This window comes from Pseudogemmobacter sonorensis, assembly GCF_042762395.1.
Classification (GTDB): Bacteria; Pseudomonadota; Alphaproteobacteria; order Rhodobacterales; family Rhodobacteraceae; genus Pseudogemmobacter; species Pseudogemmobacter sonorensis.
In genome coordinates, this window is record NZ_JBEFZE010000003.1 from 1 (window position 1) to 55136 (window position 55136).

Sequence of the window (55136 nt, forward strand, 5' to 3'; positions counted from 1 at the left end):
CGGGCGCGGTCGAGACGCTGGGCCTCTGGACCGGGGAGGATCACCAGTCGATCACGGTCGGGGGTCAGAGCCGGACCTATTACGGCGCGGGGGCGGTTCTGGGCATCGATCCGGTGACGCAAAGGTCGGGGCTGGAGGTGCGACAACGCAACATCAGCGTCTCACCCCTCGCGCCCGAGGTGGTCACGGCGATCCGGCTTTACGATCCGCGCCTTGCCCCGGTCGAGCTGCACGAATGGTTTATCGACCCCGACACGATGCTGCCGCTGGCCGATCCGGTGATCGACCTGCGGGGCCATATCATCAAGGCGCCGATCTCCACGCCTGAGGATGGCGGGGCGGCCACCTGCACGATCACCATGGTTTCGGCGGCCTGGACGCTGACGCGCGGCCTCACCCTCAAGCGCAGCCAGGCGGCGCTGGAGCGCCGGGCGCCTGGGGATAAGTTTCGGCAATACGGGGATATTTCCGGCGCGGTCGAGACGGCCTGGGGCGAAAAGCTGGCCGTGGTGCAGCCACAGCAGCAGTCCGGGCCGCGCGCGATCGCCTCGGGAGTGACGGAGTTTCTGGGCCTATGATCAAGCGCACCCCCGGCTGGCAGCGCCGCCTCGCCGTCTATCTCGGCACGGTGGCCCGGTCGCCCTTTGCCTTTGGATCGCAGGATTGCGCGCTCTTTGCGGCGGGCGCGGTCGAGGCGATGACGGGCACGGATCTCGCGGCGTCTTATCGCGGCAGATACACCACCCTGCGGGGCGGGCTGCGCATCATGCGCCGCGACGGCTTTGCCGATCACATCGCCTTCTTCGGCCACCACCTGCCGGATCGCGACGGCCCGCCGCAGCCCGGCGATCTGGCCGTTGTGCCGACCGACGACGGCCCGGCGCTCGGCGTTGTGCAGGGCGATCAGATCTATGTCACCAGCCCCGGCGGGCTGGCCCTTGTCCCCCTCGGGGATGCCCCGCGGTTTCTGAGGGTCTGATCCATGGCGGTTGTTGGAGGGTTTATCGCCGGAATGTTTGGTGGCGCGGGCCTGCTGTTGCCCGGGTCGATGGCGGTTGGAGTTGCCGCAGGCGCGACCTTCGCCGCGACGACCTGGGGCGGGATCGCGGTCAAGCTGCTGACCTCGGTCGCGCTGTCGGCGCTGTCGCAGGCGCTGATGGAGACGCCCAAGCAAGAGGTGGCGGGGCTGCGCACCAGCACCACGCTGTCGGGCGGGGTCAATCCCGAGGCCTTTTGCATCGGCCCCTATGCCACCGATGGCGCATTCGTCGGCCCGCCGATGTCCTGCGATGCCTCTGGCGGCAATACGCCCAATGCAATCCTGCATTATGTGATCGAGCTTGCTGGCATCCCGGGCCACGGCCTTGACGGACTGATCCTTGACGGCGAGGTGGCCGAGATCCTGCCGGATCACATCCATCCCGATCACGGCAACCGCATCGGCGGTCGTTTCCTCGGCAAGGCCTGGATCCGCTATTACGACGGCACCCAGACGGCGGCGGATCCCTATCTGGTCTCGCGCTATCCCATCGGCCACGTCCGCCCCTGGACCGCTGACATGATCGGGTCCGGCATCTGTTACGCTATCCTGACCTTCCTCTATGACCGGGAGGTGTGGACGGGCTGGCCCAAGGCGCGCTTCGTGTTGCGTGGGCTGCCGCTCTACGACCCCCGCTCGGACAGCACGGCGGGCGGATTGGGCCCGATGCGGTGGGGCGATCCATCGACCTATTTGCCGACCCGCAACTTGGCGATCCAGATCTACAACATCCTGCGCGGGATCCATCTGCCGGGGGGGCAGGTCTGGGGCGGCGAAGCGCAGCCAGAGGATCTGCCCTATGCGGGCTGGGCCGCCGCGATGAACGCCTGCGGGGCACTGGTCGATGACGGCGCGGGCGGGACCGAGGCGCAATATCGCGGCGGCTTCGAGATCTTTGCCGAGGATGAGCCGTTCGCCGTGATCGAAAAGCTGCTGCGCGCCTGCAACGGCCATCTGACCGAGCATGGCGGCATCTGGCGCCTGCGCATCGGCGGTCCGGGCCTGCCGGTGATGTTCATCAGCGACGACGATATCCTGATCGATGCGCCGCAGGAACTCGATCCATTCCCGGCACCGGATGAGATCCGCAACGCGATCTCGGCCACCTATCCCGACCCATCCCGGCTTTGGGAAAGCAGCGAATCCCCGCTGCTGACCAATGAAGATTGGGAGGCCGAGGACGGCGGCCGCCGCCTGCCGGAAGATCTGGCCCTGGACGCCTGCCCCTATCCATTGCAGGCGCAGCGTATCATCGCCGCCCTGATCAATGATCACCGCCGCCTGTTGCGGCATATGCTGACCCTGCCGCCCGAGGCCGGGGTGCTGGAGCCGGGCGACGTGATCGCATGGACTTCCGTGGCCAATGGCTATGCCGTCAAGCTGTTCGAGGTCGCGGAGATCGTGCGCGAGGCCCGCACCTGGCGCACCCGCGTCAGCCTGCGCGAGGTCGATCCCGAGGATTACGACCCGCCCGAGGGCCTGGTGCTGCCGTCGCCGCCGTCGCTGGAGGTGGTGCGCCCCGCCGCGCAGGCCGTGCCGGGGTGGGATGCCGTGCCTGCGATCATCGTGGACGCCGAGAGCAACGCCCGTCGCCCGGCGGCGCGGGCGGTCTGGGACGCGGCGGGCGCGGTGGATGCGCGCGGGGTCCGGGTGGCGGTGCGGCTGGCGGGCGCGGCGGGCGACGGGCGAGAGCTTGGGATCTACGACCTGCGCGCGGGCGAGGCGTTTCTCGACCCGGCGCTGCCTGCCACGGCCTATGAGATGCGGGGTCGGCTGGCGGTGGACCGGGCCACCGACTGGACCGCATGGACCGCCGTCACCACGCCGGATGTCAGGATCGGCGCCGAGGATCTGGCCCCGGACATTGTGGCTGATCTGGCCGCGCTGCATGACTGGATCGATGACGGCCAGGTCGTGCCCGACGAAATGCTGCGCGAGATCCGCGCCGGGCTGCGCGATCTCTCGATCCAGCTTATCGAGAGCGGCGCGCGCGCCCTGCTGCACGAGACCCAGATCCGCGATGCGGCAGCTCAGGCCTCCTATGTGCTGGGGACCCGGGTTGAGGAGACCGAATCCGGCCAGGCCGCCACGGCGGCGGCGGTCACCGATCTCGCGGCGCAGCTCCCGGGCTTTGCCTCGTCCACGGCGCTGGCGGGCCTGCAGGCCTTCGTCGAGCGTCGGGACGCCGATATCGACGCCACCGCATCGTCGGTGATCGCGATCGGCGCCGAGCTGGACGACATGTGGGATGACATCGCCGCCAGCGTCGCCGCCGTGACGTCGCTGGACACCCGCCTCACGGTCGCCGAGGGCCGTATCTCGGCCTCGGCCGAGGCGCTGATCTCGCTCGGCGCGCTGACCCCGGCCGGGCTGGCGCAGGCGATCCTGCGCATGACCGCCGAATCCGGCCCCTCGGGCGTGGCGGCGCGGATCGGCCTCAAGGCGCTGGCGGGGAATTCGAGCGACGACACCCGGGTCGCGGCGCTGTTTCTGGACGCCCTCGCGGGGGGCGGCTCGCGCGTGGTGATCCAGGGCGATGCGCTCTACCTGATGGTCGGATCCTCGACCACGCCGCTGTTCGTGGCGGATTCGAGCGGGCTGCGGATCAATTCCGGCCTGATCCGGCTGACCGGCGACGTGGTGGTCGAGGGCTCTTTTCGCGTCATCGGATCGATGATCGACGCGGGCGCGGTCTCGCGACGCTATTACATGGGCTGGCAGGTCGATAATGGGATCTACAACCCCTCCTCGCCCTATGTCGTCGGCAATTCCGTCGCCGCCAGCTTCGCGGCCCGGACCGGCAGCGAGGACAATCCGGGCAATCCGGTGATGACGACGCTGAGCTGCCGCATCAGCAATCCGGCGCCGTCGATCACCTTCATGCTGCAGCGCCAGGACGGATCGAACTGGACCACGGTCTACAGTTGGACCGTCGATGCGCCTGGCCCCTCGATCATCCGCCAGATCGATGCGCCGCATTTCGGGGGCGCGACGCTGCAGGACGGCACCTATCGCCTGGCCGCCCTGGGATCCGCCCTTGTCCACAATATCGTCTGCACCATGGAGCAAGTCAGCAAATGAGCACCACCACCTATTCTGACGGCACGATCTCGGTCGGGGCGGGCTCGATCACGGTGACAGGCACCGGCACCGGCTGGGACAGCGCCGGGCTGGACGAGGGCGACCTGATGACCATCGCCGGGCTCTCGGTTCCGATCGCCACGATCGAGGATGCGACCACGATCACGCTGGCGCGCGGCTGGCCCGGCGCGGCGCAGGTCGATGCGGGATACGACATCCTGCGGATGGATGTCGCGGTGCGCATGGCCGAATCCTGGGTGGAGCTGATGCGGGTGCTGGGCCAGGGGCCCTTGATGTCGCTGGCCGGTCTGACGGCCGAGGCCGACCGGCTGCCCTATTACATTGGTGAGAGCGCGATGGCCGCCGCGCCGCTGACGCCTTTCGCCCGGGGCCTGCTGGCGGGCGTCGATCCGGCGGCGGTGCGCACCGCGCTGGAGTTGCCGGGCCATGCGGCGGCGAGCCTGCCGGACCTGACCGCGCAGGTCTGGGCCCAGCCCGCGATCAGCCGCCTTGAGGCGCGCACCATGGGCGTGCTGCCGGGCGTCGAGGCGGACAATACCGCCGCCCTCAACGGCTCGATTTCCTATGCCATCGCCAATGGCAAGGTTTTGTCGATCTCGGGCCCGATCCGGGTGACCGATACGGTGCGGGTCGAGACCAATCGCGGGCGCGGCGTCTCGGACGGCTTGCCCGAGCATTGTCATATCGACACCGGCCGGGGGACCCGGATCGTGATGCAGGCCGACAACAAGCCGGTCCTGCACCTGCGCGGCCGAGGCATCCGGCTCGGCGACATCCAGGTCGAATTCGCGACCTACCAGCCCGCCGCCTATACCAATTCGGTCGGGGTGGTCTTCGACGATTTGTCCTTCGGAAACCTCGGCTATCTCGACGCCCGCTTTTGCAATACGGGATTTTCCACGCTATGGGACAATCCGGCCTGGTCGATCTGGCCGACCGGCATGACCAACAACTTCTTTTTCGACAACAAGATCGAGGCGTTGCGCGCCCTGCGCTATTCGCGGCGCGGCGTGGTGATCCGGCCGCAGAACGAGGGCAATACGCCCAACCGCATTTCCATGATCTCGACCATCAGCCCCTGGAACAGCGGGCCGTCCGGCATGGGGATCGAGCGGTTTTCGCTGGGGATGCAGCTCTGGCAGCAGGGCATCGGCCGCCATGTCTGGCTCAATGGCTGCCGGGGCATCGACATCGGCAAGATCAATGTCGAGAGCGCCCTGGCGAGCCATAGCCAGCTCTATCTCGACAATTGCCCCGACTATAATATCGGCGTGGTGCATATGGAGGCCGTCGGGGTCTCGGCCAATGACGCGGCGCTGATCGCGGTCAACAACGCTTTCGGCCGGATCGGCGGGGTCTCGATCTATGATTTCGACCTGGGCGCGGCGGCCGGGCTGACCGGCGGCACCAGCCTGATGGCAGTGTACAATCGCGGCCGGATCGACATCGACACCCTGGAGATCGCCGCCAATTACACCTCCTCCGGCACGGCCAGGATGATCGTGGGGCAGGAGGGCGGCCACCGCATCGGCAAATGGATCGACAATGTGGGTGGATCCGTCACCGGGGCGGGCACCGGCACCGGCACCACATTCGTCGAGGGCTCGGGTCGCCCGCGCCAGCTCTACACCGGCAGCGGCATCGGCCTGCCGATGATGACCCATTTCGACGGGCTCGACATCCTGCCCGGCTTCTGGGCCCGGGCGCCCGCCGGGGCCAATGTGACCTCGCCCGGGGTGCTGCCGATCACCGAGGTCCACGACACCTGCGGCTGCTATGCCGCCGGGATCTTCACCTGCCCGGCGGGGGCGGCGGGCCTGTGGCGCTTCACCGCCCGGCTGCGGGCGGCGGCCGGGCAGGATGCGGTCTTCGTGATGCGCCGCAACGGCGCGGACACTTTGCGCCGGTGGCGGCACCTGCGCAGCTCGGGCGCGGATGTCTTCACGCGCGACAATTTCGATCCGGTTCACGTCGAATTTTACCTGGCGGCCGGGGACACGATCCGGGTCGAGCTTGAGAGCGGCCAGGCCGCGATGGACAGCAACGTGTTTTTCTGCGGCGCCTTTGTCAGCAAATGAGGATCACCAGATGATCGGCCTCGGCCTCTCCCTCACCAGCATCCCGACCGCGCGGCGCCCCTGGACCCCCGCCGTGCTCCTTCCGCCGGAGACCCCCGGCATCTGGGTCGATCCCTCCCGCCTCGATCTGCTGGCCCAGGATGCGGCGGGCAGCGTCCCAATGACCGGCCCGGGCCAGCCCGTGGGCCTCGCCCGCCGTCGCGCGGGCACGGTGGATGCGCCGCAGCCCGTGGCCCTGTCCCGTCCGACGCTGGCCCGCTGGCCGCGCGGCGGGCGGCGCAATCTCGCCACGGGCGCTCAGGCCGTGGGCGATGCGGCCTATTGGCCCGAGGCGGTCACGAGCAACGGCATCACGGCGGCCAAGATCGCGACCGGCGTCGAGGACGGGGTGCCTTACGTCGACGTCAGGTATCAGGGGTTGGCTGCCGGGACCCAACATGCGGGCGCCTATATCATCTCCAACTCCAATGCCCCCGCCGCTTCGGGCGAGGTATTCACGGCGCGGGTGACGGCCCGCGTCATCGCCGGATCTGCCCCGGGTGGGGTCGCCATCCCCGGAATCCGCATCAACATAGAGGAGCGCAATGCCTCGGGGGTCTGGGTTGCGGGCGGCGGATCGGCCGTGGGCGCAACCTCGGCCGAGGATACAACCGTCACGCTGACGCGCGCCTTGACCGACGCCACGGCCGCCAGCGCGCAAACAGTCGTGACCCTGGGCTTTACCTCGGGCGCGGTTGTCGATGTGACCTATCGGCTCAAGGCGCTGCAATTTGAGGCGGGCGCCACCGCCTCGCCGCTCCAGCACAATCTCGGGCCTCATGACGTGACCGAGCCGGGCGTGCCGGACGTCTGGCACCTGTGGGATGACGGCGGCGACAGCCTTCCGGTGGCATTGCCTGCCGGGGTCTACGGCCGCGCCTGGGTCGATCACCTCGGCGTGGTGACGGTGGATGCGGTGACAGCCCCCGCCAATGCGCTGCTGGCGGCCCGCCAGGCCGGGGCGATCCTTCGCGCCGGGGCTTTCAGCGCGGCCGAGGAAGCCGCGATCCGCAAATACTGGGCGCGCGTTGCGGCCTGACAATCGCGCCGCTCTGATGCGCATGGAGATGATATGCCAGACACCCCACACGGCCTGCTGGCCATCCTGCAATCGGTCTGGGTGCAGGTCTCGGCCCTCGTGGCTCTGATCGTCTGGCTGGTGCGGGGCGAGGCCGCGACCAAGGCCAATGCCGCCGAGATCCGGCGCCTGTGGCGACAGCGTGACGAGGACCTGCGCGCGCACAAGGAGGCGAGGGATACCACCAACGCCATGCTCGACGAGGTGCGCCGCGATATCAAGACACTGCTCGCCCGCCGCGACTGATCAGCCCCGCGGCCATTCCGGCGGGCGCCAGCCCGACAGCAGCCAGCCCATCACCCGCGCCGCGACAGGATTGACGCTGCGCGCCGTGCTGCGGTCTTCGGCCATCTCCCATTTGCGGATCGTCTGCGGGGTGGTGTCGAGGATCTGCCCCAATTGGGATTGGGAGAGGCCCAGCTTTCGCCGGGCCTCTTTGAATTCTGCGGGGGTCATGGAAAGAAGATCTTGACCAGAGTGGCGGTCGCCGCGATCAGGCCCGCCGCCGTGGCAAAGGGCGTGACGAAGGTCATCACCGTCACCTGCTTGGTCTCGGCCAGCAGCTTGGCGATTTCGGCGCGCATCTTGTCGTCGGCAAGGCTTTGTTCGGCGTGGGTCATGTCGGTTTCTCCGGGTTTCGCGGGCTTCATTGCCCTTCGATAAGACGATACATAGCGCCAATGGCGCTATGTGTCAATCCCTCTCTTCGCAGTTTCTGGACAAAACCCGCCCGCCTCGCGCGGGCTTTTTCACATGGAGAAAGCCATGCCTGAACCCGTCAACTATTTCCGCCACCATGCCCGAGGCCTCGACAGCCCCGCGACCGGGCATGCCGCCATCACGCCCTCGGACAGTGAGGATCTGCCGGTGATCCCGCGCGTGATCTACTGCGCTACCGCCGGAACCGCCGTGCTGCAAGACGCGGCGGGGGTGGTGGTGAGCTACCCCGTCGAGGCCGGGCAGATCCTGCCGATCTCGCCCCGCCGGGTGCTGGCGGCCAGCACGGCCTCGCTGGTGGGGTGGTGGTGATGCGCGCGATCACGGGGGTTATCGTCCATTGCACCGCGACCCGGCCCGACTGGTGGGCGGGGCGCACGAGCGCGGCCAAGGTCGCCGAGGTCCGGCGCTGGCATGTCACCGGCAACGGCTGGCGCGACATCGGCTATCACTATCTGATCGACCGCGACGGCACCGTGGTCCCGGGCCGCCCGCTGGAACAGACCGGCGCCCATGTGGCGGGGCGCAACACCGGAACCATCGGGATCAGCCTCTTCGGCGGTCATGGCTCGGCCGCGAGCGATGCGTTTGCGGACCATTTCACGCCGGAGCAGGACCGGGCGCTGCGCAAGCTGATTGCCGATCTGCAATCGCGGTTCGGGGCTGTGCCGGTGACCGGGCACAACCAATATGCCGCCAAGGCCTGCCCGGGTTTCTCGGTGCCGAAATGGCTGGCCGAGGCCAACCGCCCCGCCGCTACCCCGCCGCCCGATCCGGCCCCGGCCTCGGGCGGCTGGCTGGCCGGGCTGATCGCTGCAATCAACCGTATCCTCAAAGGAGCCTGATCCATGATCGGACCCATCTCGCGCATCCTCGCCCGCTGGCTGGCCTCGGCGCTGGTGACCTATGGTCTCGTCGCACCGCAATACGGCGCGGCGCTGGATCATGATCTTGCCCTGGTCCTCGGCGCGCTGATCGGCGCCGGGACCGAAGCCGCCTATGCCCTCGCCAAGCGCAGGGGGTGGTCCACATGACCGCCCTCATCACATGGCTGATGGGCGAGGCCGGGAAGTGGGTGGCGGGCGCGCTCGTCGTCGTCATCACCTTTGCCGCAACCTATCTGCGGGGGCGCTCGGACGCCCGCGCAAAGCTTCGCGCCGATGCCGACAGGGCCGCGCTTGAAACCGTGAAAGGATATGACGATGCGAAGAATTCCGCTGCTGCTGGCGGCGCTGCTTGGCATGACCGGCTGCGTCAGACCCGCAAATGATGCCGGGCTGTGCATCGCCGCCGCCCCGGATGTGGCCGCGCTGCGCCGGGCCCTGCTGGACCATCCCGAGACCCCCGACCCGGTGGGCGAGGCCGGTGCCGATCTGGTGATCGGGTTCGAGGCGGTGTGCCGGGCCTAGATCCTCCCCGCGCCTTGTAGGGTCATGAGCGCGCGGACCTCACGCTCGTAGGGGCACAGTCGGCCAGCCAGATCGCGTTGACGGTCACTTCGGCAGGTAGCCCTTGTCGCGGGCGTAATCAGTCAAAAGCTTTTCGACCAAAGAGGTTAGCGAGCGCTGATCGTCAGCGGCTGCTTTCTCTGCGGCTTCTTTCAACTCTGGTCGGATGCGCAGATTAACCTGCGCGCTTTTTATTCTGCTAGACACTGTATAGCCACCGTCTTGACGATATGTTTGTAAAGCCGTAGTGTAGACAGTGCGATACCAAAACGCAACGGGCCGGGCGGTGCTACGAACACCAACCCGGCCCTAACCGAAACACGATCTGAAACGGAGATCGAGAATGGCTAACCACCATACTAATGCCGCATGCCTTGATTCTGAAGGGGTCAGGCGGCGGAACCTTCTGATGGCGCTGCCGATTGCCGGTGCAGCACTCGCCGTTCCCGCCATCGCCAAAGCCGACAGCATGACCAGACAAGAGCGTATCCAGCACCACGCGGAGGCGCTGCTTGCGCTGATCCGGGGCGAGTTCCCCGACGATGCCACCAGCATGTGCGTGATCGTCAATTCGAACTGGGGTCCGGTCGAACAGCTGAACAACAGGGCCAGCGTGGATGCGCGGGCCATGACCACCGTCTGGAAAGATGACGACCGCATGAAGAACGGCGGTCTCTGGATCGAGAACAGCTTGGGGCATTGGGCACCCGGCATCGGACGCTATTGAAGGGAAGGAGAGATGAACATGCAGGTTATGATCCCCGGCCAAGGCCCCATCACCATGTCGTCACGCGAAATCGCCGATCTGGTCGAGAAGCGGCACGACAACGTCAAGCGCACCATCGACACCTTGGCAGAGCGCGGCGTAATTGAATTCCCTCAAATTGAGGAAGTTCAAATCGAGACGTCCCATGGACGAAAACATGGGATGCAGGTCTACCACCTCAAGAAGCGCGACACGCTCGTCGTCGTCGCGCAGCTCTCCCCCGAGTTCACCGCCCGCGTGGTGGATCGGTGGCAGCAGCTCGAAGCCGAGCGCGAAACCTTCGACCCGTCCAAAATCCTCGAAAGCCCGGCAGCGATGCGGGGCCTGCTGCTGACCTACACCGAAAAGGTGATCGCGCTGGAAGCCAAGGTCGAGGACATGAGCGAGGATGTTGCGGCTCACGAACGCCTGACCAAGGCCGATGGCAGCCTGAACGTCACCGAAGCAGCGAAGAACCTCGGCATCCGCCCGAAAGACCTGTTCGACTGGCTGTCGCACAACGGCTGGATCTACAAACGCGCCAACAGCCCGACATGGCTCGGCTTCCAGACGAAGTGCAATCAGGGCCTGCTGGAACACAAGACCACAACCGTGCTGCGGGCGGACGGCTCCGAGAAGATCACCGAGCAGGTCCGCATCACAGCGAAAGGCCTGTCCGTGCTGGCGAAACTGATCCATCCCACGGCCAGACTCATCGCCTGATCCAACCGCCGCCAGCCCCGCCCCTACGGCCCTTTTTGTGGAGAGCGGGCCGGGGCTGGCTCATCTCATCAACCCCAAACGCCGGAGCTTAAATGAAACCTCTCAAGCAGGCATCAACCCCGTTCGCCGGAGAACCAAAATGCTGACCCTCTACACCCGCCCCGGCTGCCAACCCTGCATCGCCACCAAGCGCCACCTCGACCGCCTGTCCATCCCGTATCAGGTCGAGGATCTGACCCCCTATGACGCGGCGCGGTTTCGCGAGGCCGGGCACCAGGAGGCGCCCGTGGTGGTGGCGCCGACCGGAACATGGTCGGGATACCAGCCGGGCCGGATAGACGCGCTGTTGGGGGAGTGATGGGTAGCAGGTGTCCCAACAGCGTTTCCGGCGTGGGACACATTTGATCGTAACTTACTGATAAATATATAATAAGTTTGGTAGTGTGGAGCGGGCGGCGGGAATCGAACCCGCGTCTCTTGCTTGGAAGGCAAGGGTCTTACCATTACACAACGCCCGCTCGAAGGGCGGCGGATCGCTCCGCCGCGCCTAGATAGCCAGTTCGCGCGGGCTTCGCAAGCCTCTGCCCGCGCCGACGCGCGGCGTCACTTCACCGTGATGCGGCCGTCGGTATAGGGCTGATAGGCGCCGCCCGCCGCCAGATATTCCGCCACCACATCGGCAAGGTCGGGGCCGAAGTCATATGCCTTGGCGGCATTGACGAACATGCCGAAGCCGTCGCCGCCCTGGCGGACATAGTTGTTCGAGACCACCAGATAGGCCTTTTCGGGATCGACCGGCACGAAAGCCCCGCCCTCGGCCACCAGCACCTCCGAGATCCGCTCGCCCGCGGGGGCGGCGGGATCGACGGCGTATTTCACTCCCGCGACCTGAAGGAAGCGGCCCGCCTTTTCCTCATACTGGCTGGCGCCGTTCTCCAGCGCCTCGACCAGCTCCGCGCCGGTGATCTCGAAGGTCGACAGCGTGTTCTGGAACGGCAGCACCGTCAGCACCTCGCCCATGGTGACCTCGCCCGCGTCGATCGAGGCGCGCAGCCCGCCGGAATTGGCCAGGCTGATGGTCACGCCCTGATCGGCCACGCGGGCAAGCTGCGCATCGGCGACCAGATTGCCCATCGAGCATTCCATCTGGCGGCAGATGTCGCGATTGCCCTCGATGGTCTCGGCAGTCTCAGCCACCACCTTGTTGCGGATCTCGTCCAGCGGCGCGCCGAGTTCCCTGATCCGCTCGGCGGTGGTGCTGTCTTCGGCCACCGAGCCGTCCATGATCAGCGGTTCGCCGCTGGCCGAGATGATCTTGCCCGCTTCATCGAAGGTGACGTTCAGCTCGCCCAGGAACTTGCCATAGGCATAGGCCTGAACGATGGCCGTCTCGCCGACCATGGTCGGATAGGGGCCGACGGCGTTTTCGTCGGTGTTCGACAGATAGGTGTTGTCATGCCCCCCGACGATCACATCGACCCCGGTGGTTCCGGCGGCGACGCGCTGATCGACCAGATAGCCCGAATGGCTGAGCACGACGATCTTGTTGATGCCCTCTTCGGTCAGCTTGTCGACCTCACCCTGGACGGCCTGCGCCGGATCGGTGAAGATCACGTTGCGGCCGGGCGATGCGATTTCCGGCGTGTCGACGGTGGTCAGGCCGATCAGGCCGATCTTCTCGCCGCCGCGCTCGATCACCGTGGATTTGGCGATCTTGTCCCGCAGCAGTGGCTCCATGCTGATATCGGCATTCGACATCAGGACCGGGAATTCCACCGCCTCGACAAAGCCGCGAAGCACCTCCGGGCCGTCGTCGAATTCGTGGTTGCCCACGGTCATCGCGTCATAGCCCAGCCGGTTCATGAATTCGGCGGTCATCTTTCCCTTGTAATAGGTGTAGAACAGTGTGCCCTGGAATTGGTCGCCGCCATCGACCAGGATCGAATGTCCGGCACGGGCACGGGCCTCGGCCAAAGCGGTCACCAGCCGGGCCGAGCCGCCGAAGCATTTGCCCTCGGCATTGTCTTCGGCCGAACAGGGGCCGTCGAAGGCCGAGATCGGCTCGAACCTGTCATGGAAATCGTTGGTGTGCAGGATCGTCAGGGTGAAATCGGCCGAAGCCGCCCCGGCGGTCAGCGCAAGCGCCGCCCCGGATGCCATCAAGCTGCGGAACATGGGAAACCTCCTTCATTGAGCCGTTTGCGTTACATTGCTGTTACATGGGCGGGCGAGTCAAAGCCCCTGACGCCTGGACTGGCATTCCGGCATGAAACCGGCGTGACATTGCGCAAAGGACGCGCGGCCCCGGCCGATCCCGCTGCGGCCCGTCCCCCGCGGCCATTGACCTTGCGGCCCGCCCTGTGCGAGGGACCGGGCGGACCTCGCAGGCCGAAATGGGGCCGAAATCGGGGCCGAACCCGCGTGAGGGACCACATGCTGATCTACAAGATCTTCCGCCGCCCCGAATGGGATGCATTCCGCGCCGCGGGCGAGACCTATGGCGCACCGGTCGACCTGGTCGACGGCTATATCCATTTCTCGACCGCCGCCCAGGTGGCGGCGACGGCGGCGAAATGGTTCGCGCGGGAAAGCGACCTCGTGCTCGTCGCGTTCGAGAGCGACCGGCTCGGCCCGGCCCTGAAATGGGAGCCCGCCCGCGACGGCGCGCTGTTCCCGCATCTCTACCGCCCGCTGTCGCTGTCCGAGGTGGTCTGGGACAAGTCGCTGCCGCTTGGCGCGACCGGGCATATCTTCCCGGAGGGGCTGTGGTGAGCGTGATCGAAAAGGCGGGCCTTGCCCTTCTGCATCGGATCGACCCCGAGCGGGCGCATGCGCTTTCGCTGACCGCCCTGCGCGGCGGGCTGGTGCCGCTGCCGGGGGTGATCGCCTCGCCCCGGCTGGAGGTGCGGCTGGCCGGGCTCGTGCTGCCCAATCCGGTCGGGCTGGCGGCGGGCTACGACAAGAACGCGGTGGCGCTGGCCGCCCTGGCCCGCGCCGGTTTCGGCTTTGTCGAGACCGGGGCCGCGACGCCGCGCCCGCAGCCCGGCAATCCGAAGCCGCGCCTGTTCCGGCTGGCCGGGGACCGGGCGGCGATCAACCGCTTCGGCTTCAACAACGACGGGATGGAGCCGATCGGCCGCCGCCTTGCCGCGCGCGCGCCGGGGCCGGTTCCGGTCGGGCTGAACCTGGGGGCCAACAAGGATTCCGCCGACCGGGCGCAGGATTTCGCCCGGGTGCTGGCCCATTGCGGCCCGCATGTCGATTTCGTCACGGTGAACGTGTCCTCGCCCAATACCGAAAGGCTGCGCGACCTTCAGGGGGCCGAGGCGCTTTCGGCGCTGCTGTCGGGGGTGATGGCGGCGCGGGACGCGCTTGCCCGGCCGATTCCGGTCTTTCTCAAGATCGCGCCGGATCTGGCCGAGACGGAACTGGCCGACATCGCCGAGGTCGCCCGTTCGGCGCGGCTCGACGCCATCGTCGCGACCAATACCACGCTGTCGCGCGAGGGGCTGACGAGCCCGCATGCCGCCGAGGGCGGCGGGCTTTCGGGCGCGCCGCTGTTCGCGCGCTCGACCCGGGTGCTGGCGCGGCTTTCGGAACTGACCGGCGGCGATCTGCCGCTGATCGGGGTGGGCGGGATCTCCTCGGCGGAAGAGGCCTATGCCAAGATCCGCGCGGGCGCCTCGGCGGTGCAGGTCTATACCGCCATGGTCTATGAGGGGATTTCGCTGATCCCCAGGATCGTGCGCGGGCTTGAGGCCTTGCTGGCGCGCGACGGTTTCGCCTCGGTCGCCGAGGCGGTGGGGACGGACCGGGCGCGCTGGCTCTGATCCGTGCCTTTCCGGTATGGGCCCTTCTGGCCCGGTGACGCCTCCGGTCGGGGGGGCTCGGGTCTGGCCCCCGCTCAGCGTTCGGTCAGCTTCAATTCGATCCGGCGGTTCTGCGCCCGGGCGGCCTCGGTATTGCCCTCGGCCACCGGGCGGTATTCGCCGAAGCCGGTCGCGGCCAGCCGGTCCGGCGGAAAGCCCAGTTCGGTCTGCATGAAGCGCACCACCGAAAGCGCGCGGGCCTGGGAAAGCTCCCAATTGTCGCGATAGGCGCCGCTGCCCAGCAGGGGCACGTTGTCGGTATGGCCGTCGACGCGGATGATCCAGTCGATCGAATCGGGGATCTGGGCGCGGACCTCGTTCAGGATCTCGACCACGGCGGCGATCTGGGCCCGGCCCTCGGGCGCCAGATCGGCCGCGCCGGGCTGGAACAGCACCTCCGAGGAAAAGACGAAACGGTCGCCCACCACCCGCACGCCCGCGCGCCCCGACAGCAGGCGGGACAATTCGCCGAAGAATTCAGAGCGGAAGCGTTCCAGATCGGCGTTTTCGGCCTCAAGCCTGCGGCGTTCGGCCTCTTCCAACTCGGCCCGGGCGCGTTGTTCGGCGGCGACCTGGGCCAGCGCGGCATTCAGGTCCTGGCCCAGGGATTCGAGCTGGATCCGGGCCTCGTCGCGTTCGGCCTCGGATTGGTCGAGCACGGATTGCAGGCTGCCGAGCTGGCTGCGCAGGGCGGCAAGCTGCTGGTTCAGCAACTCCATCTCGCGCGCGGCGGCAAGGGTGCTCTCGCGTTCGGCCAGAAGCGCGGCCTCGGCCAGAGCCAGCGCGGCCTCGCGCTCGCTGATGGCGGTTTCGGTATCATTCGCCAGCGCGCGGGCGGCGGCCAGAAGCGTCAGGGTCTCCTCGGCGCGCCGCCGCTCGGCCTCAAGCGCCAGCGTCATCGCGGTCAGTTCGGTATCGGCGCCTTCAAGCCGCGCCCGAAGCGCCTCAAGCGCGGCGGCATCGGCAAGGCGCATCGCCTCGGCCTCGGAGATTGCGGTCTCGGCGGCGGCGACGGTGGCGGCATTCTCGGCCTCTGATGCGCGCAATTCCTCGATCAGCGCGCGCAAGGCCTCGGCGCGGGCGGCGGCAAGGCGGGCGGCCTCGGCCTCGGCGTCGATCTCGTCCCGGGCCTGGGCAAGCGCCAGCACCATCGCCTCGGCCTCGGTGATCAGCCGCGCCTCGGCGGCCTCCAGATCCTCGATCCGGGCGGCCAGCCCCTCGATTTCCGTCTGCGCCGCATCGCGTTCCGAAGTCATCAGCGCAAGGCCCGCGCGGGCGGTGTCGCGCTCGCCGATCAGGGCGGCGACCTGGGCCTCGAAGGCGGTGATCCGCGCCATCGCCTCGGAGAGTTCGACCTCGCGCTCGGCCAGCGCGCCCTCAAGGCCCAGGATCACCCCGGCCTGGCGCTGCCCCTCGGCCAGCGCCGAGGAGAGCGAGGCCTGAAGCGCGCCGATCTCGCCCTGCAACTCGCCCACCCGGCGCCGTTCCAGGCCAAGCGCGTCGGACAGGGCCGCGACCTGGCTGGTCAGTTCGGACAGCTCGCCCTCCTGGCTGACGATCCGGTCGCGCAGAACCGACTGCATCACGGTGAAGATGGTCAGGACGAAGATCATCACCATCAGCAGCGTCGTCACCGCATCGACGAAGCCGGGCCAGATCAGGTTGGAATCGCGCCGGTGCCGGGAAAGCGCCACGGCCCTATCCCCGGGCCGAAGGTGCTGCGCGCGACAATTGCCGGATCGCGGCGGTCAGCGCGGCCAGATCGGCGCGCAGGTCCGAGACGGTTTCCTGCCGCCCGGCGCTGATCTCTTCCAGGATGCGTAGCATCTGCACGTCGATCGAGCGCAGGCGCATGCGGCTTTCGGCATCGACGCCGCCGCCCCCGCCCTCGCCAGGGGTAAGACCGGAGAGCGCGGCGACCAGCCGCTCTTGCCCCTCGGCCACGCGGGCGAGGGCGGCGGCGTTCGCGCCCTCCTGCATCGCGCCGTCGGCCAGCCGCGCGGCCAGCCGGTCCACCGCGCCCGCAAGGTCGTTCACCCGGTCCTCCATCACCGAACGGGCGACATCGGCCTGGGTGAAAAGCATCTGCAGGCTTTCCATCTGCCCCGCCATATGGTCCAGCACCTGCACCACCGCGCCCTGATCGCCGCCGCCCTCGCCGTCCGAGAGGCCGATGCGGGTGATCGAGGAGACCCATTCCTCCAACTCGCGGTAGAAGCGGTTCTGGCCGTGGCCCGCGAAAAGTTCCAAAAGCCCCAGCGTGACCGATCCCCCCAGCCCCAGGAGCGACGAGGAGAACGCCGTCCCCATCCCGCCAAGCTGGTTTTCCAGCCCGCTGAGCAACTGGCCGAAGATGTCGATCCCGCTTTCCTCCGGCGCGGGTGCCAGGCTGCGGATGGTCTCGACCACTGCGGGAACCGTGGTGGCAAGGCCCCAGAAGGTGCCCAGAAGCCCCAGGAAGACCAGAAGGTTGATCAGGTAGCGGGTGATGTCGCGCGCCTCGTCCAGCCGCTGCGCCACCGAATCGAGGATCGAGCGCCCCGAAGAGGCCGAGATCGTCAGCGCCCGCCCGCGCGATTTCAAAAGCGCGGCCAGGGGCGCGAGAAGGCTGGGCGCAGTGCCTTCGTCCGCGCCCGGCTCGCGCCGCACGAAAGCCTCGATCCAGCTTACCGATTGCGCCAGCGTCCAGACCTGCCAGAAGCAGGTGACCACGCCGAAGAGGAAGACGAAGGCGATGAACCCGTTCAGCACCGGGTTGATGAAAAGGATGTCCTCGATCTGGCGATGGATCAGCCAGACCCCCGCGCCCACGAGGATGCAAACCAGAAGCATCGTCGTGATCGCCCGGATCGGCTGGCTGAAGGTGGTGCCCGGACCGGCCTCGGCGCGTTGCATTTTCTGGATGCCTGTCCTGCTGTCTTCCCGTTGCGGGCGAGATTACCAGCTTCGTCCCCGCTGCCAAATGAAATCCTTCGCAGGCGCGGCGATGTCGCAAGATGGTGACCTTCGGGCGGGTTCTGGCAGGCGATGGCCGCGCTTGTTTCCGGCGCCGCGCCGGATGTCGTCGCCGACCCCGAGGCGAAGAAATGCGCCATCATCGACCCGGTGCTGGACTATGATGAGAAATCCGGCGCGACCGCCACCATCGAGGCCGACCGTATCCTGAAGTTCATTGCGGAGATGGGCTACGAGGTCGAATGGATCCTCGACACCCATCCCCATGCCGACCATTTGCCTATCTGAAGGTGAAGACCGACGCGCCCACGGCCATCGGCGCCAAGGTGGTCGAGGTGCTGAAGCTGTGGAGAGATTTTTACAACTGGCCCGACTTTCCCGCCGAAGGCTCGTAATGGGACAGGCTGTTCAAGGAGGGCGACAGTTTCCTGAGCGGCGCGCCGGGTGCGGGCGCGGGCGTTCTGGCCTTTCTCTATTTGGCGCGGCGGTGGTTCAAACGTTGGCTGGCCGGTCTTGGCCCGCCGGGCGCTCTGGCGGACGCCGTCGCATGGGCCGCGCCGGTGATGGCCATCGGCGCGACCATCGCCGCGGGCCGGGGCCTTTGATCTGGGCGCGCGCACCCCGGCCGCAGGCGTCTTCACGGCGGTGGGGATCGTCTTGGCCACCTTGTTCCTGACGCCCTGGCTGGCCGACCTGGCCCGCCGCCTTGCTTTCGATCCGATACCAGATCGTCTGGCCGTCGCGGCGCCCGGAGATGATGCGGTCGCGGCGCAAGAGTGCCAGATGCTGCGAGACGGTCGAATCGCGGATGCCAAGGAACCCGGCCAACTGGCCGACCGAGCGCTCGCGCTAAACCAACTGGCACAGGATCAAGGGCCGGTGGCGGTTCAGCAACTCGCTCGCCTCTTCGGCGGTGGCCCGCATGGCTTCCGGGTCGATGGCCATCTTTGCGGCCATCTTCGCGGCCGCATCTGGGGCCATGTCCGGGGTCGTCTCGGGTTTCATGTCCAGATATGTGCATTCTTGCGAATGTGCGGTAAAGGTCGCGCCCCTTCGGCCGCGCCGCGCTGAGGGGCGGCCATCGCGGGAGGCGGCGGTGCCTCGTGCGGCATGCGGTGTGACCGGCATGCTGGCTTGGCGCGATCCCGGGGTGCAGTCTTGCGTTCCGACATGCCGGATATGCCGCGCTTTTGCGGGGGCGGATTGCCGAGCGGAATGAGAGGAAGGTGCAGGATTCTGTTGCCAGGCTCCTGCGGGCCCCGCCTTACGCGGCTAAGCGCAAGGACTTAGTTTTGGTATTGAGAGCTGCTTACGCAGCCATCGCCACCGGAGCACGGTTGTCATTGGCAACTATTGTGCTTGCACCGATAACGGTAGTAGCTCACCGGGATAAAGCTAACATCTTTGACTGTCCGTCGATCCTGTTTCGGCCCCGAACCCCCGCAATGCCGGGTGATTTGGTGGAGCCGCCGGGTACCGCCCCCGGGTCCGATCCAGCTATTGCATGCGCGTTTATATCCATAGTCCTTGCGGACAGCATGTGATGTAGCAATCGGGGCGGCGAAATACAAGAGTGGCGCGGGGGGGGGCGCGGCCCGGGCCATCGGGGCGGAGGGTCCCCCCGACCGATGCCTCGCAGGGTCTTGGCCACCCCTGCCGGGGCGGGTCTGGGCCCCAGGCCGACGGAACAAGGGCGCGACCACCCGGCCGACAGATGCGGCCCGGGGGGCGGTGGAGGCCGGGGTCTTCAAGATCGCCCCCGTTCCTTTTTCCTGCCCTCTGCACGGGCCGGAGGGCGGGTTTCCCCAGCCCGCCCGGCGCGCCGCTAAAGCGGAAACAGCGTCTCCGAGACCAGCCGCGCGGTCTCGCCATGCAGCGGACCCCGGACGCAACGCGAGGCCTGGCCGCTCTGGCTGCACAGGGCGTTGATCGCGCGGATGGTGCTGCCGGTCAGCAACCCGTTCAGCGGGCCGCCGTAAAGGCCGCGCTGTGCCAGGCGATCCTGAACCGCATAGACATAGGCATTGGCATTGGCGCCGCGCATCCCGGCCAGCGCGTCGCGCCGGACCGAGGCGGGAAGCGCCTCAAGCCCTTCCGAAATGGCGCGGAAATCGGTCCGGTCGGTCGCCGCCGCCGTGTCCAGAAGCAGCACCTCGCGGGCGCGCTCATCCGCCGGAAGGAAGGCGCCATACCGCTCCAGCGCATCGCGGGCCTTGCCGGGGGCGCGCGGGATGGCGCTGCCGCGGCCATCGCGATGGATCGACAGCAGCGCCCGCACCGCCGGGGCATTGCCCGCCGCGGCCGAGCGTTCGATCTCGGCGATCCCGCGCGCGATGTCGCGCTCGACCCCCTGGCCGTAGAGATAGGCCTCGCCAAGCCGGATGGCGCCCCAGACATTGCCGGCCTCGGCCGCCTGGCGGTAGTATTCGACCCCCTGGCCCGGATCGGCCGTCCCGGCCCCGCCATCGCGATAAAGATCGCCCAGGTTGACCATCGCGCCGACATGCCCGGCCTCGGCCGCCTGCCGGTAATAGTCCAGCGCCTTCGCCGGATCCGCCGCGACCGCACCGCCACGGGAGTAGAGGTTGCCCAACGTGGCCATCGCGCTGGCATTGCCCGAGGCGGCGGTCTCTTCGATCAGCGACAGGCCGCGTTCGACATCCGCGGGGACGCCCAGGCCCTGGACATATGCCTCGCCCAGCCGGACGATGCCGCTGGACTGCCCGGCCTCTGCCGCCCGCTGGTAATAGGCGAAGGCCAGGGCGGGATCGGCCTCGACCAGACGGCCGTCGCGATAGGTGTCGCCCAGGCGGACAAGCAGCCAGCCGTTGCCCGCCGCGACCGAGCGTTCATACCATTCCACCGCCTTGGCACCATCGGCTGGAACCGCCCCGCCAAGCGCATAAAGATCGCCCAGCGTGGCCATCGCCCCGGCATTGCCCTGGCCCGCCGCCTCTTCGATCAGGGCGATGCCGCGCGCCACGTCGACATCGGTTCCGACGCCATGGACATGCGCCTCTCCCAGGCGCACCAGCCCGGTGAGGTTGCCCAGATCGGCGGCCTGCTGGAAATAGTCCAGCGCCCGGGCCGGATCGGCGGGCACGCCGTTTCCGTCGCGATAGACCTCGCCCAGCCGGGTGAGCGAGCTGCTGCTGCCCGCCGCCGCCGCCTGTTCGTGATAGTCGATGGCCTTCGCGGCATCCGCCTGCACCGGCCCGCCCCGCAGATAGAAGTCCCCCAGCGAGGCCAGCGCCGCCCCGTTGAGAGCAGGGCCGAGGCCGCCGATGATCTCCAGCCCCCGCGCTACATCCTGCGCGGTTCCCGTGCCGCGCATATAGGCCTCGCCCAGGCGAAGGATGCCCCAGGGGTTCTCGGCCTCGGCCGCGCGGCTGAAGTAGTCGAAGGCCTTTTCGGGATCGGCCGGGATCAGCGAGCCGTCACGGTAGAGTTCGCCAAGCCGCACCAGCGCGCCCTGATTGCCGCTTTCTACCGCGCGGCCGTAGTAGTCCAGCGCCCTGGCCATATCGACCGGCACTGCGCCGCCACGGGAATAGACATCCCCCATGAAGCCGAGCGCCCGCCCGTCGCCGCCTTCCGCCAGCGCCGCCAGCCGGTCCAGAGCCGCCGCATCCCCGGTGGCGAGGATCTGGCGGCGAAGGTCCTCAAGGTCGGGCTGTTGGTCCGTCCCGGCTTCGGAGGATTGCGCGGCATCCTGCTGCGGCGCCTCCTCTGCCGTGGCTTCGCCCGGGACGGTCTCCTCCGGGCCGGTCTGGCCATGCGCCATGGCCGCAAGGCCCGCAAACACCGGAAGGGTCAATGAAAGGACAAGGGATTTCGTGGTCTGCATCGGATGCTCTGCCTTCAGTTTCCACAATGCCATATGTGTCTGCGCCAAGCCTGTCTGTGCCATGCGTCGATATGAATATGCGCGAAGGCTGCAACATTTCGATGCCAGAGTCCAACGCGCCCGCAGCATCATCCGCAGCAGGGTAAGGATTCGCCCATCTAGCGCGCGCCACGCTCAGAAAGCGTAAGGGATTTGTTCATAACTTGGTCGTATCAACGGATCAGGAGAGCACAATGCACAATCCCTTCCATTCGCGGGCCATGCCTCTGTCGGGTCCCGCGCAGGACATCATCCCCGTCACGCCCAGCGATACGGTGGATCTGGCGGCGGTGGCGGTCGCGCTTTATGTCGAGGGCGGGGGCAACCTGAGGGTGACGACGGTGCGCGGCAATCAGCGGACGGTCGCCGTGCCGGACATGTGCATCCTGCCCGTCGGCGTGCTGCGGGTGCATGCGACCGGCACCACCGCCACCGGCATCCATGCGCTGGGCATCTGACATGCGCGGGCTGGATTTCTCGCTGGGCCGCTCCGCGATCGGATTGAATCCCGGGGTCAGCGCGCTGCGGCGCAGGGTCTTCGACTTCACCACCGGCACCATGCCGCCGGGCGCCGCGCTTTCCCGCGCGGGAAGCGGGCTCAGTTTCGGCGCCTCGGGGGGGCTGGGCGTCTCGGGCGCGAATCTGGCGCGTTTCGACCACGATCCTGCGACAGGTGTGCTGCTGGGCCTGCTGATCGAGCCGGGGGCGACCAATATCGTGCCCAATTCGGCGCCGGTGGTGGAAAACCTGAACATATCGGCCTGTACCGCCGCCAATCTGGCCCTGAACGCGCTGGGGGTCTTTCCGGGCGTGCAGGTGATCTCGGACGGCTCAAGCTGGGGGCGGGTCCGCCATGCCGCCGAGGTCGGCGCGGGCAAGACCTATGCGATCACCTGCTATCTGCGCGCGGGCACCTCCGGCCGGGCCCGGTTCGTCTGCTCGGCCGGCAGCAGCGAGACGGTGGTCGCGGGCCCGATCGGCGCGCTGGCCAATACGCGCAGCGATCTGGGAACCTGCACCTCGATCAACGAATTGCTGCTTGCCGACGGGCTGACGCGGCGGCTGCGCATGGTCTTCGACTCAACCTACAGCGGTGCCGCAACCTTCGGGCTGGGCATGGACAGCGGGGTCGCGGGCCAGACCGTCATCTATCTGGGGATGCAGGTCGAGGAAGGGGCGGCGGCCTCGTCCTTCATCCTCAACGGCAATACGCCGGTCGCCCGCGCCGCCGACCAGTTGAGCCTGACCGGGCTGAGCGGGCGGTTCGACCTGACGCTGGATTATGCCGGGGGCGGCACCGGCACGATCAGCGGCGCGACGGTCGCGCCGGGCTATATCGTAGCGACCACCGGGCGCCACCTGCGCCGCATCACCGCCGTCCCGGGGTGACGGGATTTCCAGGGGGCGGGGCCTCAGGTCAGGATCACCCGCGGCTCCGGCCGACCGCGACCGACGCCCGCAAAGCGGAAGACCTGCCCCGCCAGGGGCTGCTCGGCAAGCTGTTCCTGCGACAGTTTCTGTCGCGCCGTGGTGACGAACAGATCCCGAAGATCCGCGCCGCCGAAACAGGGGCAGGAGCCATGCGCTGTCGGCAGGTGCAAAGCGCGCAGGAAGCGCCCGTCCGGCGCATGGCAGGCCACGCGGGCGGCGCCCCATTGCGCGATCCAAAGATTGCCCTGCGCATCCGTCACCGCCCCGTCCGGGCGCAGGCCCTCGGCCATGAAGTCAAGGAAGGGTTCCGGCGCCTCGCAGGGCCAGCCCGACCCGTCCAGCCGCCAGCGCCAGATGTGCCGCTGGCGGGTGTCGGCGTGATAGCCCCAGGCGCCGTCCGGCGAAAAGCACAGCGCATTCGGCGTGGTCAGCCCGTCGCGCAGCTTGCGCAACTCTCCACCGGCATAGCGGTAAAGCGCGCCCGCCCCGGCCTCGCCCGCCCGGCCCATGGTGCCGATCCAGAAGCCGCCATGCGGATCGGCGCGCCCGTCGTTGGAGCGCGTCAGCGGGTTGTCGGCCTCAAGCGCCACCAGATCCTCGCTGTGTCCGCTGGCGAGGTCGAGCCGCAGCAGCGCCCGGTCCGAGGCCACCAGCAGGCTGCCCTCGTCGATCCAGCCCGCCGCGCTGACGGGACCGGGGAAGGCGTGATGGCGCGGGCCGCCCGCCTCTTGCCAGAGCAGGGCATGGCCTTCGATGTCGAACCAGAAGAGCTGGCGGAGGAGCGGGTGCCAGAGCGCGCCTTCGCCCAATTCGCAGGGGCGGGGGTCATGGACCTCGGGGACCTCGGCAGGGGCGTCGGTGGATTGATCGCCTGCCGCCTGCGGGGCATCCCCGCTCATAGCCCGAGATGCCGGTAGAGATTGGCCAGCGTATTGGCATGCACCGCCTCGATCGCCTGGATCGTCGAATTGGCATTGTGGCTGGAGACCACGACATTGTCGAAGCCCAGCAGCGGGTGGTCGGGCGCGAGCGGCTCGGCCTCGAACACATCCAGCCCGGCGGCCGCGACCTTGCCGCTTTCCAGCGCGGCCAGCAGCGCCGATTCGTCGATCAGCCCGCCCCGGGCCACGTTCACGATCATCACGTCCTGGCGCATCGCCGCGAAGGCGGCGGCGTTCAGCATGTGACGGTTTTCCGCCGTCTGGTTGCAGCACAGGGTGATCACATCCGCCTCGGCCAGAAGCGTCGCCAGATCCAGCAGCGGCGCGTCGTCGGGAGAGGTGGCCATGAACGGATCATGCGCCACCACCCGCATCCCCAGGCCGCGCGCGCGCTGGCCCACGCCCTGGCCGATGGCGCCATAGCCCACGATACCCATGGTCTTGCCGGTCAGGCCGATATAGCGCCCCTTGGGCCAGCGCCCGGCGCGAATACCCCGGTCGGTCGCCACGATGCGCCGCGATGCGCCAAGCAGCAGGCCGATGGCATATTCGCTGACCGCATCGCGAAAGGCACCGGGCGAGTTGGTGACCGGCACGCCCAGTTCCCGCGCCGCGGCGAGGTCGATGCTGTCGACCCCGGTGCCCCATTTCGAGATCACCTTCAGGCGCGGCAGGCAGGCCTCGATTACCTTGCGGGTGATGCTGTCGTCCCCGGCCAGCCAGCCGTCCATCGTCCCGGCATGGGCAAGGCAGTCCGCTTCGGACATGAACTGGTCGACCTCGGGCCAGAGCGGCTCCAGCCCCTTTTGCCGCAGCGCGGCGTCGAAGCGGTCGCGCTCGTTCAGCATCATGATGTTCGAGACGAGGACGCGCATCGCTCAGGCCCCTTCGTGCTTCGAAAGGACGGCCATCAGCGCCTCGGCGATGTCGAGATCGAGTTGGGTCTTGATCACATGGCCCGAGATCGGGTTGACCGCATGGAAGCCGATGGAGCCGTTGTAGGTGCCGATCCGGCCCGCCTCGACCGCCGCCAGATAGGGGGCTGAACGCCATCCGGTGATCGACCAGGTGATCCGCTGCACCGGCTTCAACTCTTGCGAATTGGTCTTTTCGGCGAAGGTGAAATTCACCGGCAGGTCCTGATAGGCGACCTCGATCTGGTCCTCGATGCACGACAGCATGACATCGTGGTCCGAGGCCAGGAAGGCCGCGACGAAATCCTTGACCTCCTGCGCCGACAGCAGGGGCGCGATGGAATGGACCTGCACCACCGCATCGCAGGGCACGTTCTTCAGGAAGTCGTGGATGAACTGTTCCGACGTGGCGACCGAATTGCCCAGTTCGGCCGGGCGCTGGTAGAAGCGCACGCCGTAATCTTCGGCGTATCGGGCGAATTCGGCATCCTCGGAGTTGACCCAGATCTCGTCGAAACAGCCCGCCTCAAGGCATTTGCGGATGGCATGGGTGATCAGCGGCTGCCCGGCCAGGGGCGCGAGGTTCTTCTTCTTCAGCCGCTGGCTGCCCATCCGGGCCGGGATCATCGCGATGGTCTTCATTCCGTCTCTCCAGTGCCGGGGCTTCGGGCCAGCCCGCGGGCGATTGCGTCGAACAGGTCGGGTTCCGCGCAGAGGCTCGACTGCGGGGCATCGGCGGCGGGGGCCGGGCCGGGCAGGTAGCGGCCATAGCGCAGCCCGGCCTCGGTGGCGATCAGGGCGCCCGCGAAATCGTCCCAGGCCCGCGCCTCGTGCGAGGCGACGAAGCGCAGATGCCCCTCGGCGGCATGGCACAGTTGCAGGGCCTGGCTGCCAAGGTTGCGCAGCTTCCATTCGCCCATCAGCGCATCCAGCGTGGCGGGCGCGTTGCGGGCCAGGTTGCGGATCAGGCCGGAACTGATCGCGCAAAGCCGGGCGGGGGTGTCGTGTCGGCGCAGCGGGCTTGCGCCGGTGAAGGCGCCGCCGCCCTTGCGCGCGGAATAGCACAGCCCGCGCGGCACGTCCTGCACCGCGGCCAGAACCGGCACGCCCTGCGCCAGCAGCACGACCGCGATGGCATAGATGGGCAGCCCGGCCACGAAATTGACCGTGCCGTCCAGCGGATCGACCAGCCAGACCAGATCGGGGGGGGCGGCCAGCGCGGCATAGCCCTCTTCCCCGGTGACGGAGGATCCAGGCAAGAGCGCGGGCAGCGCCGTCTCAAGCCGCGACTGGATCGCCAGATCGACCGAGGTCACGAGATCGAGCCCGTCGCTGCCCTTGGCCGATACGTCCGCCTTGGCGGCGAGAACCTCGCGGCCAAGCGCGGCCAGCAGCGCGACCAGCGACAGCCTCAGCGCGTCATCCACCACGGCCGGGGTTTCGGGCGATGCGGCACCTTGGGCGGGCATCTGCGGGATCAGAACTTGCGCTGGCCGACCAGGGCGGGATCCATGTTCTTCATGCGCAGGAACTGCGCGAGAACATGGACGAAGCCCATGTGGATATCCTCGACCACGCCGTAATTGTTGGAATCGACATGGACGTTCACATCCGCCATGCCGCGCGACCGTCCGCCCTCGAATCCGGTGAAGGACAGCGTTGTCAGGCTGATGCCCCTGGCCACTTCAAGCGCGCGCACGACGTTTTGCGAATTGCCCGAGGAAGAGACCGTCCACAGCAGGTCGCCCGGCCGGGCCATGGATTCAAGCTGATAGGCGAAGATCTCGTCATGCGAGATGTCGTTCGACAGCGCCGAATTCGCCTCGGTATGCGCGGCCAGCGAGATCACGCGGGGCCTGAGGGTCGTGTCGGTGCGCAGGCCCTTGAGCAGGTCGCAAAGCGAATGGTTCGCAATGGCCGCCGAGCCGCCGTTGCCGCAGATATAGACAAAGCCATCGCGGGCGAATGTCTGCGAAATCGCATCGGCGGCGCGGTCCAGGGCGGTGAAATCCACCCCGCTGGCGGCGGCGCTCAGGGCTTCGAAATAGGCGCTGCCGAAGGAAGAGCAGCTTGCGTAAGGGGCTGCGGGGAAAAGCTGGGTCACGGAGAGGAGGCTCCTGATACGGGGCTGGGGGAATGTCTGCGCTCAAGGCACCTGAAGAACAAAGCGCATCACCCCAGAGCGAAGGCTGCGCTGCAACAATACCTGAAGATCTTGCAACCGGTCGCGGTTGGCGTCGCGGAAAAAGCCCGACCAGAACGGCGTGTCGTTCGAGGCGCGCTGGTCGAAATGGGATTTCAGGATCACCGCGTCGAGCCGCCCGGGGGTCGAGCTTTCCAGGCAGGTAAAGCCGGTGTCCTGGGCAAGCTGCCGAAAGCCCCGGATCGAAAACAGGTTGAGCCGGTCCAGCGGGATGAAGCTGGGCGAACGCGGCCCGAGGATCTCGTATTCCAAGCCGTCCGCGCAGGAGGAGGAGACGAAGACCAGCGCGCCCGACGGCAGCCCTTCGCGCAGCCTGGCAAGCAGCAAGCCGGGGTCGGCTGCGCGGTCGATCTCGGCCTGCAGCAGGACCGCGTCCGGGCCTGTCCGCGCCAGGGCCTCGGCCAGGTCGGCGAAGGGCTCGCCCCCGGCCTGCAGCGGGACGTGATGCCATTCGCGGCCCTCGACGGCGGCATCCTCGGCCGCGGCCAGGGCAAAGCCCGGCGCATGCGAGGCGAAACGATAGTCCAGCACCCGCAGCGCCTTGTCGCGATAGCGCGCGGCGGCGATCTGGAGCCAGTTCAGGATCGAGGCGAATTCGAACGACCGCTGGGCATAATGCACCGAAGGGTCGGAGCGCCCGTCCGACAGCGTGGCCATGCGCAGACCGTCCAGCCGCGCCTGATCGGGCACGCGCGCGGCATGGATGGAATTGCAGCCGAGGCAGCGGTGGAAGGCCAGCGGGGTCAGGGTGAAATGCTGCGCCCGCCCCTTCGCGCCGCAGCTTGGGCAATCGCGCTCCTGCCATTCCACCGAATCCTGGGCCAGCAGGTCGATCAATTCGCGGCTGCGTTGCAGGCGGTAAAGCTCGCTTCCGCGCTGTATCGGCGGCAGCGCGTCGGGCAGGTTGTCGAGGAAGACGGGGGTCAGCATGGCCTGATGGGTCTTTCGCTAGGGCTGGGCCGGTTCGGAGCGGGTCCCGGCCTGCCAGCCGCCGTCGGCGCGGTAGATCCGCTCGACCAGGTCCATGACGTCGCGGGCCTGTTCGACCGTGCCCTTCCGCACCGGCGCGCCCTGGGTCACGGCGGCGTGGAATTCCGCCATCTCCTTGTCCCAGGAGCGATCCTCGGTATAGCGCAGCTCCTGGCATTCGGGATTGGGCAGGGGGCTGCCGTCCGGCCCCTGGCGGTTGAGCGCGATGGTCAGCACCTCGGTCCCGTAGGAGCCCGAGGCGGAGAGGATGCCGTCGATCGAGACGAAACCGTTGCGCAGGTAAAGCTCCAGCTTGAACAGGTGCCGCCACTGGGTCGCCGAGGAATGCAGGCTGGCCACCACCCCCTCGGGCGTGGTCAGAAGCGCGAAGGCGTTGTCCTCGACGTTCGAGCCGGTCCAGAACTTGCGCTGCACTACGGATTTCACATCGGCGAAGCGGCCCGCGAACATCAGGAACAGGTCCAGCATGTGGATGCCCTGGTCGATCAGGATGCCGCCGCCCGAAAGGCCGGGATCGTTGCGCCAGTTGGCGGCATAGTTGACGCCGCCCGCCTTGCCGTAGACGCCGCGCATGAAATACAGCTCTCCCAGCACCCCGGAGGCGATCAGCCGCTGCGCCTCTTCCACCGCATCGTGGAAACGGTGGTTGAAGCCGAATTTCAGCACCTGTCCGGGATGCTGCGCCGCGACATCCGCCATGCGTGCGACATCGGCCAGATTCCGGCCCGGCGGCTTTTCCGAAAAGACATGGTGGCCGCGCGCCAGCGCGTCGCAGACCACATCGGGGATGAAGCGGTTGGGAAGGCTGACGATCACCGCATCGGGCTTGTGGCGGAAGGTCTCGGCCGGATCCTGGTAAAGGGGGATGCCGATATCGCGGTCGGTGAAGACATCCGATGCCGCGACCACCTCGTAACCGCCAAGACGCTCCATCGCGCGATGCCGGATTTCCCCCATTTTTCCGTAACCTATGATGACGGTTCGCAAGGTCACGATGCGTGCATTCCCAAAGAAGTCATGTTCCTGCCCAAGAAAACAGGACAGATGTGAATTATAAATTTATACCTTGTGAAACTCTATTTACTCGTTTTGTCACGAGCAAGAACCATCTGCCGCCGGGCGCCGGATTGGACCGGGCGGCACCGGGTTCTGCCCGGAGTTTTTGCAGATTCGGTATTTCCGGTGGGATTTCGCTGCGGCTCTGGCAGGTTGCGGGTCCCGCACGCGGGGGGCTGGCTTGATCGGATTGGCCCATGGGCGTCTTTGATCTGGCGCGCACCTCCCGAAGGATCGAGGGAGGGAGTGCCGCTCCATCGCATCACGCTGCCGGGAGGCCGGCGCAGAAAAGGCGCCGCAACAGGGCTTTTCGCCGCGCTGCGGCGGGCCTCGGGGCGGGCGATCCGAGCCCGGTGGCCACTCTTGCTGACGAGATGTTGCGCTTGGCTGGATCGATGTTGCCGGAATGCCGGGGCAACCGATTCGGGGTCGAGGAGCGGGTTCCGACAAGGCGCCCCGTTTCTTTACCGGGATCCGCCCGTCATCGGGATCCGCCCGTCATCGGGATCCGCCGGTCCCTTGCGTCAGAGGATCGCATCCGGCAAGGGGCGGCTATTGGGGGCGGGAAGCGAGTGCCGGGGGCGCCGGCTTCCCGCCCCCCCTTCCCACTCCGGTGTCATGCTCAGGGCGTGGTGGTGGTGCCGGGGGTTTCCGGCGCTGGGGCTTCGGGCGTGGCGGGCAGCGTCTCGGTCTCTGGCTCGATCTCGCTCACCGGGGCGGGGGAGGGCGTTGCCGGTTCCGCAGGGCTCTGCGCGCCGAATTCGCCCCCCAGCCACCAGACGAAGCCGATGATCACCAGGATGACGGCCGCCCCGATCCCGAGGAGCGGGCCGCGATGGCGGCGTTTCTGGATCTCGATGTTGGTGTCGGGTGGGGACATGACCATCTCCTCGGGTTTCATTCGCATCGCTCGACAACGCGCGAAAGCGCCGGAGGTTTCCGCCGATGCGGAAGGGTGGGGCATCCTGCCCGTTCGGGCGGTGCGCCATGGGGCGGATGCCGGGGACCATGTCGCCCGGACCGACGAACAGGCGGGCAGGGCCCTTCAGGGCGTTTTCGTCCGCGCGACGAACAGGCGTGGGGCCATCGCGGCGGCTCCCTTGAAATCCGCGCCGAGGATGGCATGCTGGAGCAAGCAGACGCATGATGCGGAGGTTCGCCTTGTTCAGGGTTCCATGCCTTTCCGCCGTTCTTGGCGGTGTGATGGCCGCGCTGGTTTCCCCGGCCGCCTTGGCCGATGTCGCCGTCACCTATGTCTCGCCCGAAACCTTCCGGGACAGCGAGTTCCGCAGCACGCGCAGCCGGGCCGCGGCGCTGGCCGAATTCGACAAGGAGTTTGAAAAACTGGCAGCGCGCCATCTGCCCGCCGGACAGGATCTGGCGGTCGAGGTCCTGGACATCGACCTGGCCGGGCAGTTCGAGCCCTGGCATTTCGAGCTTCGCGATGTCCGGATCATGCGCGACACCACGCCGCCGAAGATCCGGCTTCGCTACACGCTGAGCGAGGGCGGGCGCGTCCTGCGGCAGGACGAGGTGCGGCTGGTGGACAGGACCTATCTGTCCGACCCGCGCGCCCGCAACAGCGATGGGCGCTTCTCTCATGACAAGCGCATGCTTGGCGATTGGTTCAGGAAGACCTTCGCGCGGCCCTCCGGCGCCGACCCGCGTTCCTGAGGGCGGCTTGCCTGCGGCGGGCGGGTGCCTGCCGGAATGGGATGCCGGGGCGTGTCGGCTTGCGGGCGGTTGCCGGGTCGGTGTGGGCGGCCGATGTGTTGGGCGGGGCGCGCAATTGGCCCGGCGCCCGCATCAGGATCCGCCTTGCTAGGCTGCGGGGCAGATGCGCGCGCCCTTGGGGCGGCCTCGGTGCCCCTGCCGGGAGCCACCGGGAAGGAGAGATCGCCCCTGCGCCACCCGCTCTTTTTCCTTGCGAGCCATCGTCGGAGGTGGCATCGGCGGCCAAGGCGGCTTCGACGCTTCGGGGCTGACCGTGCCGGGAGCCCGCGAAACCGGATCGCATTGCCAGCAAGAGGGAGGCCAAGGCCATGGGGGAAAGCAGGCTCGACTTGACGGCGCCGCTCGACGGGGTTGCGCCCCAGATCGCCGCAAGCGCCTTCGTCGCGCCGGGGGCGGTGGTGATCGGCGCCGTCACCATCGGCGAGGGCTGCTCGATCTGGTATGGCGCGGTGCTGCGCGGCGACGAGGAAGAGATCCGCATCGGCGCGCGCAGCAACATCCAGGACGGCTGCATCGTGCATACCACGCTGGGGCAGGGCCCGACGGTGGTCGGATCCGATGTGACCATCGGCCATCGCGCGGTCCTGCATGGTTGCCGGATCGGCGACGGGGCGATGGTCGGGATCGGCGCGATCGTGCTGGACGGCGCGGTGGTGGAGCCGGGCGCGATGGTGGGCGCGGGCGCCGTGGTCTCGCCGGGAAAGGTGGTGACGGCGGGCACGCTCTGGACCGGCTGCCCGGCCCGGATGGCGCGCGAACTGAGGCCGACCGATCTGGAGTTCCTGCGCAGGAACCCGGGCCATTACGTCGCGCAGGCCCATCGGCACCGGCCGCTTTTCGAGGGGAAGGGCTGACCCCGGTTCCGGTGCCTGCCGCCGCGCCTGATGCGGGGCTTGCCCTTGGGCGGGCCGGGGCGGGTCAAGCGGGGCGGGCCGAGCGGGGCGGGCCCGGTCAGGCGGTAAGCTCGTTTCGCAACGGCCCTCCGGCGGGATCGGCCAGCCGGGCCAGGTTCTCGTCCAGAAGCTTCAGCACATTGGTCTCATATTCCGCACTGTCGCCTGCCATATGCGGGGTGATCAGCACATTCGGCAGCCGGTAGAGCGGCGAATCCTGCGGCAGCGGCTCCACCTCGAACACATCGAGCGCCGCCGCCGCGATCCGCCCGGCGGCCAGCGCGGCACCGGCGGCGGCCTGGTCCAGGCAACCGCCGCGCCCGACATTCACCAGCATCGCCTGCGGCGCCATCCGCTCCAGCGCGGCGGCGTCGATGATATGGCGGGTCTCCTCGGTCAGCGGGCAGGCGATCACGACGATATCGGCCTCGGGCAGAAGCCGGTCCAGCGCCTCGCGGTCCAGAATGCGGCTGAAGCCCGCCACCGGCGGCGAGGCCTGGCGGCGGATGCCGGTGACGGTGCAGCCGAAGGCGCCCAAAAGCCCGGACAGTTTCTGCCCGACGCTGCCGGTGCCGATGATCACGACCTCTTTGTCGGTGATCTCGTCTGCGCGCTGCGAGGGCTTGCGCCATTCTCCCCGCGCCTGCGCCAGGATCAGCTCGGGCAGGCGGCGGCTCAGCGCCAGGATCTGCGCCATTGCATGCTGCGCGACGGCCATCGCATTCAGCCCCGAGACATTGGCGACCCGGACCCCGCGCGCGGCGACCTTGCCGAGGTCGAGGAAATCGAACCCCACGCTGATGGTCTGGATGAAGCGCAGCCTTGGCGCGAGATCCAGCATCCCGTCCTGCCAGAGCGAGGAGACGACGAGAACCTCGGTCTCCGGCAGTCGCCGGATCAGCGCCTCGCGGTCCCTGACCTGCGCGACGCCTGGGAAAAGCCCGATTCGTCCCGCCGTCCCGGCAAGGTCGAAAGTGGGATGGGCGAAGAGGATGGCGGGGCGGGGCGGGTTGTTTTCCGGCATGATCGCATTGAGCCTTATTCAAGATCGAATGTCAGCTTCCTGCCGACATTTCGGTCGTGGTGGGGAAATTGAACCAGTTAATGCCCAAAAGTTCATCGAATTGGCCGGATTCATGGATATTTTGCCCCGAGGCATTCTTTTGTCAAAGAATCATTTGAATGAAATTTCATTTCGGGCAAAGGTAATCCTGCGAGAAGGCCTTCCCTTCTTGCACCCGGGATAATTCCCCGGGGCCGGTGGCAGACGGTGTGGCGAACAACCGTAGGCCAAGTGGGTCGCACCACTTAAAAGCCGGCGACCAGGCCGCAACATGCGCCGGTCACTTTCTGAAATGTCCCGCACGGTCGCAGCGGGGCAGTTTGAGAGAGGAAGGACATGCGATTCAAGCACCCCGATCATATTCTTTACGAACGCGTCGGCAATGTCGCGCATATCGTGCTCAACCGTCCCGAAAAGCTGAACGCCATCACCGAGGAGATGAAGTTCCTGCTGGTCGAGCGGTTCCGCCAGGCCGATCGCGACCCCGAGGCGCATTGCATCGTGCTGCGGGGCGAGGGGCGGTCCTTCTGCGCGGGCCACGACATCGGCAACGACCAGGACGAGGAAGACGAGGCCGAGCCGACCGCGCTTGGCTGGCACAACCATCTCGACGGCACGGTGAAAAGCGAAACCGCCCCCTGGGAGGCCAGGAAGCCGGTGATCGCCCAGGTCCAGGGCCATGCGGTCGGCGGCGGCTGCCAGCTTGCCATGTGCTGCGATCTGGTGATCGCCGCCGACAACGCCAAATTCGGCGAGCCCGAGATCCGCTTCTCGACCGCCGGGCCGGTCTTCGTCCTGCCCTGGATCATCGGCCAGCGCCGCGCGCGAGAGATGGTCTATTTCGGCGATATCGTCGATGCGGCCACCGCACTGGATTACGGCATGGTGAACCGTGTCGTCGCGGCCGAACGCCTTGCCGAAGAGGTGCGGAAATATTCCGAGCGCCTGGCGCTTTATTCGCCCGAATCGCTGGTCGCCGCGAAACGCGCGCTCAATCGCGGTATGGAGGCCGATGGCTTCCGCAATGCGATCAACGCGGGCCATGACGTGATTTCAAGCCTTTACGCCACAGAAACCGCGCTGAGCCGCGAATTCTACGCCATTTCCGAGCGTGACGGGCTGAAGGCCGCGCTCGCATGGCGCAAGGACCGTTTCGCGCCGAAATAGGGCGCGACACGACCCGCACAGAAGACATGGAAGTCCTGCCACCGGCCCCATTCCGGGCCGGGCGGCCCCCTGTTGCCCGGAGCCCAGATGTCCCTTTCCGCCCTGTTCAACCCGCAGTCCATCGCCGTCGTCGGCGCCTCTCCCAAGCCCTCGGTCGGGCGCGCGATCCTCGGCTCGCTGGGGCGGATGGGCTATGCCGGTCCGGTCTGGCCGATCAATCCCCGCTACGCCGAGGTGCAGGGCTTCGCCTGCCGCCCGGACCTTGCCGATCTGCCGGGCCCGCTGGATGCGGCCGCCTTCTGCATCGGCAATGCGCGCCTGCCCGAGAACTTCCGCGCCGCGATCGACGCGGGGATGCGCGCCGCGGTGATCTATTCGGGCGGGTTCTCGGAGCATCCGTCGGACGAGGCGCAGGCGCTGTCGCGCGAGATCGCGGGCCTTGCGCGCGAGGCGGGCGTGGCGCTTTTGGGGCCCAATTGCATGGGGATCCTGAATGCGGCGAACAACAGCGCGCTCTACATGCATGAGGTGTTCGACCCCGCCCGCGCCAGGGGCAATGTCGGCTTCATGTCGCAAAGCGGGGCGATGTGCATCTCGATGGTTTCGGACTGCCGCCGCTATGGCTTCAGCCATGTGATTTCCTCGGGCAACGAAGAGGTCGTCTCTTCCTGCGATCTGCTGGAGGCGATGATCGACGACCCGGGCACCCGCGTCATCGGCTGCTTCACCGAAAGCGTGAAGGAGCCCGAGCGTTATGTTGCGCTGCTGGACCGGGCGGCGGATCTGGGAAAGCCGGTGGTGGTGCTCAAGGCCGGGAAATCGGCCCGCGCCGTTCAGGCGGTGGTGTCGCATACCGGGGGCCTCGCGGGTGATTCGGCGGTGTTCAGCGCCGTTCTGCGCGCGCATCGCGCCATCGAGGTCGATGACCTGGCCGAGATGGCCGAGGTGATCGCGCTTTGCCAGGGGTCGAAATGGCCCGAGGGCAACCGGCTGGGGGTGGTGACCGGCTCGGGCGGGCAGACCGAGCTTCTTCTCGACATTTCGGAAAGGACCGCGATCTCGCTGCCGGTGCTGGAGGCGCGGGACCGGCAGAAGGTCGAGGCGGTCGTGGGCCATGTGCCCGGCGAGGGCAATCCGCTCGACGCCTGGGGCAATGGCAATCCGAACGAGAACTATCCCCATGCCTTGCGCGTGCTGGGGAATTCCGACGGCTACGATATCGTGGCCTTCGTCTGCGACGGCATGGACGGCCATCCGCTGGACGATCCGGCCGAGGATCTGCTCTATGCCCATATGGTGGCCGAGGCCCAGCCCGAGACCGCGAAGCCGCTTGCGCTTCTGTCGACGCGGGCGGGGGTGTTCCGCTCGGATCAAGAGGCGGTCTTGCGTGCGGCGGGCGTCCCGATGCTGAGCGGCGCGCGCCTTGCCATGCAGGCCATCGCGCGGATGGCGGACTGGTCGGCGAAGCGGGCGGCGGCGCGCCCCCTGCCCGAAGGCGGGACCATCGCGATCGACCGCGACCGCCCCTCGATCAACGAATTCGATGCCAAGGCGCTTCTGGCGCGGGCCGGGGTGCCGGTGGTGGCCGAGGCGCTGGTCCCGGGCCCCGACGCCGCGGCCGAGGCGGCGGCGCGGATCGGCTTTCCCGTGGTGGTGAAGATCGTCTCGGACGACATTCCGCACAAGTCGGACCTTGGGCTGGTGGCGCTGGACCTGGCCTCGGCCGAGGCGGTGGCCGAGGCGGTGCGGGCCATGCAGGCGCGGGTAGCTGGGCTTTCCCCGGCGCCGTCGGTGCGGGGCTATGTGGTGCAGCGCATGGTGCGCGGCGGGGTCGAGATGCTGGCCGGGGTCAAGCATGACGCAAGCTTCGGGCCGATGCTGGCGCTCAGCCTTGGTGGGGTGCTGGTGGATCTCTCGCAAGAGGTGGCGCTGCGCCCGCTGCCGCTGGCCGAGGGCGAGGCCGAGGCGATGATCGCGGCGCTTCCGACCGCGTCGCGGCTGCTGGAGGGGGTGCGCGGCGCGCCGCCCGCCGACCGCGCCGCGCTGATCGCCTGCCTTGAGGCGATTTCGGATTTCGTCCTGCGCGGCCAGGGCGCCATTGCCGAGATGGATATCAACCCGATCAAGGTCTTGCCCGAAGGGCAGGGCGCCATCGTCGTGGATGCGGTCATCGTGCCGCAGCCCGAGGCTTGAGCGTCTGTCGCCATAGGCGCCGGGCCCGCCCGGCGGCTGACGGGCGCCCGGCCTGCGCGGCCGGACGCCCTTTCTCGCTACGCCGGGAGCTTCTGTTTCGAGCGGGCGACGAATTTCTCGACATTGACCACCGCACGGCCATGGGTTGCCTCGCAGATGGTGTCGATCCCGTCGTGGCCGGTCACCTTGAAGCCGATCAGGCGCCCCTCGACCGAGGTAACCTCGACCGAAAGCGTGACGGTCAGCCCGACCGGCGTCGCGGCCAGGTGGCGGATCTCGACCAGGGTGCCGACGGTGCCCTGGCCTTCGTCGAGATGGGGGGCGACCGCCTCGATACAGGCGCGCTCGACCAGACCGACGAGACAGGGCGTCGCAAGAACCGGAATCCCGGCATTGCCGAAATGCTCGGCCGTCATCGGTTCTTCGACCCTGATCGAAAAGCCGTGGGTTTGTCCGAGGGTGATGGCCATGCTGTTTCCTTTCATTCCAGGTGGCGTGTTTTGGACGGGTTCTTCTGCCGCGAAGGCAATCCCGGGGCATGATTGCGCGGCGGATCTCCAATATCAAGAAAATTTAATAATATTAAATAAATGAAAGAGAAATTGGTGCAAGATCTGCGGCGGAGAGGGCAATTCCTTTCCGCCCGCTCGGCGTTTCGGCTTCAGAAATATTCTCGTTAAAGCATTATTTTAACATGATTTATCAAGATGAGGCGTGGCAAGATGAATTTCCCGCCATTCCTGAATCGCGAGGCCGGAAGCGGCAGCATAAAAGTTATAAATATTAAAAAAATTCTTGACAGATTGGCGCGCCCGCGCCCTTCTTTATGTCAGCCGCCGAAGGTCGTTCCGCAAAAGCCGAAACCGGGTCGAGCGCATATTCGGAGGGCACAAAACCAATGGGGAAAGAAATGAAACGCATCGCATCCTTGACACTCTCGGGTGTCCTCGCCTCATCGGCGGCCTTTGCGGGCCCGTCGGACAATTCGCTCAACCTGGTGTGGGAGCGCAGCCTTCCCACGCTGAACGCCTATTTCTCCAGCGTGACCGAGAATTACACCTTGGCGCTGAACCTGTGCGACACGCTGGCCTATCGCAATGTCGATACGCTGGAGGTCGAGCCGCTCTTGGCCACCGGCTGGACCTGGACCTCGCCGACCGAATTGGACATGGACCTGCGCGAGGGCGTCAGCTTCCACGATGGCCAGCCCTTCACCGCCGACGATGTGGTGGCGACGCTGAACCTGGTGTCGAACCCCGATACCGGGGTGAACCGCCAGGTGATGGTCGACTGGATCGACCATGTCGAGAAGCTGGGCGACTACAGGGTCCGCATCCATCTGAAAGAGGCAGACCAGTCGGTCTTCGACAAGATCACCGGAGGCCTGCCGATCTATCCGGCGGCCTATCTGGCCGAGGTGGGCCTGGATGCGTTCGGTGCCGCGCCGATCTGCACCGGCCCCTACAAGCTGGTCTCCTTCGATCCGGGCTCGACCGTGGTGCTTGAGAAGAACGCGGATTACTTCGCGGGCTCGCCCAAGGGCATGCCGGTGATCGACCGGATCGAGATCCGCTCGGTCCAGGACGGCAATACCCGCGTGGCCGAATTCATGACCGGGCGCGCCGACTGGATCCACCAGCTTTCCGCCGACCAGGCCGATCAGCTTGGCCCGGTGCCCGGCAAGAAGATCGTCGAGAACGAATCGAACCGCATCGCCTATGTCATGTTCAACCCGGTCAACCCGCCCGCGGGCAGCCCGATCCTGGATCCCAAGGTGCGCGAGGCCGTCGGTTATGCCATCGACCGCGAGAGCATGGTCGAGCATCTGGTGCGCGGCGCCTCGAAAGTGCTGAACACCTTCTGCCATCCGCGTATGCCCGGCTGCCTCGACAACGTCTTCACCATCGACTACGACCCCGAAAAGGCCAAGGCGCTGCTGGCCGAGGCGGGCTATCCCGATGGTTTCGACATCGACCTTTTCGCCTTCCGCGACCGCTATGTCTCGGAGGCGCTGATCGGCGATCTTCAGGCTGTGGGGATCCGCGCCAACCTGCAATACATGCAATATGGCGCGCTGGACGAGAACTGGCAGGCGGGCCGTCTGCCCTTCGCCCATCAAAGCTGGAGCGGCGACGGCCTGTTCGATGCGGGCTCGCACCTGACCAGCCATTTCCTTGCCTCGGACACCATCGCGCCGGTCGAGGAAATCCAGCAGGCGATCCGCGACGGCAACACCGCCTCCACCCAGGAAGAGCGCGACGTCTTCTATGCCGAGGCGCTGAAGGCGCTGGCCGAGGGGGTCTATTGGGTGCCGCTCTACACCACGCCCGAATTCTATGCTGTGGACGAGGCGCTTGACTTCAAAGCGGCACCGGACGGGCTGGCGCGCTTCTTCTCGGCCTCCTGGCAGTGACCATCGGCGCCCGGTCGCCGATACCTGCCGCGCATCCGGGCGCATTTCCCGACCCATATCTTCGCCGTCCCCCCGCGATGCCGGGGGGGCGGCGGATCGCCCGGCCCGAGACCCGGGCGGATCCGAGACGGAGAACATCATGCTGAACTACGCGCTGCGCCGCATGGCATTGGCGCTTCTTGTCGCCCTGACCGTTTCGGTGATCGGCTTCTTCCTGATCCGGCTTTCGGGCGATCTGGCCCGGACGCTGGCGGGACCGAACGCCACAGCCGAGCAGATCGCGAACATCTCGCGCGCCTATGGGCTGGACCGGCCGCTTGTGGTGCAATTCCTGGACTGGCTGTTCAAGTTTCTCGGCGGCGATTTCGGCCAGTCGTTCTATTTCCGCTCGCCGGTGGCCGATCTGGTGATCGCGCGCCTGCCCAACACCCTGATCCTGGGGGTAAGCGCGCTGGCGGTGGCGCTGCTGGTCGCGGTGCCCCTGGGGATGGCGGCGGCGGCGCGGCAGGGGGGCTGGACCGACCGCTTCGCCCAACTGGTGGCGGCGCTTGGCCAGTCGATGCCGAACTTCTGGGTCGCGCTTTTGCTGATGATGTTCCTGGGGCTTGAGCTTGGCCTCTTGCCGATCTCGGGCAGCCGGAGCGTCTCGGCCTTCGTGATGCCGGTGCTGGCGCTGGCCTTCGCGGCGCAGCCCGCGCTCTTGCGCCTGACCCGCGCCGGGATGATCGAGGTGCTGGAGGCCGATTACATGCGCACCGCCCGCGCCAAGAGTCTGTCGCCCGCGAAGCTTCTGTTCAAACATGCCTTGCGCAATGCCGTCCTGCCGGTGGTTTCGGTCTCGGCGGTGCAGCTTGGCCATCTGATCGGCGGATCGGTGGTGATCGAATCCATCTTCGCCATCGAGGGCATCGGCTATCTGGCCTGGGAATCGATCCTGCGCACGGATTTTCCGGTGGTGCAGGCCATTCTGGTGGTCATCGCATTCTTCTACGTCCTGTTGTCGCTTGGCGCCGATCTGCTGAACGCGCTGCTTGACCCGCGTATCCGGGGGAACTGAAACCATGGCCAATACCCGACCCATGCGCCTGAACCGGCGCGGCAGGCTCGCCAGGCGGAACTGGAAGCTGATCGCCAGCTCCGTCATCCTGACACTGCTGATCCTTGCGGCGGTGGCCGCGCCGCTGATCGCGCCGCACGACCCCTATCTGAACCAGTTGGGCAAGCGGCTGTTGCCGCCGTTCTGGTATCCGAACGGCAGTTTCGAGCACCCGCTGGGCACCGACCATCTGGGCCGGGACTATCTGAGCCGGTTGATCTACGGCGCCCGCGTCAGCCTGGTGATCGGGTTGGTCACGATCATGATCGCAGGGGTGATCGGGGTCGCGCTTGGCACGGCGGCGGGGTTCTTCGGCGGCTGGGTCGACCTTTTCATCTCCTACCTGCTGAACGTCCGCCTCGCGATGCCGATCATCATCGTCTCGCTGGGGGTGGTGGCGCTTTTGGGGAATTCCTTCACCACGATCATCATGGTGATGGGGCTTTTGCTGTGGGACCAGTTCCTTGTCGTGGCCCGCAGCGCCGCCCAGGGGATCGCGCGGATGGATTACGTCGCCTCGGCCCGGGCGGCGGGCGCCTCGGTGCCGCGGATCCTGCTGCGCGAGCTTTTGCCCAATATCATGCCGATGATCCTGGTCGTCGGCACCGTCGAGATCGCCATGGCGATCATGCTGGAAAGCGGGCTGTCCTTCCTGGGGCTAGGCGTGCAGCCGCCCACGCCTTCGTGGGGGCTGATGATGGCCGAGGGCAAGCAGAACATCTTCTTCGCCTCTTGGTTGATCGTGCTGCCGGGGATTTGCCTTTTCGTCCTTGTGCTGGCGATCAACCTGTTCGGGGACGGGCTGCGCGACCACTTCTCGCCGGGGGGGCGGAAATGAGCCTGCTTTCCGTTCGCAACCTGAACGTGCGTTTCCCGGTCGGAGATGAGACGCTGCATGCCGTGCGCGGCCTGGACATGCGGCTGGAGCGGGGCGAGACGCTTTGCATCGTCGGCGAATCCGGCTCGGGCAAGTCGATCTCCTCGCTGGCGATCGCGGATCTTCTGCCCGCGAACGCCGATCGCCGCGCCGATGAGATGCGGTTCGACGGCATCGACATCGTCGGCCTGTCGGTGCGCGAGATGGCGAGGCTGCGGGGCAGCCGCATCGGCTTCGTGTTCCAGGATCCGATGACCAGCCTCAACCCGGCCTGGAGCATCGGCAACCAGTTGACCGAGGGCTTCGTGCACCACCGCCTGGGCAGTCGGGCCGAGGCCCGCGCCCGCGCCGTCGCCTTGCTGGAGCGGGTGGGCATTCCCAATGCCCGCCACCGGCTTGGCCAGTATCCGCACCAGCTTTCGGGCGGGTTGCGGCAGCGTGTCATGGTCGCCATGGCGCTGATGTGCGACCCTGATCTGATCTTCGCCGACGAGCCGACCAGCGCGCTGGACGTGACGATCCAGATCCAGCTTCTGGAACTGTTCCGCGAGATCCAGCGCGAGCGTCACCTCGGCCTCGTGCTGATCACCCACGATCTGGGCGTGGTGTCGCGCATCGCCGACCGGGTGGCGGTGATCTATGCCGGGCAGGTCGTCGAAAGCGGGACGGCGCGGCAGATCTTCGGCGATCCGCGCCACCCCTATACGAGGGCGCTCTTGGCCTCGATGCCCGGCGGCAAGGTCGATGCCAGGGGCCATCTGGCGACGATCCCGGGCGTCGTGCCGGGGCTGATCGACCCGATCCCGGGCTGCGCCTTCGTCGACCGCTGCGCGCTTGCCGGAGCAGCCTGCCGGAGCGCGCCGCCGCCCATGCACGATCATCGGGCGCATCAATGGCGCTGCGTCATCGCGCCGGACGGCACGCGCCCCGACGCCGGACCCGCAGCCGGACCTGTGGCCGAGGAGACCGCCGATGCCCTTTGATCGCGACGTTCTGGAAAATCCGCCGATCCTTGCCGCCCGCAACCTCAGCCGAAGCTTCCGCATCGGCGGCGGGTTCGGTCGCCCGGCGCGGCTGCTTCAGGCGGTGCGCGGGGTCTCTTTCGACGTGCGCCATGGCGAGACGCTTGCGATCGTGGGCGAATCCGGCTGCGGCAAATCCACCGTGGCGCGGATGCTGCTGGGGCTGACCCAGAGCCAGGGCGGCGAGGTGCTGCTGGAAAGCCGCGCGGTGCATCGCTTCGACCGGCTGGAATTCGCCCGGAAGGTCCAGCCGGTGTTCCAGGACCCCTATTCCTCGCTGAACCCGCGCCGCACGATCGTGGAATCGGTGGAGGAGCCGCTGATCATCCACCGCCTGGGCGACAGGGCACGGCGCCGCCGCAAGGCCGAGGAGATGCTGGGCTATGTCGGCCTGCCGCGTCGGCTGTTCGATGCCTATCCCCGGCAGATGTCGGGCGGGCAGCGCCAGCGCGCGGTGATGGCGCGGGCCCTGGTGCTGGAGCCGAGGCTGATCGTCTGCGACGAGCCGACCTCGGCCCTGGACGTGTCGATCCAGGCGCAGATCCTGAACCTTCTGGGCGACATCCAGCGCGATACCGGCGTCAGCTATGTGCTGATCACGCATAATATGGGCGTGGTCGAGCATATGGCCCATCAGGTCGCGGTGATGTATCTGGGCCGGGTGATCGAAAGCGGCCCGGCGGCGGATGTCTTCGCCCGGCCCGGCCATCCCTACACGCGGGCGCTGCTGGCCTCGACCCTGGTGCCGGACCCGGATCTGGGGATCCCGGATCTGGCGCTTGGCGCCTCTTTCCCCGATCCGCTGAACGTGCCGCCGGGCTGCGCCTTCCACCCGCGCTGTCCGATCCGGCGTGAGGATTGCAGCCGCAAGGATCCCCTGCGCCATCACGTCGAGGCGCATGAGGCCTATTGCCATTATCCCGACCTGTAAGCCCGCGGGCCGTCCCGCCGGGGCCGCGCACCCCGGCATTCCGCCTCAGCCCGGCTTGCGCCGCAGCGCGTGCCGCTGGCTGGAATAATGCCCCGGCGGGCGTCCCATCGCCTTCTTGAACATCGCGGCGAAGGCGCTGACCGAATCGTAGCCCAGGCGTTCGGACACCGATTTGATCGCCATCCCCGCATCCAGGTCGCGCAGCGCGATGGAAAGCTGGAACTGCTGGCGCCATCTGCCGAAGCTCATGCCCAGTTCGCGCTCGACATGGCGGCGCAGGCCCCTTTCGCTCATCCCGATCGTCCGGGCCCATTCGGGCAGGGTGCGGCGCTCGGCCGGATCGGTCATGATCGCCGTCGCGATGCCGCGCAGGCGGGGGTCGTGCGGCATCGCGATGAAAAGGCTGTCGACCGGCGCGTCGGAAAGCTCTTCGCCAAGCACGCCCGCGATCCGGGCATTGCGGCTGTCGGCGGGGTAGTCGCCGGTCAGGCGCGCCACATGCACCACCATTTCGCGCAGAAGCGGGTTGAGGGTCAGGAAGCAGGCGGTCGCGGGCAGGCGCACCGCGCCGGGCAGGACATAGATCGTTGCGATCTGGGCGTGGGACGAGACGACGCTGCGATGCGGCTGGCCCGGGGGGATCCACAGCCCGGTATGCGGCAGGATCGGCCACATGCCGTCGATGGTCTCGACCCGGACCGTGCCGCGGATCGTGGTGATAAGCTGGCCGCGGACATGTTCGTGCATCGGAACATCGTCGTGGCCATCCACCTCCATGATCTGGCCGATCACCGGCGAGGTGAAAGGGTCCGGGTCGAAGCTGATCAGTTGGTGGAAGGACAGGCCACCGCCAAACTGGCCAGATTTAGGTGTCATTCGTCAGACCCAAGGAAAGATCGCATCCAGAATGCACCTTAGTCTGCCCGGATCAGCTTCGCCAATGTGGAAAATGAGGACCAGCATGACGCCCAAGACCGCCCCGCCCTCGCGCATCGCATTCATAAGGGCCCGCTGGCACAGCGAGATCGTCGACCGCGCTTTCGACGGCTTCGCCGCCCGGGCGGCGGTGCTGATGCCGCATGTCCCGGTCGAGGCCTTCGACGTGCCGGGCGCGTTCGAAATGCCGCTGGCGGCGAAGAAACTGGCGCTTTCGGGCCGATACGGCGCGGTGGTCGCGGCGGCCTTCGTGGTGAACGGTGGCATCTACCGGCACGAATTCGTTTCCGAGGCGGTGGTCTCGGGGCTGATGCAGGTCGGGCTTGAGACCGGGGTGCCCTGCCTTTCGGTTTCGCTGACCCCGCATAATTTCCAGCCCGTCCCCGAGCTTGTCACCTTCTTCGGCGAGCATTTCGTCAAGAAGGGCGCCGAGGCGGCCGAGGCGGTTCATCAGATGCATGCGTTCTCGCGCAAGCTTGCCGCCGCGACGGGCGAGGCGGGAACCGAGGCGGGGATGAAGGCGGCCTGAGTCCCGCGCCCCGAGCCCCATGCCCCGAGTCCCGCCCGAAACGCACCGTGCCAGGACCCCGACGCGATCCGGTGCGGGCGACCGCCGCCGGGCAGCCCCGCAGAACCGCAGCCGAAAGCAGGACCTCCATGTCGAAATTCAAGATCGTTGCGCTGTCGTCCAGCCTGTCCAACCCGTCGAAGACCGCGATGCTCACGCAAAGCGTCGTCGGCCAGCTTGAGGCCGAGGGCTTCGAGCTTTCGGTCGTCAACCTGCGCGACATCCCCCCGGAGGCCTTCTTCGCCTATCCGGTCGAACACCCCGAGATGGTGAAGGCCTTCGCCGCCATCGAGGCGGCGGACGGCATCGTCATCGCCACGCCGATCTACAAATCCTCGTTCTCGGGGCTGCTGAAGTGCTTTCTCGACCTGCTGCCGCAATTCGCCTTCGCGGGCAAGGCGATCCTGCCGCTGGCGACGGGCGGCAGCCTCGCCCATGTGCTGGCGCTGGATTACAGCCTGCGCCCGGTGCTTCAGTCGATGGGCGCCCGGCATATCGTGCAGGGCCATTTCCTGGCCGAGAAGGACCTTCTTACAGACGGCGGCGTGGTGACGCTTGAGGCCGCCGCGCAGCGCGGCGTTTCCGAGGCGGTCCATCACTTCAAGGTCTCGGTCGCCTCGGCGACCGGGGACCGCTGGCTCGGCCATCCGAGGCCCGAGCGCGCGCCCAATCCCTGACCCCGGGCGCGGCCCCCCCCCGTGGCCGCCTTCGGCCGGGCACCCCCGCCCGGTCCCGACAAGAACCAAAGCCGCCCAACACGAAGGTATCTCCATGTCCGGCAATATGATGAGCCTCGCCCTGTTCATGTTCCCAGGGTATCATTTCGGCGCCTGGCGCCTGCCCGAGGCGATCCCCGGGATCGACCTTGGCATCGACCATTACATAAGGGCCGCCCAGCTTGCCGAGGAAGGCCGGATGGATGCGATCTTCTTCGAGGACCAGGCCGCCATCCCGCGCAGCAACAACATCCTGGCGGGGGACAAATTCGCCGCCGCCTCGCCGCGCGGCATCCATTTCGACCCGATGGTGCTGCTGCCCGCGCTGGCCATGGTCACCAGACATCTGGGCGTGGCCGGCACCGCGACGACCAGCTTCAACGACCCCTACAGCGTGGCGCGCCGCTTCGCCTCGATCGACTTCATCTCGAAGGGGCGGGCGGCCTGGAACATGGTCACCTCGTTCAACGAGAACGAGGCGCAGAACTTCGGCCTGGACGCGCTGGCCGACCATGCGACCCGCTACGAGCGCGCGGGCGAATTCGTCGATGTGGTGACCGGCCTGTGGGAAAGCTGGGAGAAGGGGGCGATCACCCGCGACAAGGAAAGCGGCGTCTATTTCGATGTCGAGAAGATGCATTTCCTTCAGCACAAGGGCAAATACTTCAACGTGCGCGGCCCGTTGACCATGGATCGCAGCCCGCAGGTCCGGCCGGTGATCCTTCAGGCCGGGGCCTCGGATCCCGGGCGGGCGCTGGCGGCGCGCACGGCGGATGTCGTCTTCACCCTGCAGACCAATGTCGAGGAGGCCCGCGCCTTCCGCGCCGATGTGCGCGCGCGGGCCGAGGCCTTCGGCCGCGATCCCGACATGGTCAAGATCCTGCCGGGGATCACCCCCTTCGTCGGCCGCACCGACCAGGAGGCGCAGGAATCGCGCGAGCGGATGCGCGACCTGATCCCCGAGGATCTGGCGCTCGGCTATCTGATGCAGCATGCCGGGACGGACCTGCGCCAATACGACCTCAACGGTCCGATGCCGGACCTGCCGGAAAGCAACGCGGGCAAGACGCACCAGTCGATGATCCTGAACTACGCCCGCAAGCACGGTCTTTCGATCCTTCAGACCGCGCGCCATTTCGGCCAGGGCAACCACATGCCGGTGGTCGGATCGCCGGTGACCATCGCCGATACGCTGCAACACTGGAAGGAAAGCGGCGCCTGCGACGGCTTCCTTGTGGTGCCGCCCTATTTCCCGGGCGGGATCGAGGATTTCGTGCGGCAGGTCATTCCCGAACTGCAACGCCGGGGCGCGTTCCGCAAGGAATATTCCGGCCCGCATCTGCGCGACCACCTGGGCGTGACCAGATACGCCTGAGCCGCCGCGCCCCTCTGCCCGCACCGGCCGCAAGGGCCGGATCCCCCTCCATTCCCCAAGGAACATCCCATGGCATCGCCCGTTACATCGCCCGAGTCCGAACTGATCCTGTGCGGCGCCCTCATGCATGGCGTCGGCATGCATATGGGCGCCTGGTCGTTCCGCGACGGCCCGGCTTCGGATTACGTCTCGGCCGAACTGCCGATCCAGGTCGCCCGCATCGCCGAAGAGGCCAAGCTGCACGGCATCTTCTATGCCGATGCGCTCGGCATCGCGGAAAGCGGCACCGACCGCCCGGTCAGCGCGCTGGATCCGGCGATGATCCTGGCCCTCGTCTCGGGGGTGACCAAAAGGATCGGGCTGGTGGCCACGGCCTCGACCACCTACAGCGACCCCTATCTGCTGGCGCGGGTGTTCGGAACGCTCGACCATCTCAGCGGCGGCCGGGCGGGCTGGAATTCGGTCGCGACCTTCAACTCGGCCGCCGCCCGCCAGTTCGGGGCCGAGGACCTGCCCAGCCGCGAGGAACGCTATGCGCGTGCGGACGAGTTCCTCGGCCTCGTGTTCAGGCTGTGGGAAAGCTGGGATCCCGACGCGCTGGTCGGCGACAAGGAAAACAAGGTCTTCGCCCGCCCCGAGGGCGTGCATGCCATCGATCACGTCGGCAAGTATTTCAAGGTTCAGGGCCCCTCGCCCTTCCCACGCCCCCCGCAGGGACGGCCGGTGATCTTCCAGGCCGGATCCTCGGAACCGGGCCGCGAGCAGGCGGCGCAATTCGCCGATGTGGTCTTCACCGCCCAGCATATCATGTCCGAGGCGGTGGAGTTCCGCGCCGACATGCGCCGCCGCGCCGCGAAATACGGCCGCAGCGTGAAGGTGCTGCCCGGCATGCTCTGCCATCTGGGCGCCACGCGCCAGGAGGCCGAGGCGCGGCGCGGCGCGCTCGACAACGAGGTGGGGACCGGGCCCGAGCTGGTCAGGCTGTCGCAGCGCAGCGGCGTGCCGGTCGAGGATCTGGTGCTTGACGAGAAGTTCCCGCTGCACGCCCTGATCCCGGAGGGGCAGTTCAAGGGCTCGCTGGGCTTCCGGCGCACGCTTGTCAACCTTGCGGTGAAAGAGGATTACACCGTGCGCGAGTTGCTGCTGCACTACGGCGGCGGCCATCATCGCGTGGTCGGGACGGCCTCGGACATCGCCGACGTCATGCAGGAGTGGCATGCGGCGGGCGCGGCGGACGGGTTCAACCTGATGGTCGATGCGCTTCCCTCCGGGCTGGAGGCGATCCGCGACTTGCTGGTGCCGGAACTTCAGCGCAGGGGCATGTTCCACAAGGATTATACCGGCACCACCTTCCGCGAAAGCCTCGGCCTTCCGCCCGCGTCCTGAGCGCCCCGTCGCCGCGTCCGCCCTCCGGCGCGCGGCCCGGATCCCGCCATTCCGGGCCGCGCGGCCTTCCCCCGGTGCCCGGGCGCGTGCTTCGGGCGCATTCAAGGGCCGAAAACGCCGTGCTTCGGATGGATCGTCGCGGGATGTTCATATAATGTTGACGGAGTGTCGCTCTCTTCGCATGAACCTGTGGAACCGCGTCCCCTGCCTGACGCTTGACCAGATGATTGCCAGCAAAGGGGCGTGTCCGCCTGATGAGATCCCGTATCCTCGATCCCGCCACCTTCGTCTTCGCCGCCATCGTGCTTCTGGTCGTCCTCTGGATCGGCAGCGGGATCTTCTCGCGCGAGGAGGCCGTCGTCGCCGAAGAGCGCCCCGCCCCGGTGGTCGCCGCAAGCTGGAGCGAGGCGCGCCCGGTCGAGCGTAAGCTGGTGCTTTACGGCGAGGTGCAGCCGACCCAGATCGTGACCCTGCGCTCGCGCGTGGACGGGCTGGTCGAGGAGATCGCCGAACAGGGGCGCCGCGTCGCCGAGGGCGATGTGCTGGGGCGGCTGAGCGCCGACGATCGCGAGGCCAAGCTGGCCCAGGCCCGGGCGCAACTGGCGGTGGCCGAACAGGCCTCGAATTCGGCGCAGTCGCTGGCCGATCGCGGCATCACGACCAGCCTTGACGCCAATGCGCGCCAGGCCGAGCTGGAGGCGGCCCGCGCGGCGCTGCGCGCGGTCGAGCTGGAGATCGAGAACACCACCCTGCGCGCGCCGATCTCGGGGGTGATCAACCGCGTGCTGGCCGAGAGCGGCAGCTACGTCTCACCGGGCGGCGAGGTGCTGGAGATCGTCAACAACGATCCGCTGCTCGCGATCATCCAGGTCCAGCAATCCCAGATCACCAATGTCGTCGGCGGCATGCCCGCCCGGGTGACCTTCATCGGCGGCGAGACGGCCGAGGGCAGGGTGCGCTTCGTGGCGCCGCTGGCCGACGCCGCCACCCGAACCTTCCGCGTCGAGGTCGAGGTGGACAATCCCGGCGGCCGCATCCCCGCCGGGATCAGCGCCGAGGTCGAACTGGTCACCGAAACGGTCGAGGCGCATTACATCTCGATGGCGCTGCTGCGCATCGACGCTCAGGGCCGCATCGGCGTCTATGTGCTGGATGGTGAAAACCGCACCGCCTTCCGGCCGATCGGCTTCGTTGCCGCAGATGCCTCGGGCGTCTGGATCAGCGGACTGGGGGCGCGCGAACATCTGGTCACGATCAGCCAGGGCGCGCTGGCCGGGGGCCAGGTGGTCGAGGTCCGCGAGACCCCGGCGGAATATCTTTCGCAGTCGCCGGGGGCCGAAGTCCCGGCGGGACCCGAGGATCCGGCGGTGACGCCCGAGAACGTGCCCGAGAACCTTCCCGAAGACCGGCCGGTGCAAGACTGATGGAGGCGCTGATCGCAGCCGCCTTCGCGCGCACCCGCACCACCCTTCTGCTGCTTGCGCTGGTCCTGATCGGCGGGGTGTTTTCCTATGTCACCATCTCGAAAGAGGCCTCGCCGGAAATCGAGATCCCCTATTTCACGGTGAACATCACCTATCCCGGCATCTCGGCGCAGGACAGCGCGCGGCTTCTGATCGAGCCGATGGAGCGCCGCCTGCAATCCATTGACGGACTGCGCAACATCACCGGCCAGGCGGGCGAGGGTTTTGCCTCGATCCTGCTGGAATTCCGGCCCGGCCAGGACCAGGCCAAGGCCTATCAGGATGTCCGCGACGAGGTGGACAACGCCACGCCCGACCTGCCCGCAGGCGCCAATGCGCCGGTGGTGCGCGAGATCGACCTGTCGATCTTCCCCATCCTGACCGTCGCTCTTTCCGGCGCGGTGCCCGAGCGCGAGCTGATCCAGATGGGCCGTGATCTCGCGCGCGAGATCGAAGGCATCTCGGGCGTCCTGCGCGCCAATCTGTCGGGCGACCGCGAGGATCTGCTGGAGATCATCGTCAACCCGCTGGCGATGCAAAGCTACGGCATCTCGGGGCCCGAGGTGGCGCAGGCGGTGCAGGCCAACAACCAGCTTGTCGCCGCCGGGGCCTTCGATACCGGGGCGGGGCGGGTCAGCGTCTCGATCCCCGGCACGATCCAGTCGCTGGCCGATGTGCTGGCGATGCCGGTCAGGGTCAGCGAGGGCACGGTGGTCCGCGTCCAGGACGTGGCCGAGGTGCGCCAGAGCTACCGCGATCCGGTCACTTTCGCCCGGTTGGACGGGCAGGGCGTGGTGGGGGTCGACATCACCAAGGTCTCGGGCGCCAATGTGCTCGACACCGTCGCCGCCGTGCAGGCGGTGGTGGAGGAGGCGCGCGCCGACTGGCCCGCCACGGTCAGCGTCAACTACATGCAGAACCAGGCCGAAGACATTTCCACCATGCTCGGCGATCTGGAAAACAGCGTGATCCTCGCGGTGCTGATGGTGATGCTGCCGACGATCCTCGTCCTGGGCCTGCGGGCCTCGGCCCTGATCGGGATCGCGATCCCGGGGGCGTTCTTCGGCGGGATCCTGGTCATCAACCTTCTGGGCTTCACCCTGAATATCGTGGTGCTGTTCGGGCTGATCCTGGTGATCGGCATGCTGGTCGACGGCGCGATGGTGGTGGTGGAAAAGGCCGAGCGCCTGCAATCCGAGGGCATGTCCGGCCCGGACGCCTTCCGCCAGTCGGCGCAGCGCATGGCCTGGCCGGTGATCGCGGCCATCGGCACCTCGCTGGCGGTGTTCTTTCCGCTGCTGTTCTGGCCCGGCATCGCGGGGCGGTTCATGTTCTACCTGCCCGCGACCGTGCTGATCACCCTGACGGTCTCGTTGCTCATGGCACTGATCTTCGTGCCGGTGGTGGGCGGGCTGATGGCCAGGGCGCGCACCACCAAGGCGCGCCCCGAGGTCGCGACGCCCGCCTTCTACCGGCGCATCCTGGACTATACGCTGCCGCGACCGGGCCTTACCCTTGGCATCGTCATCCTCGCCTTCCTGCTGTCGCTCATGGCTTACGGCCGGTTCGGCAAGGGATCGGAGTTCTTCCCATCGGTCGAGCCCGAGCGCGCCCAGATCCAGGTCAAGGCCGACGGCAACCTGTCGGTCTGGGAGGCGGACCGGCTGGTGCGGCTGGTCGAGAACGAGGTGATCGGCACCGAGGGGCTGAAGCTGACCTATTCGCGCACCATCGGCTCGGTCGAGGCGCGGCTGTCGTCGAATGTCGATCCCGACGTGATCGGCACCATCCAGATGGATCTGGCCGACTGGCGCAGCCGCCCCTCCGCGCGCGAGATCCTGGAGACCCTGCGCCAGAAGACCGCCCATCTGCCCGGCATCGGCATCCAGATCGAAGAGCAGGAACAGGGCCTCGGCTCGGCCCGCCCGGTCGAGATCGAGCTTTCCTCGCCGGACAATGACGCGCTTTTCGCCGCCTCGCGACAGTTGATCGCGCTGATGGAGGCGCAGGGCGGCTTCACCGAGATCTCCAGCGACGTGCCGCAGCCGGGCGTCGAGGTGCGGATCGAGATCAACCGCGAACAGGCCGCCCGCTATGGCGTGGATGTCGCCACGCTTGGCAATACCGTGCGGCTGATGACGAACGGCGTGACGCTGGGATCCTATCTGCCGCCGCAACTGGACGACGAGGTGGACATCGTCCTGCGCTTTCCCGCGCAGGAGCGCCATGTCGCGCAACTGGGCCTCGTGCGCGTGCTGACGCCGGGGGGCATGATTCCGCTGTCGAATTTCGTGACTGCCCAGCCCGGCCACGCCCCCTCGGTGATCAACCATTCGGGCGGCGAAAGCGTGCAGACCGTGACGGCGGGCCTTGCGCCCGGGCTGACGGTCGCGACCGAGCTGGAACGCCTGGGCCAGGCCATCGCGGCCGAGGATTTCGGTGCGGTCACCGTGCGTTTCGCGGGTGAGATCGAGGACCAGCAGGAGACGGTCCAGTTCCTGGGCATCGCCTTCGTGCTGGCGATTTTCCTGATGTTCATGGTCATGCTGACGCAGCTCAACAGCTTTTTCCAAAGCTTCCTGGTGCTGTCGGCGATCATCTGCTCGGTGCCGGGGGTGCTGCTCGTGCTGATGCTCAGCGGGTCGGCCTTCTCCATCGTCATGGGGGGGATGGGCGTGATGGCGCTGGCGGGGGTGGTGGTGAACAACAACATCATCCTGATCGATGCCTATAACGAGCATCGCCGCGCGGGCCTTGGCCCCGACGAGGCGGCCGCGCGCGCGGCGGGCGAGCGGCTGCGGCCGATCCTTCTGACCGCGCTGACCACGGTCACCGGGCTTTTGCCGATGGCGATGGGGCTGACCATCGACTTCTTCGCCCGCGACGCCTATTTCGGCGCGCCCTCGGGCCAGTTCTGGGTGCAGCTTTCAACCACCATCGTCGGCGGGCTGCTGGTGGGCACGGTGATCACCTCCTGCCTGACGCCGACGCTGCTGGCCTGGGACGGGCGGCGCAGGCTGCGCAAGGCCGCGCCCGCATCCGCCGAAGCGCCGGGATGATCGGGCCGGTCGCAGGGGTGCCGCCCGAGGTGGCGGCTACTCCCCGGGGTCTTCCGGCTTGACGAAATGCGGCACCGGCCCGTTCGGCGGCGCGGCGGGACGATCGGGCACCTGTGCGATGATCGCGCGCAGCAGATCGTCGGTCTGCCGGGCCGCATCCGCGCCGTCGATGCCGCGCAGATCGGGAAGCTTCAGGAAATTCCGCATGATGCGCAGCCCGATCAGCATCGACATGATGCTGGCCGCGCGCAGCCCGTCCTCGTTGCCGAGCTTTTGCTGGATCGGGCGAATGAACATCTCGTTAAGCTTCTCGCCGATGGGCCCCGCCGCAAGCGGCACGGTGAGCGAGCGGATCAGCACCAGCAGCGGCTCCGGGTCGTCGGTCTCGACCGGGAGGTGATCCGAGAAAAGGCTGCGGGTCAGCCGGTCGGAAAACTCGGCGGGCGTCATCCGGGTTATCCCGTGATCCCTCGACATATGTTCCAGAACGGCGAGGAACAGGCGCTCCTTCGAGCCGAAGCTTCTGTGGGCATGGGCCACGTCGACCGCCGCATCCGCCGCGATGTCGCGCAGATGGGTGTCGTGGTAGGAGGTCGCGGCAAAGCGGCGGACCGCCGCGCGCAGGATCCGGCCTTTGGTCGAGCCTGGGGCGGGCGGGCCTTTCTCGGCGGTCATGCCGTGGCGCCTTTCATGAAGCGAAACCTCTTTCCGCTGCGGGAGGCTGTCGGCCGGGATCGCCACCTGCGGCCGGGGATCCGACTGGCCTGGACGCGGAAGCCCGCGGGACGCAACCCATCCCTTCAGCTACCCCATGCGGGTGCGCGGTTCCAGCGGTCAGGTTTGGGGACGTCGCGCGCCATGGGGCGCGGCGGCGAGATTCAGGTGCAGGGCCGATGCGGTCTCGCGGCAGGTTCCAGGGCGGCGGTGCGCAAGGCGCGGGCTTCTCTGGCGCGGTCGGGGTGCGGGGCGGCATGTGGTCCGGTCCCGGATCGTCGCGCCTCTGCTGGTCCGGGCGCCGGTTTCACCTCTGCCCGCTCAGGCCATGAAATACAGGCCCGCCAGCATGAGAGCGGCCAGGAAGACCGTCTGGGTCACCACAAGGCCGACCGCGCTGCCGCCCACCTCGAACATCTTGATCAGCGAGGTCTTGATGCCGACGGCGGCGATGGCGGTCAGCAGGGCCCAACGGCTCAGCTCCTCAAGCAGCCCGGCCAGAAGCGCCGGGATCGCGCCGATGGAGTTGAGGCAGGCGAGGATCAAGAAGCCGGTGACGAAGCCCGGCAGCAGCGGGGGGCGCCGCCCCTCGGCGGGGTTGGGCTCGAACCCGCGGGCGCGGATCGCCAGCGAAAAGATCAGCACGACCGGCGCCAGCATGGCGACGCGGATCAGCTTGACCACGGTCGCGGTCTCGCCCACCTCGGCATTGATGGAAAAGCCCGCGCCGACCACTTGGGCCACGTCATGGATGGTGCCGCCCAGGAAGACGCCCGATTGCAGCGCGGTAAAGCCGAACCAACCCGACAGCACCGGATAAAGGATCATTGCGATTGTCGAGAGGATGGTCACGGCGATCACGGTGAAGGCCAGGTTGCGTTCGGATTTGTCGGTCTTGGGCAGGACGGCGGCGATGGCCATCGCCGCCGAGGCGCCGCAGATCGCCACCGCGCCCGCGGTCAGCAGCGAAAGCCGCCAGCCGCGCCCGAACAGCGCCCCGACCGCAAGCCCGAAGAGGATCGTCGCCAGCACGCCGCCGATGATCAGAAGGATCATCGCGCCGCCCAGATCGTCCAGCATCTGGATCGAGATCCGCGCGCCCAGAAGCGCCACGCCGATGCGCAGGACGGTCTTGGCCGAGATCTCGATACCGGCCCGGGTGCGGGTGCCCTCGTCGGCCAGGAAGTTCAGCGCCAGCCCCAGCAAGAGCGCCATGAGCATCGCTGGCGCCCCGTAATGTTCCGACAGGAATTGCGCGGCGACCGCGACCAGCAACGAAACCGAAATGCCGGGAAAGACCCGCATGAAGGTTTCGCGCGACAGATGCCATCTGCCGGGAAGAAGCCCCGGCGCCTCGGACCGCTCGGCCATATCCTGCCCCCGTTGTCAGAGCGGCCGCCAGATCGGGCTGGCGGCCCGCGATATCGGCCGGGGCGATCCGCGCGCGCCCCGACCCAGGATCCTTTCCCGACAAGATCCTTTCCCGGCCCTCGATCCGGTCGCTCGCGTGGGGTCAGGCGCTGCGATAGAGCTTGGTCATCGAGAATTCCCGATGCCCGAGCGTCTCGGCGCAGGTCATGCGGCCATTGGCGGTGCGCAGGATCATCTCGATCAGCGAATCGCCCGCCTGGTCGATGGTCATCTCGCGCGTCAGGACCCCGGTCACATCCACGTCGATATGTTCCGACATGGTGCGCAAGGTGCGCGGATTGCCCGAGATCTTGATCACCGGCACGATGGGATTTCCGACCACATTGCCCTGGCCCGTCGGGAAGGTGTGGATGACATAGCCGCCCGCCGCCATCAGCGTCACGCATTCCGCCGCCGCAGAAGAGCTGTCCATGAAATAAAGCCCCGGCCCCATGGAGGGCGCCTCGGCCGGGCCCATCGCGTCGATATAGGTCGAGGTGCGGCCGATCTTTTCCAGATTGCCGAGCGCCTTTTCCTCGATCGTGGTCAGGCCGCCGAGGATATTCCCCTTGGTCGGCTGGCTGTCTGACAGGTCGTTGGTCTTGAAGGCTTCGATCACATCATCCTGATAGGCCTGCCAGATCGCCTTGAACTTCGCCGCCGCCTCGGGGGTGGCGGCGCGTTTCTCGCAGATATGCTCGGCGCCGGTGATCTCGGAGGTCTCGCCGAAACAGCCGTAGATGCCCTGCGGCAGCAGCTTGTCGAACATGTTGCCGACGGTCGGGCAGGAGGACAGGCCGGTCGTGGTGTCGCTCTCGCCGCATTTGGTCGAGATCCACAGGTCCGAGACCGGGCAGTCTTCCTTTTGCAGCTCGGACGCCCAATGAACATAGTCCTTGGCCTTCC

The 55136-nt window shown here is 67.4% G+C and carries 56 protein-coding genes, 1 tRNA gene and 1 other RNA gene (1 of these 58 running past the window's edge); 33 read left to right on the top strand and 25 right to left on the bottom strand.

The genetic code is table 11. From position 1 onward, the window contains the following. The 6 genes from ABNX41_RS03030 to ABNX41_RS03055 all read left to right on the top strand — a co-directional run. On the top strand, positions 1-578 hold a 578-nt coding region (locus tag ABNX41_RS03030; RefSeq protein WP_438668249.1), incomplete at its 5' end, for a hypothetical protein. Next, on the top strand, positions 575-979 hold the full coding sequence (locus ABNX41_RS03035; RefSeq protein WP_438668250.1) for a DUF6950 family protein: 405 nt from the start codon (positions 575-577) through the stop codon (positions 977-979). The genes ABNX41_RS03030 and ABNX41_RS03035, both read left to right, overlap by 4 nt. A 3-nt stretch (positions 980-982) precedes the next feature. Then, positions 983-4120, top strand: coding sequence for a phage tail protein (locus ABNX41_RS03040; RefSeq protein WP_438668251.1), 3138 nt, complete (start codon positions 983-985; stop codon positions 4118-4120). Beyond that, complete coding sequence (locus tag ABNX41_RS03045) at positions 4117-6219, top strand: hypothetical protein (protein WP_438668252.1); 2103 nt, start codon at positions 4117-4119, stop codon at positions 6217-6219. The genes ABNX41_RS03040 and ABNX41_RS03045 overlap by 4 nt, the downstream gene beginning before the upstream one ends. 10 nt (positions 6220-6229) lie before the next feature. Next, the gene (locus tag ABNX41_RS03050) at positions 6230-7297 is read left to right on the top strand and encodes a hypothetical protein (RefSeq protein WP_438668253.1); all 1068 of its coding nucleotides are present in this window, start codon (positions 6230-6232) and stop codon (positions 7295-7297) included. Positions 7298-7330: 33 nt separating this feature from the next. Continuing rightward, the gene (locus tag ABNX41_RS03055; RefSeq protein WP_438668254.1) at positions 7331-7582 is read left to right on the top strand and encodes a hypothetical protein; all 252 of its coding nucleotides are present in this window, start codon (positions 7331-7333) and stop codon (positions 7580-7582) included. On the opposite strand, the gene ABNX41_RS03060 is transcribed toward ABNX41_RS03055, so the two are convergent. Beyond that, positions 7583-7792, bottom strand: a complete 210-nt coding sequence (locus ABNX41_RS03060; RefSeq protein ID WP_438668255.1) for a helix-turn-helix domain-containing protein — start codon at positions 7790-7792, stop codon at positions 7583-7585. After that, entirely contained in the window at positions 7789-7956 is a 168-nt protein-coding gene (locus ABNX41_RS03065; protein WP_438668256.1) for a hypothetical protein, read from the bottom strand. The genes ABNX41_RS03060 and ABNX41_RS03065 overlap by 4 nt, the downstream gene beginning before the upstream one ends. A 145-nt stretch (positions 7957-8101) precedes the next feature. On the opposite strand from ABNX41_RS03065, the gene ABNX41_RS03070 reads away from it, so the two are divergent. From ABNX41_RS03070 to ABNX41_RS03085, 4 genes are all read left to right on the top strand, one after another. Continuing rightward, a complete protein-coding gene (locus ABNX41_RS03070) occupies positions 8102-8365 on the top strand; it encodes a spike base protein, RCAP_Rcc01079 family (protein WP_438668257.1) in 264 nt (87 codons plus the stop codon). After that, the gene (locus ABNX41_RS03075; RefSeq protein ID WP_438668258.1) at positions 8365-8898 is read left to right on the top strand and encodes an N-acetylmuramoyl-L-alanine amidase; all 534 of its coding nucleotides are present in this window, start codon (positions 8365-8367) and stop codon (positions 8896-8898) included. The genes ABNX41_RS03070 and ABNX41_RS03075 overlap by 1 nt, the downstream gene beginning before the upstream one ends. Before the next feature lie 3 nt (positions 8899-8901). Continuing rightward, positions 8902-9087, top strand: a complete 186-nt coding sequence (locus ABNX41_RS03080; protein ID WP_438668259.1) for a hypothetical protein — start codon at positions 8902-8904, stop codon at positions 9085-9087. Between the two features lie 168 nt (positions 9088-9255). Next, on the top strand, positions 9256-9462 hold the full coding sequence (locus ABNX41_RS03085) for a hypothetical protein (protein ID WP_438668260.1): 207 nt from the start codon (positions 9256-9258) through the stop codon (positions 9460-9462). 84 nt (positions 9463-9546) lie between these two features. On the opposite strand, the gene ABNX41_RS03090 is transcribed toward ABNX41_RS03085, so the two are convergent. After that, the gene (locus ABNX41_RS03090) at positions 9547-9708 is read right to left on the bottom strand and encodes a hypothetical protein (RefSeq protein ID WP_438668261.1); all 162 of its coding nucleotides are present in this window, start codon (positions 9706-9708) and stop codon (positions 9547-9549) included. Between the two features lie 202 nt (positions 9709-9910). On the opposite strand from ABNX41_RS03090, the gene ABNX41_RS03095 reads away from it, so the two are divergent. From ABNX41_RS03095 to ABNX41_RS03105, 3 genes are all read left to right on the top strand, one after another. After that, complete coding sequence (locus ABNX41_RS03095) at positions 9911-10228, top strand: hypothetical protein (RefSeq protein ID WP_438668262.1); 318 nt, start codon at positions 9911-9913, stop codon at positions 10226-10228. An 18-nt stretch (positions 10229-10246) separates the two neighbouring features. Next, positions 10247-10969 (top strand): phage antirepressor KilAC domain-containing protein, encoded by a 723-nt coding sequence (locus tag ABNX41_RS03100; RefSeq protein WP_438668263.1) that lies wholly within the window; start codon positions 10247-10249, stop codon positions 10967-10969. Between the two features lie 139 nt (positions 10970-11108). Further along, the gene (locus ABNX41_RS03105; RefSeq protein WP_438668264.1) at positions 11109-11327 is read left to right on the top strand and encodes a glutaredoxin family protein; all 219 of its coding nucleotides are present in this window, start codon (positions 11109-11111) and stop codon (positions 11325-11327) included. An 86-nt stretch (positions 11328-11413) separates the two neighbouring features. On the opposite strand, the gene ABNX41_RS03110 is transcribed toward ABNX41_RS03105, so the two are convergent. Both ABNX41_RS03110 and ABNX41_RS03115 read right to left on the bottom strand, forming a co-directional pair. Beyond that, a tRNA-Gly gene (locus ABNX41_RS03110) sits at positions 11414-11487 on the bottom strand. 85 nt (positions 11488-11572) lie between these two features. Continuing rightward, on the bottom strand, positions 11573-13144 hold the full coding sequence (locus tag ABNX41_RS03115) for a bifunctional metallophosphatase/5'-nucleotidase (protein ID WP_438668265.1): 1572 nt from the start codon (positions 13142-13144) through the stop codon (positions 11573-11575). A gap of 258 nt (positions 13145-13402) precedes the next feature. Between ABNX41_RS03115 and ABNX41_RS03120 the strand changes: the two genes are divergently transcribed. Together ABNX41_RS03120 and ABNX41_RS03125 are read left to right on the top strand one after the other, a co-directional pair. Then, a complete protein-coding gene (locus ABNX41_RS03120) occupies positions 13403-13741 on the top strand; it encodes a DUF952 domain-containing protein (RefSeq protein ID WP_438668266.1) in 339 nt (112 codons plus the stop codon). Beyond that, on the top strand, positions 13738-14799 hold the full coding sequence (locus tag ABNX41_RS03125; RefSeq protein ID WP_438668267.1) for a quinone-dependent dihydroorotate dehydrogenase: 1062 nt from the start codon (positions 13738-13740) through the stop codon (positions 14797-14799). The genes ABNX41_RS03120 and ABNX41_RS03125 overlap by 4 nt, the downstream gene beginning before the upstream one ends. 74 nt (positions 14800-14873) lie before the next feature. Here ABNX41_RS03125 and ABNX41_RS03130 read toward each other — a convergent pair whose 3' ends face one another. Then, positions 14874-16532 (bottom strand): peptidoglycan -binding protein, encoded by a 1659-nt coding sequence (locus ABNX41_RS03130; RefSeq protein WP_438668268.1) that lies wholly within the window; start codon positions 16530-16532, stop codon positions 14874-14876. 4 nt (positions 16533-16536) lie between these two features. Beyond that, complete coding sequence (locus tag ABNX41_RS03135; protein ID WP_438668269.1) at positions 16537-17733, bottom strand: biopolymer transporter ExbB; 1197 nt, start codon at positions 17731-17733, stop codon at positions 16537-16539. Positions 17734-17865: 132 nt separating this feature from the next. Between ABNX41_RS03135 and ABNX41_RS03140 the strand changes: the two genes are divergently transcribed. After that, complete coding sequence (locus ABNX41_RS03140; protein WP_438668270.1) at positions 17866-18081, top strand: MBL fold metallo-hydrolase; 216 nt, start codon at positions 17866-17868, stop codon at positions 18079-18081. A 204-nt stretch (positions 18082-18285) separates the two neighbouring features. On the opposite strand, the gene ABNX41_RS03145 is transcribed toward ABNX41_RS03140, so the two are convergent. The 4 genes from ABNX41_RS03145 to ABNX41_RS03160 form a co-directional block, all read right to left on the bottom strand. Next, on the bottom strand, positions 18286-18621 hold the full coding sequence (locus tag ABNX41_RS03145) for a hypothetical protein (RefSeq protein ID WP_438668271.1): 336 nt from the start codon (positions 18619-18621) through the stop codon (positions 18286-18288). A gap of 21 nt (positions 18622-18642) precedes the next feature. Continuing rightward, the gene (locus ABNX41_RS03150; RefSeq protein WP_438668272.1) at positions 18643-18774 is read right to left on the bottom strand and encodes a hypothetical protein; all 132 of its coding nucleotides are present in this window, start codon (positions 18772-18774) and stop codon (positions 18643-18645) included. Positions 18775-19018: 244 nt separating this feature from the next. Beyond that, positions 19019-19368: a transfer-messenger RNA gene (gene ssrA, locus ABNX41_RS03155) on the bottom strand. 250 nt (positions 19369-19618) lie between these two features. Beyond that, positions 19619-21673, bottom strand: coding sequence for a tetratricopeptide repeat protein (locus ABNX41_RS03160; protein WP_438668273.1), 2055 nt, complete (start codon positions 21671-21673; stop codon positions 19619-19621). Positions 21674-21873: 200 nt separating this feature from the next. Between ABNX41_RS03160 and ABNX41_RS03165 the strand changes: the two genes are divergently transcribed. Continuing rightward, positions 21874-22137: a spike base protein, RCAP_Rcc01079 family gene (locus tag ABNX41_RS03165; RefSeq protein WP_438668274.1), complete on the top strand. Its 264-nt coding sequence runs from the start codon at positions 21874-21876 to the stop codon at positions 22135-22137. Further along, a complete protein-coding gene (locus tag ABNX41_RS03170) occupies positions 22121-23068 on the top strand; it encodes a phage head spike fiber domain-containing protein (protein WP_438668275.1) in 948 nt (315 codons plus the stop codon). The genes ABNX41_RS03165 and ABNX41_RS03170 overlap by 17 nt, the downstream gene beginning before the upstream one ends. 23 nt (positions 23069-23091) lie before the next feature. Here ABNX41_RS03170 and ABNX41_RS03175 read toward each other — a convergent pair whose 3' ends face one another. The 8 genes from ABNX41_RS03175 to ABNX41_RS03210 all read right to left on the bottom strand — a co-directional run bounded on the left by ABNX41_RS03175 (position 23092) and on the right by ABNX41_RS03210 (position 30094). After that, entirely contained in the window at positions 23092-24009 is a 918-nt protein-coding gene (locus ABNX41_RS03175) for an SMP-30/gluconolactonase/LRE family protein (RefSeq protein WP_438668276.1), read from the bottom strand. After that, complete coding sequence (locus ABNX41_RS03180; RefSeq protein WP_438668277.1) at positions 24006-24926, bottom strand: phosphoglycerate dehydrogenase; 921 nt, start codon at positions 24924-24926, stop codon at positions 24006-24008. Before ABNX41_RS03180 ends, ABNX41_RS03175 begins: the two co-directional genes overlap by 4 nt. A 3-nt stretch (positions 24927-24929) precedes the next feature. Next, entirely contained in the window at positions 24930-25607 is a 678-nt protein-coding gene (locus ABNX41_RS03185; protein ID WP_438668278.1) for an acylneuraminate cytidylyltransferase family protein, read from the bottom strand. Further along, positions 25604-26434: an inositol monophosphatase family protein gene (locus ABNX41_RS03190; protein WP_438668279.1), complete on the bottom strand. Its 831-nt coding sequence runs from the start codon at positions 26432-26434 to the stop codon at positions 25604-25606. The genes ABNX41_RS03185 and ABNX41_RS03190 overlap by 4 nt, the downstream gene beginning before the upstream one ends. Before the next feature lie 8 nt (positions 26435-26442). Continuing rightward, a complete protein-coding gene (locus ABNX41_RS03195) occupies positions 26443-27069 on the bottom strand; it encodes a D-sedoheptulose-7-phosphate isomerase (protein ID WP_438668280.1) in 627 nt (208 codons plus the stop codon). Positions 27070-27111: 42 nt separating this feature from the next. Beyond that, the gene (locus ABNX41_RS03200) at positions 27112-28098 is read right to left on the bottom strand and encodes a hypothetical protein (RefSeq protein ID WP_438668281.1); all 987 of its coding nucleotides are present in this window, start codon (positions 28096-28098) and stop codon (positions 27112-27114) included. An 18-nt stretch (positions 28099-28116) separates the two neighbouring features. Further along, on the bottom strand, positions 28117-29151 hold the full coding sequence (locus ABNX41_RS03205; protein WP_438668282.1) for a Gfo/Idh/MocA family protein: 1035 nt from the start codon (positions 29149-29151) through the stop codon (positions 28117-28119). 685 nt (positions 29152-29836) lie between these two features. Continuing rightward, on the bottom strand, positions 29837-30094 hold the full coding sequence (locus tag ABNX41_RS03210) for a hypothetical protein (RefSeq protein WP_438668283.1): 258 nt from the start codon (positions 30092-30094) through the stop codon (positions 29837-29839). A gap of 281 nt (positions 30095-30375) precedes the next feature. Between ABNX41_RS03210 and ABNX41_RS03215 the strand changes: the two genes are divergently transcribed. Both ABNX41_RS03215 and ABNX41_RS03220 read left to right on the top strand, forming a co-directional pair. Then, the gene (locus ABNX41_RS03215; RefSeq protein WP_438668284.1) at positions 30376-30888 is read left to right on the top strand and encodes a DUF3016 domain-containing protein; all 513 of its coding nucleotides are present in this window, start codon (positions 30376-30378) and stop codon (positions 30886-30888) included. Between the two features lie 368 nt (positions 30889-31256). Beyond that, positions 31257-31802 carry a gamma carbonic anhydrase family protein gene (locus ABNX41_RS03220; RefSeq protein ID WP_438668285.1) on the top strand — a complete coding sequence of 182 codons (546 nt, stop codon included), beginning with the start codon at positions 31257-31259 and terminating at the stop codon, positions 31800-31802. A gap of 97 nt (positions 31803-31899) precedes the next feature. Here the strand turns inward: ABNX41_RS03220 and ABNX41_RS03225 are convergent, their stop codons facing one another. Further along, positions 31900-32865 (bottom strand): D-2-hydroxyacid dehydrogenase, encoded by a 966-nt coding sequence (locus tag ABNX41_RS03225; RefSeq protein ID WP_438668286.1) that lies wholly within the window; start codon positions 32863-32865, stop codon positions 31900-31902. A gap of 375 nt (positions 32866-33240) precedes the next feature. On the opposite strand from ABNX41_RS03225, the gene ABNX41_RS03230 reads away from it, so the two are divergent. Then, on the top strand, positions 33241-34071 hold the full coding sequence (locus tag ABNX41_RS03230; protein WP_438668287.1) for an enoyl-CoA hydratase/isomerase family protein: 831 nt from the start codon (positions 33241-33243) through the stop codon (positions 34069-34071). Positions 34072-34158: 87 nt separating this feature from the next. Continuing rightward, positions 34159-36264: an acetate--CoA ligase family protein gene (locus ABNX41_RS03235; RefSeq protein ID WP_438668288.1), complete on the top strand. Its 2106-nt coding sequence runs from the start codon at positions 34159-34161 to the stop codon at positions 36262-36264. 77 nt (positions 36265-36341) lie between these two features. Here the strand turns inward: ABNX41_RS03235 and ABNX41_RS03240 are convergent, their stop codons facing one another. After that, positions 36342-36734, bottom strand: a complete 393-nt coding sequence (locus ABNX41_RS03240) for a thioesterase family protein (RefSeq protein WP_438668289.1) — start codon at positions 36732-36734, stop codon at positions 36342-36344. 440 nt (positions 36735-37174) lie between these two features. Here ABNX41_RS03240 and ABNX41_RS03245 point away from each other — a divergent pair, with 440 nt between their 5' ends. The 5 genes from ABNX41_RS03245 (at position 37175) to ABNX41_RS03265 (ending at position 42603) form a co-directional block, all read left to right on the top strand. After that, entirely contained in the window at positions 37175-38677 is a 1503-nt protein-coding gene (locus ABNX41_RS03245) for an ABC transporter substrate-binding protein (protein ID WP_438668290.1), read from the top strand. 139 nt (positions 38678-38816) lie between these two features. After that, positions 38817-39734 (top strand): ABC transporter permease, encoded by a 918-nt coding sequence (locus ABNX41_RS03250; protein WP_438668291.1) that lies wholly within the window; start codon positions 38817-38819, stop codon positions 39732-39734. A 4-nt stretch (positions 39735-39738) separates the two neighbouring features. After that, positions 39739-40611, top strand: a complete 873-nt coding sequence (locus ABNX41_RS03255) for an ABC transporter permease (RefSeq protein WP_438668292.1) — start codon at positions 39739-39741, stop codon at positions 40609-40611. After that, positions 40608-41633: an ABC transporter ATP-binding protein gene (locus ABNX41_RS03260; protein WP_438668293.1), complete on the top strand. Its 1026-nt coding sequence runs from the start codon at positions 40608-40610 to the stop codon at positions 41631-41633. Before ABNX41_RS03255 ends, ABNX41_RS03260 begins: the two co-directional genes overlap by 4 nt. After that, positions 41623-42603, top strand: a complete 981-nt coding sequence (locus ABNX41_RS03265; protein ID WP_438668294.1) for an oligopeptide/dipeptide ABC transporter ATP-binding protein — start codon at positions 41623-41625, stop codon at positions 42601-42603. The genes ABNX41_RS03260 and ABNX41_RS03265 overlap by 11 nt, the downstream gene beginning before the upstream one ends. A gap of 45 nt (positions 42604-42648) precedes the next feature. Here the strand turns inward: ABNX41_RS03265 and ABNX41_RS03270 are convergent, their stop codons facing one another. Beyond that, positions 42649-43479 (bottom strand): AraC family transcriptional regulator, encoded by an 831-nt coding sequence (locus ABNX41_RS03270; protein WP_438668295.1) that lies wholly within the window; start codon positions 43477-43479, stop codon positions 42649-42651. Positions 43480-43564: 85 nt separating this feature from the next. Between ABNX41_RS03270 and ABNX41_RS03275 the strand changes: the two genes are divergently transcribed. From ABNX41_RS03275 to ABNX41_RS03300, 6 genes are all read left to right on the top strand, one after another. After that, entirely contained in the window at positions 43565-44068 is a 504-nt protein-coding gene (locus tag ABNX41_RS03275) for a 6,7-dimethyl-8-ribityllumazine synthase (RefSeq protein WP_438668296.1), read from the top strand. Between the two features lie 128 nt (positions 44069-44196). Then, positions 44197-44784, top strand: a complete 588-nt coding sequence (gene ssuE, locus ABNX41_RS03280) for an NADPH-dependent FMN reductase (protein WP_438668297.1) — start codon at positions 44197-44199, stop codon at positions 44782-44784. A 94-nt stretch (positions 44785-44878) separates the two neighbouring features. Beyond that, on the top strand, positions 44879-46198 hold the full coding sequence (locus ABNX41_RS03285) for an LLM class flavin-dependent oxidoreductase (RefSeq protein ID WP_438668298.1): 1320 nt from the start codon (positions 44879-44881) through the stop codon (positions 46196-46198). A gap of 69 nt (positions 46199-46267) precedes the next feature. After that, positions 46268-47584: an NtaA/DmoA family FMN-dependent monooxygenase gene (locus ABNX41_RS03290; RefSeq protein ID WP_438668299.1), complete on the top strand. Its 1317-nt coding sequence runs from the start codon at positions 46268-46270 to the stop codon at positions 47582-47584. 254 nt (positions 47585-47838) lie between these two features. Further along, positions 47839-49008: an efflux RND transporter periplasmic adaptor subunit gene (locus ABNX41_RS03295; RefSeq protein WP_438668300.1), complete on the top strand. Its 1170-nt coding sequence runs from the start codon at positions 47839-47841 to the stop codon at positions 49006-49008. Further along, on the top strand, positions 49008-52106 hold the full coding sequence (locus ABNX41_RS03300) for an efflux RND transporter permease subunit (protein WP_438668301.1): 3099 nt from the start codon (positions 49008-49010) through the stop codon (positions 52104-52106). Before ABNX41_RS03295 ends, ABNX41_RS03300 begins: the two co-directional genes overlap by 1 nt. Before the next feature lie 36 nt (positions 52107-52142). Here ABNX41_RS03300 and ABNX41_RS03305 read toward each other — a convergent pair whose 3' ends face one another. The 3 genes from ABNX41_RS03305 to ABNX41_RS03315 all read right to left on the bottom strand — a co-directional run. Beyond that, the gene (locus ABNX41_RS03305) at positions 52143-52781 is read right to left on the bottom strand and encodes a TetR/AcrR family transcriptional regulator (RefSeq protein WP_438668302.1); all 639 of its coding nucleotides are present in this window, start codon (positions 52779-52781) and stop codon (positions 52143-52145) included. 360 nt (positions 52782-53141) lie between these two features. Continuing rightward, positions 53142-54191 (bottom strand): YeiH family protein, encoded by a 1050-nt coding sequence (locus tag ABNX41_RS03310; RefSeq protein WP_438668303.1) that lies wholly within the window; start codon positions 54189-54191, stop codon positions 53142-53144. A gap of 142 nt (positions 54192-54333) precedes the next feature. Beyond that, positions 54334-55136: the 3' portion of a UxaA family hydrolase gene (locus ABNX41_RS03315; RefSeq protein WP_438668304.1), read on the bottom strand. The gene runs 379 nt beyond the window's last position; only the last 803 of its 1182 coding nucleotides appear in the window; its start codon lies beyond the right edge, outside the window; it ends in the stop codon at positions 54334-54336.

Coding starts and splice junctions, on each gene's coding strand:
- ABNX41_RS03035 (WP_438668250.1), top strand. CDS start 575: ATGATCAAGCGCACCCCCGGCTGGCAGCGCCGCCTCGCCGTCTATCTC.
- ABNX41_RS03040 (WP_438668251.1), top strand. CDS start 983: ATGGCGGTTGTTGGAGGGTTTATCGCCGGAATGTTTGGTGGCGCGGGC.
- ABNX41_RS03045 (WP_438668252.1), top strand. CDS start 4,117: ATGAGCACCACCACCTATTCTGACGGCACGATCTCGGTCGGGGCGGGC.
- ABNX41_RS03050 (WP_438668253.1), top strand. CDS start 6,230: ATGATCGGCCTCGGCCTCTCCCTCACCAGCATCCCGACCGCGCGGCGC.
- ABNX41_RS03055 (WP_438668254.1), top strand. CDS start 7,331: ATGCCAGACACCCCACACGGCCTGCTGGCCATCCTGCAATCGGTCTGG.
- ABNX41_RS03060 (WP_438668255.1), bottom strand. CDS start 7,792: ATGACCCCCGCAGAATTCAAAGAGGCCCGGCGAAAGCTGGGCCTCTCC.
- ABNX41_RS03065 (WP_438668256.1), bottom strand. CDS start 7,956: ATGACCCACGCCGAACAAAGCCTTGCCGACGACAAGATGCGCGCCGAA.
- ABNX41_RS03070 (WP_438668257.1), top strand. CDS start 8,102: ATGCCTGAACCCGTCAACTATTTCCGCCACCATGCCCGAGGCCTCGAC.
- ABNX41_RS03075 (WP_438668258.1), top strand. CDS start 8,365: ATGCGCGCGATCACGGGGGTTATCGTCCATTGCACCGCGACCCGGCCC.
- ABNX41_RS03080 (WP_438668259.1), top strand. CDS start 8,902: ATGATCGGACCCATCTCGCGCATCCTCGCCCGCTGGCTGGCCTCGGCG.
- ABNX41_RS03085 (WP_438668260.1), top strand. CDS start 9,256: ATGCGAAGAATTCCGCTGCTGCTGGCGGCGCTGCTTGGCATGACCGGC.
- ABNX41_RS03095 (WP_438668262.1), top strand. CDS start 9,911: ATGGCGCTGCCGATTGCCGGTGCAGCACTCGCCGTTCCCGCCATCGCC.
- ABNX41_RS03100 (WP_438668263.1), top strand. CDS start 10,247: ATGCAGGTTATGATCCCCGGCCAAGGCCCCATCACCATGTCGTCACGC.
- ABNX41_RS03105 (WP_438668264.1), top strand. CDS start 11,109: ATGCTGACCCTCTACACCCGCCCCGGCTGCCAACCCTGCATCGCCACC.
- ABNX41_RS03115 (WP_438668265.1), bottom strand. CDS start 13,144: ATGTTCCGCAGCTTGATGGCATCCGGGGCGGCGCTTGCGCTGACCGCC.
- ABNX41_RS03120 (WP_438668266.1), top strand. CDS start 13,403: ATGCTGATCTACAAGATCTTCCGCCGCCCCGAATGGGATGCATTCCGC.
- ABNX41_RS03135 (WP_438668269.1), bottom strand. CDS start 17,733: ATGCAACGCGCCGAGGCCGGTCCGGGCACCACCTTCAGCCAGCCGATC.
- ABNX41_RS03140 (WP_438668270.1), top strand. CDS start 17,866: ATGGCCGCGCTTGTTTCCGGCGCCGCGCCGGATGTCGTCGCCGACCCC.
- ABNX41_RS03150 (WP_438668272.1), bottom strand. CDS start 18,774: ATGGCCCCAGATGCGGCCGCGAAGATGGCCGCAAAGATGGCCATCGAC.
- ABNX41_RS03160 (WP_438668273.1), bottom strand. CDS start 21,673: ATGGCATTGTGGAAACTGAAGGCAGAGCATCCGATGCAGACCACGAAA.
- ABNX41_RS03165 (WP_438668274.1), top strand. CDS start 21,874: ATGCACAATCCCTTCCATTCGCGGGCCATGCCTCTGTCGGGTCCCGCG.
- ABNX41_RS03170 (WP_438668275.1), top strand. CDS start 22,121: ATGCGCTGGGCATCTGACATGCGCGGGCTGGATTTCTCGCTGGGCCGC.
- ABNX41_RS03175 (WP_438668276.1), bottom strand. CDS start 24,009: ATGAGCGGGGATGCCCCGCAGGCGGCAGGCGATCAATCCACCGACGCC.
- ABNX41_RS03180 (WP_438668277.1), bottom strand. CDS start 24,926: ATGCGCGTCCTCGTCTCGAACATCATGATGCTGAACGAGCGCGACCGC.
- ABNX41_RS03185 (WP_438668278.1), bottom strand. CDS start 25,607: ATGAAGACCATCGCGATGATCCCGGCCCGGATGGGCAGCCAGCGGCTG.
- ABNX41_RS03190 (WP_438668279.1), bottom strand. CDS start 26,434: ATGCCCGCCCAAGGTGCCGCATCGCCCGAAACCCCGGCCGTGGTGGAT.
- ABNX41_RS03200 (WP_438668281.1), bottom strand. CDS start 28,098: ATGCTGACCCCCGTCTTCCTCGACAACCTGCCCGACGCGCTGCCGCCG.
- ABNX41_RS03210 (WP_438668283.1), bottom strand. CDS start 30,094: ATGTCCCCACCCGACACCAACATCGAGATCCAGAAACGCCGCCATCGC.
- ABNX41_RS03220 (WP_438668285.1), top strand. CDS start 31,257: ATGGGGGAAAGCAGGCTCGACTTGACGGCGCCGCTCGACGGGGTTGCG.
- ABNX41_RS03225 (WP_438668286.1), bottom strand. CDS start 32,865: ATGCCGGAAAACAACCCGCCCCGCCCCGCCATCCTCTTCGCCCATCCC.
- ABNX41_RS03230 (WP_438668287.1), top strand. CDS start 33,241: ATGCGATTCAAGCACCCCGATCATATTCTTTACGAACGCGTCGGCAAT.
- ABNX41_RS03235 (WP_438668288.1), top strand. CDS start 34,159: ATGTCCCTTTCCGCCCTGTTCAACCCGCAGTCCATCGCCGTCGTCGGC.
- ABNX41_RS03240 (WP_438668289.1), bottom strand. CDS start 36,734: ATGGCCATCACCCTCGGACAAACCCACGGCTTTTCGATCAGGGTCGAA.
- ABNX41_RS03245 (WP_438668290.1), top strand. CDS start 37,175: ATGAAACGCATCGCATCCTTGACACTCTCGGGTGTCCTCGCCTCATCG.
- ABNX41_RS03250 (WP_438668291.1), top strand. CDS start 38,817: ATGCTGAACTACGCGCTGCGCCGCATGGCATTGGCGCTTCTTGTCGCC.
- ABNX41_RS03255 (WP_438668292.1), top strand. CDS start 39,739: ATGGCCAATACCCGACCCATGCGCCTGAACCGGCGCGGCAGGCTCGCC.
- ABNX41_RS03260 (WP_438668293.1), top strand. CDS start 40,608: ATGAGCCTGCTTTCCGTTCGCAACCTGAACGTGCGTTTCCCGGTCGGA.
- ABNX41_RS03265 (WP_438668294.1), top strand. CDS start 41,623: ATGCCCTTTGATCGCGACGTTCTGGAAAATCCGCCGATCCTTGCCGCC.
- ABNX41_RS03270 (WP_438668295.1), bottom strand. CDS start 43,479: ATGACACCTAAATCTGGCCAGTTTGGCGGTGGCCTGTCCTTCCACCAA.
- ABNX41_RS03275 (WP_438668296.1), top strand. CDS start 43,565: ATGACGCCCAAGACCGCCCCGCCCTCGCGCATCGCATTCATAAGGGCC.
- ssuE (WP_438668297.1), top strand. CDS start 44,197: ATGTCGAAATTCAAGATCGTTGCGCTGTCGTCCAGCCTGTCCAACCCG.
- ABNX41_RS03285 (WP_438668298.1), top strand. CDS start 44,879: ATGTCCGGCAATATGATGAGCCTCGCCCTGTTCATGTTCCCAGGGTAT.
- ABNX41_RS03290 (WP_438668299.1), top strand. CDS start 46,268: ATGGCATCGCCCGTTACATCGCCCGAGTCCGAACTGATCCTGTGCGGC.
- ABNX41_RS03295 (WP_438668300.1), top strand. CDS start 47,839: ATGAGATCCCGTATCCTCGATCCCGCCACCTTCGTCTTCGCCGCCATC.
- ABNX41_RS03300 (WP_438668301.1), top strand. CDS start 49,008: ATGGAGGCGCTGATCGCAGCCGCCTTCGCGCGCACCCGCACCACCCTT.
- ABNX41_RS03305 (WP_438668302.1), bottom strand. CDS start 52,781: ATGACCGCCGAGAAAGGCCCGCCCGCCCCAGGCTCGACCAAAGGCCGG.
- ABNX41_RS03310 (WP_438668303.1), bottom strand. CDS start 54,191: ATGGCCGAGCGGTCCGAGGCGCCGGGGCTTCTTCCCGGCAGATGGCAT.